Genomic DNA, 57671 nt, shown 5'->3' on the forward strand with positions numbered 1-57671 from the left:
CTGGTAAAAAGAGGCGTGCCGTCCTATTCCGAATCCCTGGAGCGCTTCCTGTATTGCGGCTCCTGTGCGACACTGTCCGAAACATCTCCATTTTATTGTCTTGAAAAGGCGGCCGGGATGCCGGATTTCGTCCATGATGCCGCCGATCTGGTATCCCAATGGAAACAGCTGCTGGCCGTTGTGCCCGAAAAGAACGATCTGCCCTGCGGGGGATGTCCGGACACGGACGCGTGTTACGGACCGGAAGCGCTGGTATCCCAGCGTATTGTGCCGTTTTCCTTCTTCCCGTTTTACATGCTGATGTTTCCGGCTCCCTCATGTCGTGCTGCGGAATTCCTTTCCCTTGTTGCAGGCGACACGGCTTCTGCGCCATGGCCCGCGCATATTGGCGCGCCTCCATCCGGGACAAACCGATTCCTGTTTCAAGACCCGGACCGGCAGTTTTTTGAAATCCTCTATTTGAAGCTCACCTTTCTGGAGCAGGTATACCGTCAACTCATGCCGGCTGATGACCCGGCGGCTGTTCAGGAGTTTGATCTGTCCCTGGAGGGCATCGGCATCGACCTGAACCCGCCTGGAGCAGGGCTCCCCGCTTATTGGAATTTCAACGTCCGCATCCTGAATGCCGTTGGCGCCTTTCAGGTCAGTCCCTTCGCCCCCATCATGCCCGAGGCGCCGCGCCTTCACTTTTTGGGGGCAGTCTGGTTTCGAACGCTGCTGGTCAATTCCCGTCAGAAAGCCGATGCCGTATATGCTGAAGTGGGGCGGCTGCTGGGTCAACTGGACATTGAGAAAGGGGCTGAGACGCTTGAAATAGAGACATCTGACCCTGTGGGGGTGTTCGCCTCGAACCAGATCTTCTGGTCGCCGGATCAACGCAGCCTTGCTGAAAATTGGCAGGTTTTTTGGAAAAAGGGATTGCGCCTTGGACTTCACCTGGTTCATGCGGGTTTGAAAACAGGCGTGGCATGGCGTGGCAGTCAATTTCTGGCAGCGCTTGAGGAATTGCGGGCAGATGTAAAATCAAGTATGTTTGCCGAGCCGGTGGTTGCCGCCGTGGGCAAGGACAAATCCACCCAATCGGACAAGATCGCTGGGGTGCTTCGCGGCATTCTGAAAAAGTGGCGGGCACAAGCGGCTTCCGCCGGCAGCCAACCGATGTCTGATGTTTCGCCGCTAGATTCGGATATGGAAGAGACCGTTTTATTTTCATCTGCATTGCCGCAACCGCCTCAGGCAACCGAAAAGATGCTGCCAACGGCTGTCGACCTTGAGGCAGCAGATGTCCCGGACTTGCCATCGCGGCAGCCAAAGGCCAATGACTGGGAAGAGGGTGTTGAGGAGACGGTGATAATTTCTTCCGCACAGACTGCGCCACCATACGCGGCAAGCCAGCACGACGCCCCTGGGCCATCTGTTCAAGAACCGCAGTGGAATGAGGATATGGAAGAGACGGTTATTCTCAAAACGGGAGGGGCACCGGATCCCAATAGGGGGGTGCCGCCGCCCGATGACGATCTGACAGCCGCCATGAATCAAAAGGCCGATAAGCATGAAACTGACGACGAGATCATGGAGCAGACCATCATCATTCGATCGGATGTAAAGAAGGAGTGAATGGGACATACGGAATCAGAGGAAATGATCATAAAAGCGGCGGCTGAACATTTAGACCGCCTTTCAACAGGGATTTCAGGCCGATTTCAAGGCGACATCGCCGTCTCGGCCGACGCGGTTGAAGCCTACCTCGACGAGCAGATGGCCGGTCTGGACCTGAGCGCTCGCATCGATGTGTTGCAATCCGTGATTGACCGCTTGGGGGGACCCGGCCGACCATCGCCGTCCGACGAGACCGATGATGAGGTGCTGACGCGGGTCTGTTCGCTGCTGCTGGGGCGCAGGGTCTCCATGGATGACCTCTCTTCCAGTGAGCTGCTCGAGAAACTGGCCGAATCACTGAACACCATTTTCAACACCCTGAATCAACTGATCAGCGTTATCAACATGACATTCACCGGAGAAGGGTCGCCGGAGCAGACCATCCGCCAGGTAATCGGGTTCCGTCTGGAAGGGGAAGGGCAGGGCAGTTCACTGGAAACCTACCTGGGACAGATCAACAACGCGTTTTTAACCTCCCATCAAGCCTTCAAGGAAGCGGCCTACACCAAGGTCAGGCAGGTGCTCAGCGTTCTGGATCCAGAACAGGTGGCCCTGGAGGTGGGAAAAGGGCTCAAGTTCGGCCCGATGAAGAAAGCTGAAATGTTTGAGATATACGAATTACGCTACCGCAAAATCCAGAAGTGGTTCAGTTCCGGCCGCTTCATGGAGGATTTTCTAAGGGAGTTCGAAAAGAACTGCCAGACCCAATTCGGAAAACAAGGAGGTTGATTTGAAGCGATTAGTTCCAATTCTTATTGCCGGGTCGCTGCTTTTTTTTAGCGCCTGCGCCGCCAAACAGCTGCCGCCGCCCCAGTGGACTTACGCAAAGGATGCCATCCGCATGCACATCAAGGCGGACAGCAAGCTCAACCTGAATGAAGGCGAAGCCCACACGCTGCTGCTTTGCGCTTACCAGCTTTCCGACCCCAACACCTTCAACCAGCTGGCCAATGATCACGACGGCCTCTATCAACTGCTTGAGTGCAGTCTGTTCGGCGATGGTGCCGCCGCTGCCAAGCGGCTGATCCTCCAGCCCGGCCAGGACATCAACATGACCCTGGATCGGGCTGAAGGCGCCCGTTTTGTGGCCGTCGTGGCCGGCTATTATATCCTGGAAAAGGACCGTATGGTCAAAATGGTTGAAATACCCGAGTATGTCGAGAAAACAGGTTTAATCAAAAGAATCAGTACCCGCAAACCGGCACTGTTGAACATCGACCTGGTTTTAGGTCCCCAGCAGATCACCACCGTTTCCACATCGACGCCGGAAGGAATGTAGGCCAATGGAAAGACCCCTTTACTGGCATCAGGGCCTGTTCCTGCAGCCCCAGCATTTCCAGCTTCAGGATCGGTTTGTGCGTTCACTGATCGAGCCGCTGCACCGCAAGATGGCGCCCCATTTCTGGGGTGTCGCCAGCATGGCAGTGAAATCGGCTGCCTTGGGAAACCGGTCCATCGGTCTGACCAGCGGTGAATTTCTTTTCCAGGACATGAGTTATGCCGTGATTCCGGACAATGCCGTGATTGAGCCCCGCTCTTTTGAACGCGCCTGGGAAGACGGCGGCAAACCGTTCATGGTTTATCTGGGATTGAAAAAATTCAATCCCGCCGGAGAGAATGTCACCGTGGTTGCGGACATAAACCGCATCGGTGATGTAAACACCCGGTACGCCACGACCGAAAATGCCCTTGAGATCAGGGACCTGCACGGCAATGGCCCCCATGCCCAGGTGCGAGACCTCCATCTGGTCCTGAAGTTTATCTGGGAAACGGAGAAAGACCAGTTGGGCGATTATGAATTGATGCCGCTGGTTAAACTGGAGCGGCAGGGCGATTCGATCCGCCTGAGTGAGCAGTATATCCCCCCGTGCTTGAACCTGACAGCCGTGCCTGCACTGGATCGGATGATCAAGGATGTACGGGATCAGATCTCCGCCCGCGGACGCCAATTGGAATCCTATAAGCGCGACCGGGGCATCCACACCGCGCAATTCGGCAGCCGGGACATGGTCTTTCTGCTGGCCCTGCGCAGCCTGAACCGCTATGTGTCTGCGCTGGTGCATATCACCGAAACCGGCCAGGTCCATCCCTGGAGCGCCTATGGGTTGCTGCGCCAGCTTATCGGTGAAATGACCACCTTTTCCGAACGTATCTCCGCTACCGGCATGCTGGAGGACGGTACGGCGCTGGTTCCTGCCTACAGGCACCAGGATCTGTGGCAATGTTTTTCATCCGCCCAGCGTCTTGTCACCCAGCTGCTGGACGAAATTACCGCTGGTCCCGAATATATGCTGCCCCTGATTTTTGACGGCACCTATTACGCCACCGACTTGCCGCCGGCCATTTTTGAAGGCCGCAACCGTTTCTATCTGGCGCTGGAGACGGACGCGGAGCCCCAGGCGGTAATGGGGTCAGTGGAGCAGATCGCCAAATTCAGTTCCCGGGAATACCTGCCGATCCTGATTGCCCGGTCACTGCCGGGGGTCAAGCTCGCTTATCTGCAAATGCCCCCCCAGGAACTGCCCCGGCGGGCAAATACCCTCTATTTTCAGATCGACCACCATGGGGAACCCTGGGCCCAGGTGCAGCGCGGCAACAATCTGGCCCTTTACTGGGATGCGGCCCCTGAAGACCTGAAGGCGGAATTGATGGCCGTTGGGAGAACCTGAACATGCGTCTGAGCGATTGCTTCATTGAACTGATTGCCTACACCGCCCTGGTCATCCGGCCGGAATCCAATCGGCAGGCCGATTTTGAGCAGGTGCGGGCGGATATCCAGCGCCTGATTGCAGCAAGTGAAACCGCATGTCAAAAAGGCGGTTTTGCAACTGCCGACTACGACCTGGCACGTTTTGCCGTCTTCGCCTGGATCGACGAAACCATCCTCTCGTCCGCATGGGCCGGAAAAAACCGCTGGCTGGGGGAACAGCTCCAGCGGCGTTACTTCAACACCGCAGACGCCGGCAAGCTGTTTTTCGAGCGGCTGAACACCATCGGTCCCCACCAACTGGATGTGCGCGAAATCTATTACCTTTGCCTGGCCATGGGTTTTACCGGCCAATACTGCAACCCGGGGGACGACTACCTGCTTGAACAGGTGAAAATTTCCAACCTGAAACTGCTTACCGGCAGTTCCATGGGGCTTCCGGATCTGAAACACACCACCCTTTTCCCGGATGCCTATGCGCCGGACAGTGGGCGGCTGCCGACAGCGGGCCCCAAAATAAAGCCTTTTTCCGCCTTTATCCTGGTCGGTGCCGGTGCACCGCTGCTTTTCTACGGGGTGCTTTTTCTCGTCTACCGTTTCATTCTCGGCAATATCGGCCAATCCCTTATCAATATGGGGCCATAAATGACATCGCTGCTCTCAAAAATGCTCAAGGTATCGCTGCTGCTGCTGCTGATCACACTGGTGCTGCTGCTGGTTTTCGGTTTGGTGCTGATGATCGGGTGGCCCCTGTGGGTGGGGATCTTTTTGATCATCGGTCTGCTGGGCATCCTGTGCGGCGCAATCTTCATTAAAAAACTGATGGCCCGCAGGAGCGAACAGAAATTTGTCCAACAGGTTATCGCCCAGGACGAATCACGCCTCAACGGCCTTTCTTCCGGCGAACAGGCCGGTTCCCGGGAGCTGCAGGGACGCTGGAAGGAAGCCATCGACGCCCTGCGCAGGTCTCATTTGAAAAAGTTCGGCAACCCGCTTTATGTGCTGCCCTGGTATATGATCATCGGTGAAAGCGGCTGCGGCAAGACCACGGCCATCAAGGGCGCGGACCTTTCTTCTCCCTTTGCCGAAGTGACCCGTGCCGGCGGCATTTCAGGAACCCGGAACTGCGATTGGTGGTTTTTTGAACAGGCCATACTCATCGACACGGCCGGTCGTTACGCGATCCCTGTAGACCAGGGGCGCGACCGTGATGAATGGCAAAAATTTCTTTCGCTGCTGGCCAAATTCAGAAAGCGGGAACCCCTCAACGGCCTTGTGGTAGCGGTGGCTGCAGATCAACTCCTGGAAAGCGACGCCGCAAAGGTGGAAAGTGCGGGAAAAAGTATTCGCCAGCGGGTCGACGAGCTGATGCGCGTGCTGGGTGCCAAGTTTCCCATTTACATCATGGTGACCAAATGTGATCTGGTTCAAGGTGCCGTAAAGTTCTGTGATCATCTTGACGAATCGGTCCTGCAGCAGGCCATGGGTCGGCTGAATCATCCCCTGTCAGCAGATATGAACGCCTTTTCCGGGCTGGCGGTCCGGTCCGTGGCCTCACGGCTCAAGGAGCTGCGCCTGCTGATTTTGAACCTGAGCGGTGCCAGGGCCAAAAAACCCGATCCATCCCTGCTGATGTTTCCGGAAGAGTTCGAAAAGATAGAACCCGGCCTGAAGGCCTTCATGCGCGGTGCATTCCAGGAAAATCCCTATCAGGAGACCCCGATCCTGAGAGGGATTTTCTTTTCCAGCGGCCGTCAGGAGGGAACCCCCTATTCCCATTTTCTCAACGCCATGGGACTGATCGGTGAAAAGGAAGTCCTGCCTGGAACCAACCGAGGGCTCTTTCTGCATGATTTTTTCTCACGCATTCTGCCGGCGGATCGGGGCTTGTTCGCCCCCACCCAAAAAAAAATGGAGTGGCGCCGGTTGACCAAGAGTCTCGGGTTAACGGCCTGGGTTGCCGTGATGGTTGCCATCTGCGGACTGCTGAGTTTTTCATTCGTCAAGAATCTGAAGACCCTGCGAGACGTATCCGGTCAATTTTCAAAGCCACCGGTCCTGCAGGGAGAGCTCACCACCGATGTACTGACGCTGGACCGTTTCCGGCAGGCCGTGAGCAAGGTCGAGCTTCAAAATGCCAACTGGTGGATTCCCCGTTTAGGGCTCACGGAAAGCAACCGGGTTGAGGCAGGCTTGAAACAGCGCTACTGCGACATTTTCAAAGCCGGCTTCCTGGACGATTTCGACCGGCGCATGGCCGCGCGCATGACCCGGTTCGGCGCCGCCACGCCCCCCGATGTAATGGGCCACCATGCCATGCACCTGGCGCGCCGGATCAACTTGCTGCGCCAGCGGATGGAAGGGCAGGGTTTTGAGGCGCTTTTGGCGATGCCCTCGACCCCCTACCCGTCGTCTCTGCTGGAAGTTCAGGCCATCGATGAAATTTCGGACAAGCTTTCCGAGCTCTACCTGTATTACCTGACCTGGCGGTCGTCGGACAGCTCTGTCAATGACGAGGTGAAAGATCTGCAGACCTGGCTAAAACACATTCTTACTTTCGATGGGGCACGGCTCAACTGGCTGGTGGACTGGGTGAACAGCAATGGCCAGGTGGCCGGCGTCAACGCAAGCGACTATTGGGGCGTAATAGATCCGGATCCCGAGGAAGCGACGGTCGCACCGGCGTTCACCGGCAAGGGGCATGCGGCGGTGGAGGCGTATCTGGCTGAAATCGAACGGGCGTTGTTCGAGCCGTTGGTCATCGGCGCGCAGAAACTGGACTTTAATGCCTGGTATGCCCGTGAATATGTGGATGCCTGGCGTTTTTTTGCCGCCTATTTTCCCTCTATCCCCCAGCGCCTTAAAAACAGGGAACAGTGGCGTCAGGCCGGAGGGGTCATGGCGTCTGAAAAAGGACCCTACCTGGCCATACTGGAACGCATGGCGGATGAACTCGACATGGTGGGCCAAAATGATGCCAGGCCGGTGTGGGTTGACTTGGTATACCGCTTCAAACAGGTTCGCCTGCAGGCCAAAGCCGATGGGAAAACCGGCCAGGCGGCCGCCAACATCATCGAAAAGGCCACGCAGACCGTGGCTTCCAGGATCGGGCGCCTGGACAACGCCGCCGGCATGGAAGCAAGCAGCGCATTCAATTTTGAAGCGCGCCTTGCGGCGGGCAAAGCCTTCAACCAGTACCAAGAGGCCCTGGGCCGCCTAGCCCCCATGACCGAATCACGTAAAATCGCCTTCAAAATGGCCGCTGATTTTTACAGTGGCGATCCTGCCGAAGGCGGGTCACCGTTTTTCGAAGCCCGGGGCGCCCAAAAACAGCTCGAGGCCAGCCTCGGCCAGGAAACCACGGATACCACCGTGTTCTGGAACCTGATCGACGGCCCGATCCGGTTTTATCATGTGTATGCCGCTCGAGAGGCCCAGTGCCACCTGCAGAGCCTGTGGGAAAAGGATGTTTTCCTGGAAGTTCAGGATCTGCCCGCGGGCACCAATTTGAACCAGCTGCTGATGGGAGGTGATGGGTACGCGACCCAATTTCTCAAGGGACCGGCGCAGCCGTTTATCGAGCGAAGCCGGGGGAAAGGTTTCTATGCCAAAATGGTTCAAGGCATCGCCCTGGACCTGGACACGCGATTCTTAACCTTTCTGACCCGGGGCGCCAGTGTGACCAAGCCGGTGGCCGCTGCGTTCAGCGTGACCGTCAAGGCATACCCGACCGATGCCAACAAGGATGCGGCCATCAAACCGCATGCCACTTCCCTTGAGCTGCAATGCGGTGATGAGAAAAACAAACTGCTCAACCTTCACTATCCGGTCAAAAAGACCTTTCGCTGGTCTCCGCAAAACTGCGGCGATGTCGTTTTCAAAATCGAAATCGGAAACCTTGTCCTGACCCGGGTGTACGACGGCTATCAGGGCTTTGCTAAGTTTTTAAAGGATTTCCAGACCGGCCAGCGAACTTTCGGACCCGACGATTTTCCCGATTCAGCGCCGGCCCTGAAACGGATGGGCATCAAGTCGATCACCCCGCGTTATCAGTTCAGCGGCCATCAGAAAGTGATTCAGCTGCTGCAGGCCTCGCCGGGCCCAGTCCCCCAGGAGATCGCCGCATGTTGGGGAAAATAATGGGCTGGCGTCGCTGGTCATGGGCGGCTTTCGGCAAGCATCCGGCAGCCAGGGACTATTTTCAAATCAACCTTCAACGACCGCTTGCCCAGGCTTTCGCCCAATGGGTGCAAGATGGGTTTTCTCGTATTCCGGAAACGACTCAAAGGAACGGGGTTTACGCATGGCGATTCTGGTCGCGCGGACTAAAAAAGAATATGATGGTGTGCGGTCTCGGCAAAAGCAGTGGCGACGGTGTAGGCCGGCCATATCCAATGATGCTGCTGGGGGAGGGTTATCTGGACCGATGGGAGCTGCACTGGAATCTTCTGCCGTTCGTGCTGGCCGCGACATGGAATAAGATGGAATATACCGCCGCCAGGCGGATGGAGCACATCGGCAACCTGGAGGCGGATCTTCAGCGCATGGAAACACCGGTACCCGGCTGGAAAACGTCGCTGAGAATGGTTTCGTGCGACTTGAGTGGCCGGGAGATAGAGCCGATGAATAAAATTAATATGTCTGAAATCCGAGAAAAGGCCCAAACCCTTCAGTCTGAACGGATGCTGCTCGTGTCACTGGACGCCGGGCGCAACGGAGAACCGTTTCAGATGGCAGGCGCTTGGCATCAGGCCTTAAAGTCTCAATATTCAGGCACGCCGAATACCGTTTTCATGGGGGGCAGCCCGGAAAAACCTTTTCTGGTGCTTTACAGTCGTCCATTGGTGGCCGACGATTTTGTCGAATTATGGTCGCTATGACCCGATTTAATGATTAATAAGGCTATACGGACCTCTTGTAAAATGATAAATTCAGATCCCTGTTGCGATAACATTAAGGCAGCCGAGCGCATGAATGCCAAAGCCCTCATCCTGGACGGTCAGATCAGCGCTGCCAGAGCCATGCTCGTCGACCGGGTGAAGAAAAGGCCTGCCGACATCCAGGCCAGATCCCTGTTATTCCAGGTCATGCTTCTATGCGGGGAGTGGGACAAGGCCCACCGGCAACTGGACATCGCCGCCAACCAGCTGGCATCGCCGGAGACGAACGTGCCCGTTTATCGGGACCTGATCCAGGCGGAAAAAGAGAGGGTCGCGGTATCGAAGATGCAGCAGCGCCCCACATTCTTTCCCGGCATTCCCGAATACTGTGAGGACTTTTTTCAAGCACTGAACCATCTGGAAGAGGGAAAGATCGACGCGGCCGCAAACCTGTTTGGCCGCATCGATGCCGGACTGCCCGACGTTCAAGGGACCCTCAATGGGCAGCCTTTCAAGGGCTTCAGAGAAACCGACACGACCTTGACCTACTTTATCGAAGCCATCGAATACGAGCGCTATCTGTGGGTCCCCATCGCCGACATCCGCGAAATTGCAGTTTCTCCACCTCAAAACCTGATTGATCTCATCTGGGTGAAGGGACGGATTACTACCTGGGAGGGGTTGACCATGGGCTGTTTTCTGCCGGTGCTGTATCCCAACTCCTCTGCCAGTGATGACGACCGCATCCGGCTGGGCCGGTTGACTGACTGGAAGCCACTGGGCGGACCTTACGCAAAGGCCGTCGGGCAGCATGTATACGAGGTTGGGGGAGCGGACCGGTCCATTTTCGAGCTCACAGAAGTGGTTTTTACGCTCGCAGACGCAGCTGACAGCCAGAAAGGGGAATCCCGTGATCGATCTTGAAGCGATACTGACTCCCTTCGCGGGTGATAACCCGGCCGGTGAGAATTTACGCTATATGCCCACTTACGATGCCATTCAGGAAGCCCGGCGTGAGGAGGACGCACTCGATCGCGGCGAATGGGACCGGGACATCAAGACCGCCGATTGGCAAGCGGTCAAAAAGCTTGCCTACCGGGCGCTCATCGAAAATACAAAAGATATCCAGATAGCCGTCTGGCTGTTGGAGGCGCTGGTTAAAACCGAGGGATTCAAAGGGTTGAAAACCGGCCTGCAGGTGCTCTGTGGATTAATGGAGAACTTCTGGGATAACCTCTATCCGGAGATTGAGGACGATGACCTGGACTTCCGCGTGGGCCCCTTGGCGTTCATGAACGACAAGCTGTGGCTGGCCGTAAAACAGGTGCCCTTGACCGACCCGGGCGCTGGAGGGGGGGGCTTTTCATGGCTCAAGTGGCAGGAGGCCACCGAAGTCGGCACCGATGCGTCGGCCAAAGCCGAGGGAAAGCTCGGAATCGAAGATTTTGAAAAGGCCTTGAGCCGATCGTCGAAGGCCTTTTATGAAGACCTGAACGGTCAGATCGATCAGTGCGTCGCGGCGTTTACCCGACTCGACAATTTGCTGGACAGGCAATTCGGCAAAGAAACCCCGCGAACCGCCGAATTCAAGCAGGCCCTCGAAGAATGCCAGCGGTTCATCGCCAAAACCTTGAAACAGAAAAAGGAATTGGATCCCGACCCAGACGGTGAAACGGATCCGGAGGAGGCAGCGGGCGGCAATGCCGCGGCCGACTCCGATGATGACGGACCGGCCGCGGCAGGGTCTGCCGCCGTGGTTGCAACCGCCGCTTCGGTGCAGGGGCAAATTGTCGTGGGCCTGATATCCGACACCGAACCCCATGAGGAGGCCGTGTGGAACAGCGCGCTTTCCAGTCTGAAAAATGATGGGATTAAAAGGGCATTGGATACCTTGTTTTCAGCATCCTGCAGCGTATCCAGCAGTCGATCTAAAAACCGGTACCGACTGCTCATGGCCAAGTTGTGTCTGCAGGCCGACCGGCATGATCTGGCCCGTCCCATTGCCGAAGAGCTGAACGCCTTGGTGGCGGAAATGGGTCTGGAACGCTGGGAGTCACCCGTCTGGGTGGCCGATGTCCTGGGCGTCTTGTACCGCTGCCTCAGCCATGCGGCCAAGGATAGCGAAGACTATTCCCGCGCCGAAGAAATTTTTAAAAAGATGTGCACCATCGATTTGACCAAGGCGCTTCAACATCGCCAGAAATGACGATTGTGGCCGGCATCCCGGTGAAGATTTCCATTGGCAATTCCAAAAACGACGCATCGCCCCAATAATTGAAAGGAGGAACACCATGGCCGAAAGCTTGCAGCACACTTTGGACAGGGTCCGAGCACCGCGCGTCCAGATCACCTACGACGTTGAGATCGGTGATGCGATTGAGATGAAAGAAATCCCTTTTGTCGTCGGTGTATTGGCGGATCTTTCGGGAAAACCGGACGAACCCCTCCCCAAGGTGAAGGATCGAAAATTCGTGGAGATCGACCGGGACAACTTTAATCAGGTGTTGTCCGGGATGAAACCTCGGCTGGTCTACCGGGTGGACAACCGGCTGACTGATGATGATTCGAAAATAGCCGTTGAACTGCGCTTCAAATCCCTGGACGATTTTCATCCTGAACGCGTGGCGGAACAGGTGACACCGGTTCGTAAGCTGGTTGAAGCCAGGAAACGGTTGTCCGATCTGCTGGCGAAACTAGATGGAAACGACAAACTTGACGAATTGCTCCAGGATGTGCTGGCCAACACGGATTCCCTCGAAAAGCTTGGCAAAGAAGCCGGTGTAGAGGGGAAAAAAGCGTAGCGCCATCATCGATCGGCGGTACGATCTTCGCATGAATCATTTGGTGCATATGATATCCGGTAATCTTGAATGGGTACCCAGGAGGATGACATGGCAGACAAAGATGAACAGACCCAGCAAGCATCGGCCCAGGAGGTACAGGAGGAAATAGGCTTGTTGGATCAGATTATAAGCCAGGGCCGGTTGGCTCGTGAGGAAAACCAGAAAGCCTACGCAAAGGATTTAATCAACGAATTTGTGGGCCAGATCATGGAAGGTACCATGACTGTTTCCAAGGATACCGAGGCCATGATCAACGCTCGGATCGCCCAGATCGACAAGCTGATTTCAGATCAGCTCAACGAAGTGATGCACCACGAGGATTTCCAGAAATTGGAAGGTTCCTGGCGGGGGCTTCACTATCTGGTGAACAAGAGCGAGACGGGTGAGCGGATGAAAATCCGGGTGATGAATGTCAACAAAAAGGACCTGCTCAAGGACATGGAAAAGGCCAGTGAATTCGACCAATCCGCCATGTTCAAAAAGATTTATGAAGAGGAGTTCGGCATGTTTGGCGGGGCTTCGTACGGCGCCCTGATCGGCGACTACGAGTTCGGCAACCATCCTCAGGATCTATCCCTTTTGGAGAAGATGTCCCAAGTGGCCGCTGCCGCCCACGCTCCTTTCATCACCGCTGCGGGAGCCAGCCTGCTCAATCTGGACAGCTTCACCGAACTGGGCAACCCCCGAGATCTGTCCAAAATTTTTCAAAGCGCCGAATATGCCAAATGGCGTTCGTTCAGGGATACGGAGGATTCCAGATATGTGGCCCTGTGCCTGCCGCACATCCTCATGCGCCAACCTTACGGCAGAGCCAACATACCGGTTGAAGCCTTCGACTTCCAAGAGCAAGTCGACGGCACCGATCACAGCAAATACCTGTGGGGCAATGCCGCCTATGCGTTGGGTACGCGCTTGACGGATGCTTTCGCCAAATACGGCTGGTGCGCCGCCATCCGAGGGGTCGAAGGCGGTGGACTGGTTGAAGGATTGCCGGTGCACACCTTCAAGACCGATGAAGGCGATGTGGCCCTCAAATGCCCTACGGAGATCGCCATCACCGACCGACGGGAGAAGGAGCTGGCCGATCTGGGATTTATCCCGCTGGTGCACTGCAAAGGCACAGATTTTGCCGCCTTCTTCAGCACCCAGTCGGCCAACAAGCCCAAGGTGTACGACTCCGATGACGCCAATGCCAATGCGCGGTTGTCGTCCCAGATCCAATACATCATGGCCACTTCCCGTTTTGCCCACTACCTCAAATCCATGATGCGGGACAAGGTCGGCAGTTTCATGACCCGTTCCGAAGCCCAAGATTTCCTGAACCGTTGGATCAACAACTACACGCTCGGGGATCCCGAAGCCGGGCAGGAGATGAAAGCCAAATACCCGCTGAGCGAAGCAAGGGTTGATGTTTCTGAAATACCTGGCAAAACAGGCGCCTACCGGGCGGTGGCCTTTCTGAAGCCCCATTACCAGTTGGATGAGTTGAGTGTTTCCCTGCGTCTGGTTGCCGACCTGCCGCCACCTGCCGGCGGATAACGTTTTTTTAAAACGGCGGGTTTTTTATACAGAAAGGAGGTTTTGTCTGAACATTGCCGAAAGCGCATAGTCGAATAAATCAACGTTATGAGCGATACCAACTATTTATCATGGTTCGGGGACACGCAAACCAAGGAGGTTAATTATGGCCGTTGATATGTTTTTAAAAATAGACGGGATCAAAGGAGAATCCGCCGATGACAAACACAAGGATGAAATCCATGTGCTTGCCTGGAGCTGGGGTGCCAGCCAATCGGGCACAAGGCAGGGCGGTGGTGGCGGTGGCAAGGCAAATTTTCAGGACGTCAGCGTCACCAAATTTGTTGACAAATCTTCCCATTCCCTCTTGAAGGCGGTTTCGACGGGTCAACACTTTAAAGAAGCGCTGCTGACTGTGCGTAAAGCCGGCGATAAACCGTTGGAATACATTAAACTTACTATGAAAGATTGTATGATCTCATCACTTTCCACCGGTGGATCGGGCGGAGATGACAAGCTGACTGAAAACATCAGCATCAATTTCGGACAATTTGGCTTCGAGTATACACCGCAAAAGGCGGATGGTTCAGGAGATGCCGTTCTGCCTTTTGGATTTGATATCAAGGCAAATAAGGTCAAATAACCGGGGTGCATTGAAAACCGGGCGGCCATCCATGGCGATGCGATCAATAGGTCTGATGCAGGCCATAAATACGGCTTCAACAGCTGCCCGGCTCGCTTTGAACAGCTATCTTAAAATCGAAACGGTCCTCAAACAGGTCAACTATCGTGGACAAAGCCCAGGCGTCCCTGCTGGACAGGCTCATTGACGCGGATCCTGCAAATTCACGTGAGTCTGTTCAGTATCGTCTCCAAAGTTTGAGCCAGGTCAAGGTCAGCTTGGTCAGGGACATTGAAAATTTGTTGAACTGCCGGCGCAGCATTTCGCCCCTGCCATCGGGGATGCACCATTTGGCGGACTCCGTGGCTGCCTACGGCCTCAAGGACTTTACCGCAGAGAACACCAGCAGTCAGGATGTCAGGCGCACCATTCGCAAGGACGTGGCGCATACCATCACCCGCTTCGAACCACGCCTGAAGAACGTCAAAGTGGCCATTGAAACCGGCAGCCAAAAGGAACGTAACCTGCGGTTCCGCATCTCCGCCATGCTGGTCGTCGACCCAATCCGCGAACCGGTGACTTTCGATACCTATTTTGACGTCATTCGCAAAGAATACGTGGTGTCATCATAATATCAACAGTGATTTTAGATTGATAGGAATGACTGGGTATTGTCCTGGCGCCACCACCGAACATTCGAGGAAATAGCCGGTTGATCCTATCGAATACAGGCAACTCATCACGCCAGTGGGTAAAGGGTTATGGAAGACAGGCTCCTTGATTATTACGAACGTGAACTGACCTTCATCCGGGAGATGGGGCTGGAGTTCGCCAAAAAATACCCCAAAATTGCCGGCCGGCTGCTGCTCGAAGGCGATAAATGCGAAGATCCCCACACCGAAAGGCTGATTGAAGCCTTCGCACTGATCAGCGGGCGGATCCATAAAAAAATTGACGATGATTTCCCCGAAATCACTGAATCGCTGCTCAACATCATCTATCCTCACTATACCAACCCTTTTCCCTCAATGTCCGTTGTGCGCTTCGAACCGGTGATTCAGAACATTCTCGAAAGCGGCTACGGCATTGAAAAGGGAACGGCATTGTTTTCCAAACCCCTCAGGGGAACACCCTGCCGTTTTTCAACGACTCAGGCAGTTCACATCTGGCCTGTGCGGGTAGCAGCCGCTGGGCTTAAAGAGCCCAAAACATTTGTACAAGGCGCCGTTCAGGTCCTCGAACTGGAGATTCAAAGTTTAAATAAAATCAACCTGAATAAGATTGAGTGGCAGTCGCTGCGGTTTTTCCTCAACGGCCCGCATCAGCATGTGTTCCATTTGTATGAGTTGATTTTCAATCACGTCAGCCGATTGGAGTGTGAGGTGACCCTGAGCGACGGCAGCAGCAAGATCGTCGCCATGGGGCCTGACCTCATCCGTCCGGTGGGATTCTCCGAAGCACATGGCATGCTGCCCTACTCCAAACGTTCTTTTCCCGGCTACCTGCTGCTTTTTGAATACTTCTGTTTCCCCGAGAAGTTTCTCTTTTTCGACCTGAACGGATTGGATCGTCTGCGTACACAAGAAACCGCTGACGTCATGACTTTTCGCATTTACTTGAACCGTGCAGGCAAGGAGGACCTGGTCGTCAACGCAGATACGTTTTGCCTCAACGCATCGCCGGTGGTCAATCTTTTCCGGCGCCTTGCTGAACCGATAAGGGTCGAGCACCGCAAAACCGAATATCAGGTAGTACCGGACATGCGGCGCAAGGATGCAATGGAGGTTTACAGTGTGGACCAGGTGACGGCATCGCTCTCCGGAGCGTCCGGGGTGCAAAGCGAATACAAACCCTTTTACTCCATGCGCCATCATCTGGAGGATGACGGATCGGTTGGTGCACAGACCTTCTGGCACATGCAGCGTCGTGCCTCCACCAGGAAAGATGACCGGGGGACCGATGTCTTCCTTTCTTTCTCCGACCTGAGCCTCAAACCCAAGGACCCGGCCGAGGCTATCCTCACCGTTCGCGTCACCTGCACCAACCGTGACCTGCCGTCCCGGTTGCCCTTTGGGGACGCTGACGGTGATTTCAACATGGAATCGGCTGCACCCGTTGCCCGGATCATCTGTATGCTGAAACCAACGCCCACGCGGCGCCCGTTTTTAGGCGGCGCCCTGCAGTGGCGATTGATTTCTCATTTGTCATTAAACTACATGTCGCTGGTTCAGGGCGGCGAACAGGCCCTTAAAGAGATCCTCAAACTTTACGATTTCGACAACACCCTGTCGAGCCAGCAGACGATCAACGGCATTGTTGCCGTTGACAGCCGCCATGTAACCAAACGCATCAAGCGCTCGTTCTGCCGCGGCGTCCGGGTGACGATCACCTTCGACGAAGATAAATACGTTGGAACGGGCCTGTTCCTTTTCGCCAGCGTTCTGGAACGCTTTCTTTCCCAGTACGTGTCTGTTAACTCATTTTCACAGTTAGAGATCAGAACACTGCAACGGGAGGAACCGGTAAAAATATGGCCCCCAAGAAGCGGAAACCAGATTCTACTCTAATGCAGCAGCTCTTCAACCGGTTTTACGAGTTCTCTTTTTACCGGGCCGTCCACCTGCTTGAGCGATTTTCCGGAAACCGGAAAAGACTTGGTCGGACCCTGGTTCCCTCGGAGGAACCGGTTCGATTTTCGGTGAAAAAAGGGCTTTCGTTCCCCGCCAGTGACATCTCCGATTTAAAATCCGGAGCATCGGACGGGCCACCGAAAATGGAGGTGGCCTTTATTGGATTGACCGGTCCCTCCGGAATCCTGCCCCACTGGTATACCCAGTTGCTGATGGAGCGGACCAGAGAAAATGATCACGCCTTGGCCGCATTTTTCGACTTGTTCAACCATCGTCTGATCACGCTTTTCTACCTGTCCTGGAAAAAATACCGTTTTCCAGAAAATTATGAGTCCGGTGCCAGGGACCGCCTTTCAACGTATCTGCTCAGTCTTTCCGGTTTGGGCACCTCGAGGCTCACCGAGATGATCGGGTTGCCGGAAGAGTCGCTTTCCTTTTACAGCGGCCTGCTGTCGCGACCGGTTGCCTCGGCCGTGGCCATCGAAGCGGCGGTGGCCTATTTTGCCGACGCACGTGTCCGTTTGGAGCAGAACATCGAAAGGATTGTTGATCTGGACACGCCCGATCAGACCCAACTGGGTACAGCCAATGCGACCCTGGGGGACGACGCCATCTGCGGCAGTCAGGTCTGGGAGTGTCAGACCAAATTCCGCGTTCACATCGGACCGGTGGGCAAGATAAAATTCGTTCGCTTGATGCCCTCCGGCGACCTTCTGGTTCCGATCTTCTCCCTGGTTCGCTGCATGGTGGGCATCGAATACGAGTTCGAGATCCGGATCTATTTAAAAAAAGCGGAGGTCCCCATATGCCAGCTGGGCGCCACCGGCGCTGACGCCCCCATGTTGGGTTGGACCACGTGGGTGTCGACACCCGGTTATGTTTACCAGGAGGATATCTTCTTTACCTTTCAGGAGCATGATCTGCAATTGATGAAATTTTAAAAGCTAATCAGGCATCAAAGGAGACAGCCATGGCCGTGTCCAATCTCAAGTCCCTCATCGGTAAACTCAACGAAACCTGCCGCAGCGCCTTGGAATCCGCCGCCGGCCTCTGCCTTTCCCGGACCCACTACGAGGTGGATATCGAGCATTTTCTGATCAAACTGCTGGAGATGTCGGGCACCGATGCCTTAAGGATTCTTAAACAATTTGAGATCAATGAAGCCCACCTGCTGGCCGACCTGACCCGGGCTATCGAAAAGTTCAAGACCGGCAATGCCAGAACTCCGGCGCTTTCCCCGCGCATCCCCCGCATGATCAAGGAGGCATGGTTGCTGGCTTCGGTGGATTACCAGACATCGCAGATCCGCTCTGGCCAGGTGCTGTTGGCCTTGTTGGACAATGAAGATTTTTCCCGCATGCTGATCGCCAGTTCTGACGCTTTCAAGAAAATCTCCGTGGAGACCCTCAAGGAGAACCTCCTGGATCTCACGGATGGGTCCGAAGAGGACGTGCTTGTCTCTGCCGGACCCGGCTCCATGACAGGCCCGGGAAAACCCGCCCGACCGGCCGGTACAAAAGCGCTGGACCAGTTCACCATCAACCTTACCGAGCGAGCCAAAAAAGGGGCAATCGACCCGGTGCTGGGGCGTGATTTCGAGATCCGCCAAATGGTGGACATCCTCATCCGCAGGCGCCAGAACAATCCCATTCTCACCGGTGAGGCCGGTGTGGGCAAAACAGCCGTAGTCGAAGGCTTTGCCCTGCGGATCGCCCAAGGAGATGTGCCGCCTGTCCTGCAGAACGTGGCCCTGCACACCCTCGACCTGGGGCTGCTGCAGGCCGGTGCGGGCATCAAGGGTGAGTTCGAAAACCGCCTCAAGGGGGTTATCAACGAAGTCAAAGCCTCTCCGATTCCCATTATTTTATTCATCGACGAGGCGCACACCCTCATCGGCGCTGGCGGGCAGGCTGGATCCGGCGATGCGGCCAATCTGCTCAAACCGGCGCTGGCGCGCGGTGAGCTGCGCACCATCGCCGCCACCACATGGGCTGAATACAAGAAGTATTTTGAAAAAGATGCCGCCATGGCCCGGCGTTTCCAGGTCGTCAAGGTGGAAGAGCCTGACGAAGAAAAAGCCATGGTGATGATGCGGGCCATCGGCCCCTTTCTTGAAAAGCATCACCATGTGATGATTACCAACGAAGCCCTGGCCGATACCGTTCACCTCTCCAACCGCTACATCTCCGGCCGTCAACTGCCCGACAAGGCGGTGAGTGTGCTCGACACCGCCTGCGCACGGGTGGCCATCGGACTCACCACCAGTCCTCCGGCTGTGGAGCAGGCCCTGCGGCGTATCGGTGACATCGACCGGGAAATAAAAATCCTTAAACGAGAAGCGGCCATCGGCAGAGACCATGCGGTGCGCTTGGCCGAGCTTGAGGATGAGCGCGCGGCGACGCTCACCGAAATGGGCCGGCTCGAGGAAAAATGGCACAGTGAAATGGAAGTGGCCGGCCAGATTCGGGATCTGTACCAGGAAATTCATACCCTGGTGGAAAAAGGCGATGAGGCCAAAGATGACCTGGCGGCTAAACAGACGCAACTTAAGGCGCTGGAGGCCGAGTTGGGCAAACGCCAGGCCGGTGAGGCGCTGGTGCAGATCGCCGTGGATTCGGAAACGGTCTCAGCGGTGGTGTCCGGTTGGACCGGCATTCCCACCGGGCGCATGCTCACCGACGAGATCGACACGGTGCTTCATCTCGCCGACCGGCTCAAAGCGCGCATCATCGGCCAGGACCACGGCCTGGATGCCATTGAGCAGGTGATCCAGACCGCCCATGCCGGCATCGAGGACCCCTCCAAGCCAACCGGCGTGTTCATGCTGGTGGGGCCCAGCGGCGTGGGCAAGACCGAGACCGCTCTGGCGCTTTCCGAATTGCTCTACGGCGGCGAGCAGAACATGATCAGCATCAACATGAGCGAGTACCAGGAGGCCCACACGGTATCCAGCCTCAAGGGATCCCCCCCGGGATACGTGGGCTATGGCGAGGGGGGGGTGCTTACCGAGGCGGTTCGCCGCAAGCCTTACAGCGTGCTGCTGCTTGACGAGGTGGAAAAGGCCCATCCCGACGTCATGGAGCTCTTTTTCCAGGTATTTGACAAGGGCATGATGGAGGACGGGGAGGGGCGGCGCATTGATTTTAAAAACTGCCTGATCATTCTCACCTCCAATCTGGGTACGGATTTGATCATGAACCTTTGCGCAGACCCGGAGACCATGCCCGATCCGGCAGGCATGGGTGAGATGGTCAAACCGGAATTGCTCAAACACTTCAAGCCCGCCTTTTTGGGGCGCATGAAAATTATCCCCTATTATCCGATCACAGACGGGAACATGAAGCAGATCATCCGGCTCAAGCTCAATCGCATCGTCAAACGCATGAAAGAGAACCGCGAGGTTGACTTGATCTACGACGAGCCCGTCGTGGATGCCATCGCCGGCCGCTGCACCGACGTGGATTCCGGCGCCCGCAATGCGGACCACATCATGACCAACACCCTGCTTCCCGACATGTCACGGGAACTGCTCAGCCGTCAGGCGCAGGGCGTACAGATCCAGCGGGTCAAGGTGTCCATGGTTGGAGACGGGTTTGGCTACCAGATTGATTAATTATCTCCGGTTATCACTGTTTCCCGCGCACCGATGCTGAACAATTAACCTCATGCGGGAATATGAAACTGTCATGGATCTAACGAACCAAAGCGAGAATGAAAGCGGCAGGGGATCCGACAGCCTGCTTTCCATCGAACAGGCCATCCGGTTGGCCATCGGCCTTCAAAAACGGCTCAATCTCGATCAGGCCGAATACATTTACCGTACAATTCTTTCCGCCAGGCCCGACCACCCGGATGCACTGCACTTTTTAGGCATGCTTCATTACCAGCGCGGCGACACAGCCAAAGCCATCCAATCGATCAGCCGGACCCTCGATATTTCTCCAGACTATGTGGATGCGCACAATAACCTGGGCAATATTTACAGGGAACAAAACCGTCTGACGGAGGCAGAAGCCTGTTACAAAAAAGCCCTTGAACTGGCGCCTGATAATGTCAGCGCCCGCAACAACCTGGGAACGACGCTGCAAGCCCAGGGTCGGCTTGACGAGGCTGAGGCAATTTTCCGAAAGGCACTGGAGACCACTTCAAATTTTTATCCGCTGCACTATAACCTGGGAAATTTGCTTTCCCAGCGAGGCAGCGTCGCAGAGGCGGTGGACCATTATTTTGAGGCCCTCGCGCTCGATCCGGAGCCAGTCGGATCAAAGGTCATGCTGAGCATTGCCTTGATGACGTTGGGACGCAAGGACGAGGCCCTGGGCCATTTGGAAAACTGGCTGCAGGAAGAGCCCGACAACCCTGAGGCCCGGCACCTGTTCGCGGCTTGTTCAGGTGAAAAGATTCCACTGCGGGCCCCGGACGACTACGTAAAGAGCCTGTTCAACCGGTTTGCCGAGAGTTTTGATGAAAATCTCAAAAACCTTGATTACAAGGCTCCCGGACTGGTTGCCGCGGCAATATCCAAAATGATTCACCCGCAGGCAGATGATCTGGAAATCCTGGATGCAGGCTGTGGTACCGGATGGTGTGGCACCTTTATTAAACCTCATGCCCGCAAGTTGGAAGGCGTGGATCTGTCTGCCGAGATGCTGAAACGGGCTGCCCGGACCGGCAGCTATGATCGGTTGGTGGAGGCTGAGTTGACGGCTTTCATATCCGAATGCGAGCGCGCCTACGACCTGATTGTGTCTGCCGATACCCTTTGCTATTTCGGCGATCTGCAGGAGGTGTTCAGTGCTGCAGCGCGTGCATTAAGAACCGGTGGATGGTTCATTTTCACGTTGGAGTCAGCCGACGCGCTTGCAGCAGCGAACAGCAGTGACTACCTGATCAAACCCCAGGGACGCTATGCCCACACGGAGGTCTATGTGCGGCATGCTGCCCAACAGTCCGGTTTGAAACCCATGAACATATCTCACCATGTGCTTCGCCAGGAAATGGGCCGGCCGGTGGATGGGCTGGTGGTAGCGTTGTCGAAAACCTGATTACGCCAGGCATCACCTCAAAACGTGTCCCTTACCATCGAAAAAGCCTTTGCCTGACACTTGCAAGGCAACCTTGTCTACCGGGCACCGCCTCTGTTGATCGATGCCCTGGCCTATAATCCACCGGATCATTTCAGCATGTTCGGAACATTCATTCTGGTGAATTCCGCCACTGCCTGATATGATGCGCTGCGTTGTCGATTATCAATCATACCCAGAAAGGATACCGATATGGCGCTCAACGAAGACCGTGCTTGGCCCAATGTCCACCCGGAAAATACCGCTGAGACGAAAAAAGTTAATGATGCTTTCTTTGGCGGCAAGGCGGAAAAAAAACTGCTCAACCCGGGGATGCAGCTCTACAAACTCACTGCCAAAGGGCGATCGCTGATCCATAACGGCGCCGCCTCGCCGTGGTGGTTCTCAACCGATGATTTTGAAGACGCCGTCGGACTGTCCGGTGTTTGTGGGTTCGCTAAACACATGAAGGTTTCCCTCACCGAGTATGCCCGGATAATTGCAGCCGTTACGGAAGAGTGGAACACAATGGACATTATCATGAAGGCGAAACTGAAAACCCCCGTCTATGGCTTCTTTGGACAGTGCGCGCAGCAATCCAAAAAACAAGGGTCCACGATCAATCTACCGGGGCATGCCTACCAGTTTTACATTCCCGGTCTTACCGAGGAGCATATCGCGCAGGTTAGCGTCGAATCGGCCGGTTGCGCATAAAAGCGCTTCAATTTAGTTGCAGCGGTGGGATCGTGCAACCCAGGTGAATCGGGAATATACCGCGTCATGTTATCATTCGTGCAAGGGCTGACTATCTTTCAAACCGTCTGACAGATCTATGCGCTATTCCCACCATTAGCGGAGGACCTATGCCGGATTCAATCACCATTGACAGCATTGATGTTTCCATGTCCCCCAGGCTTCGGGATACCGGCAAAAAACCACAATCCGATACACCCTTCAAGATTTTGATTATGGGCGATTTCAGTGGAAGGGCCAATCGGGGTCTCGCAACCGATGGTTCGGATCTTGACCAACGTCCCCTTTTTCGTGTGGATCGGGACAACCGTGAAGCACTGATGGAGAAAATGGCGGTATCCATCCGCCTGCCAGTAACCGTGGACAGCTCGCCACCCGTCCATTTGGCCTTCAACGATATGGACGATTTTCATCCGGAACAGATCTTTTTTCAAACCAAGCTGTTCCAATCGATAAAAGCGGTTCGCAAGCGGCTGATGGATCCGGATACCTTTGCCGAAACGGAGGCCCGGTTGTCCGGCGGTTCAACGCTTGCGTCCGATGCGCCCGAGGATGTCCCGGTCCAGAAGCCGGTTGCCAAAAAACCTGATTTTTCAGGAGAGGCGACCGCCGGTTTGTTGGATCAGGTCTTGGATGTCAGTTCTCATGAACCGGCAGGCGGCCGCACAACCGGAATACAAACCGATTGGGATCGCTTCCTGGGCGCTATCGTCAGGCCGCATCTGACTCCAGATATTGAAAAAAAACAAGATGCCATGGTGGCGGCGGTCGACCGCACGATCTCCGATACCATGCGCGGCATCCTGCACCATCCTGACTTCCAGGCGGTTGAATCGGCTTGGCGCGGGCTGCAATTTTGCCTTCGACGACTGGAAACCGACGAAAAGGTGATGGTTTGTCTATTGAACGTCTCCAAGACGGAAATAGCCTCAGACCTGACGGCGCACGAGGATCTGCGGGACACCGCCTTGTATAAAAGACTGGCATCGACTTCCCAACAGCACCGTGGAGATACACCCTGGGCCCTGCTTGCCGGAATGTTCACCTTTTCACCCAGCAAGGCCGATGCGGTTGTGCTGGCCCAATTGGGCGCCTTGGGCCAGATACTTGGTGCACCCTTTGTCGGCGCCGCTGCGCCCCGTGGTGTCAACAGTTCGTCTTCCGGCGAGGCGCCGGCCTTGTCAGACTGGACATTCGACCCTGACCCGGCCGACAGGCGCGCCTGGCAGGTGCTGAGAACGATGCCGGAAGCGCACTGGATCGGACTGGCACTTCCACGGTTGATGATGCGCTTGCCCTACGGAAAAGAGACCGACCCGGTGGATGCCTTTGCATTTGAGGAGATGCGCGACCCGGTGAACCATGAACACTATCTATGGGCCAACCCCGTTTTTGCGCTGGTGTTGGTCTTTGGCCGCACATTTGGCAGGTATGGGTGGCGTTGGTCGAAGGGGTTCATCAGCGACGTGAATGACCTGCCGCTTCATCTGGTGAAGGATCGAGGAGAGATGACCAACAAAGCCTGTGCAGAGGTTTTCTTGAACGACAGAGCCCTTGAAAGAATCATCGCAGAAGGACTCATGCCACTGGTTTCATTTAGAGATCAACCCCGCATTCGACTGGCGTGTCTGCAATCCATCGCCGAACCGTTGCGCCCGTTGTCGGGGCGATGGAATCCATGATTTCCACCGCCCCGCAGTTATTGGATGAACCGATAAAACAATAATAAAATTGACAATTTAAGGATCCACTGCTAAAAAATACGGATTGCATTCCATGCAACTGACAGCATCCTTTCCGTGGTCGGCATCAGTACTTTTTTCGTTTAACCGAAACTTCTCCGCTGTTCAGCAGTCCCGATAACTTGGAAGGAGATATGCCATGGCCTATACCCAAGAAAATAAACTGATCGCCATCGATACACCCTTGGGCAAGGACGAACTGCTGTTGTCACGCTTTTCAGGCAGTGAGGGAATGTCACGCCTTTATGAATTTGAACTGGCGCTTTTTTCCGAAAATCACGCCATCGATTTTAAAAAAATCATCGGCAAGGAGGTGACGGTCAGAATCAAACTCCGTGAAGAAAAAGAGCGCTATTTCCATGGACTGGTGTCCAGGTTTTCTCAAAAGAGCGGTGATGTGAAAACCGGGTCGGAAGCGCCCACGTTCTCCCACTACACGGCGATAATGGTTCCTTTTCTCTGGATGTTGACCCAAACGGCGGACTCCAGAATATTCCAGAACAAGTCCATTCCGGATGTCATTGAGCAGATTTTTAAAGACCAGAAAGTCGTGAACTATGAAATGAACCTTGCGGGATCATATGAACCCAAGGAATACTGTGTCCAGTACCGTGAAACCGACTTCAACTTTGTTTCCCGGCTGATGGAACAGGAGGGGATGTACTATTTTTTCAGACACGAGGAGAAAAAACATGTATTGGTCGTATCCGACTCGGCCGATGGCAACCTGGCATGCCCCAATCAGAAAGAGGTAAAATACCAGGTCGACGCCTTCGCACTGGAAGGTGAAGATAAAATATTTGAAATGGAGATGGAGCAGGAAATCCGCGTCGCCACGTATACCGTCAATGATTACAACTTCAAAGTCCCCAATTCGGATTTAAAAGCCGAAGTCTCCACCCAGCAGCCGCTGGGTTCAGGGAAACGCGAAATCTATGATTATCCCGCCGAATTCACCACCATCGATGAGGGTGACCGGCTGGCCAATTTGCGTATCCAGGAAGAAGAGGCCCAGGTAACGACCATTTCCGGCTCCAGCCGATGCCGGGATTTCAGCAGCGGACACACCTTCGATTTGAAGAATTACTACCGTTCGGACATGAACGACAAACCCTACGTGTTGACTGCCGTGACCCATCAGGCCACCGAGCCCATCGATGTCGGCGGTTCCCAAGGCGTGGCCGACTATCGTAACCAATTCACCTGCATCCCTCTGGATGTGCCTTTCCGCCCGGTCCGTAAAACCCCCAAACCGGTCGCCGAGGGAACCCAGCCGGCCATTGTCGTCGGGCCGTCCGGTGAGGAGATCTACCCGGATGAATTCGGGCGGGTGAAGGTCCAGTTCATCTGGGACCGTGAGGGCAAGAAGGATGAAAACAGCTCCTGCTGGATTCGCGTCAGCCAGCAGTGGGCAGGCCCCAGCTGGGGCGCCATGTTCATTCCCCACATCGGGCATGAAGTCATCGTCGATTTTGTCGAAGGCGACCCAGACCGGCCGATCATCATCGGCAGTGTCTACAACGGGAACAACAAACCCGGCGATGCACTGCCCGAAAATAAGACCCGAAGCGTCATCCGCAGCTGGGGTGACAACGATATTATCATTGAGGACAAAGAGGGAGACAAGCACATTCAGATCAAACAGGCCAACGGCAATGAAATTTACCTGCACGAAAGCAGCCCCGATATAGAGATAAAACAGGAGTGCGGCAACAAGATTCATATGAAAGCCTCTGGACCCGATATCGAAATCACCCAGGCTTGCGGCAACGAAATCCTCATGCGTGAAGCAGCGGGCATTCAGATCCGAGATAAATACGGCAATGAAGTTGTACTGGATGCGGCGGCAGGATTCATGCGCATGGCATCCCCCAGCCACAATTCTTTTATCGAGTTAGGCAAAAGCATCCAATTCCAAACGGACAGCAATAATCGCCATCTGATTTCCGGGGAGGCGAAATTCACGGTTCTGGGAGCTACCAATGAATTTTTTGGGGGGGCAAAAGGCGCTCAGACGATCGGGCTGCAAACTGAAACCTTTGTGGGTGGCAAACACGAGACCTTGGTCGGGGGAAAGATCACCATCAACAAAGCCAGGGAATACACCAAAAACTTTGCAGACCGAGACAGGGCGTCGGATGGGAATATCAGATACAGGACCAAAAAAGATCTGCTGATGAGCGGCGGCGACGGTACTTCGGAATTGTTGGTGAATAAAAATCAAGCCTATATGCATTCCAAAAACAACTTCGTGCGCATCAAACCTGATGGAACTTTGGAAATAAACAATACATACGGCAACGGCGTCCTGACAATTAAGAGCAACAACAAAATTGTTATCGACACTCCCCAGGAAATACAGATCAAGGGAAGCAAGGTGACCGCTAATAAAGGCGAATTCGTTACCAAAAGCATAAAAAGTTCCTGAAGGTGTTTAACATGGATGTCAAGGTAATTGCCGTATCGATAATTGCCCTGATCGTTGCCGGCTCACTCCTATACGTGGGGCTTTGGAAACTGTTTTACATTGATCTGACCAAAAGTGGCTGGAAAGAAGCCAGAGCAGATTACCCGCGACTGGCTGAAAAGATGAATCTTGCCTTTAAGCCAGGTGAACTAGATTACCATATCGGAGAAATCTCCGGTGTATTCAAGACCTGTCAGGTGGCCGTCAAACCGGACGACAGTGCGACGATAGAAATTCGTTTTAAATCCGCGCCTGATCTGTTTTTATCGTCGATTGATCCTGACAATACCGACCCATTTACCGGAATGGTTCGCTTCGATACCGAAAACGCAGCCTTTGATCAGTATTTCAAGACGCGCTTTGCTACGCCGGCCATTTCGGCGGCCTTAATAGAAAAGTCCAGTGCGCTCCAGTTCGTGGATAGGTTCGTTAAAAAGTGGGCACGTCCCATTCAGCGGTTTGATATCTCGCGCCATGGCATCGCGTGCAGGTTTAAATACGGCGGGCAGACGTACATCCCCGCTTCCGTGTTGGAATCTTTGTTGCCCGAATTATGCAACTTCGCTGAAGCATTTGAGGTCTTGCTGCCCCGGGCGGCCCATCCGGAAATGTCGCAGCGGCATGGTAACTTTTCCAGTGGTGTTGCCGATGAGTAGAAACACAGGATTGCCCCTTTGGAAATAATCAACGATACCCCTTATAGCTTTGGCTGCATTGCCGGGCGGATTCCATTCCCGGGGCACTCCCTGACGCTCATTGTCAAAGGTACATTCGACCTTGTGCCGGACGGCGACCTGGTTGCCTCCCAGGAACAGCAGATGACCACCGGTGATGAATTTTATAAAGACGATGAGGAGATGAAAGGCGGCCCGCGTTATGCGTCCGATTTTTCATATTTCAAGCCTCGGGCCGACCTCAGTCTGGTTGGTCACTGCCATGCGCCTAAAGGCACCTTGGCTTCCGCTCGCCGGGTCACCTTTCAGGTGGGTGGCCGGGTCCATTCATTAATCGTCTATGGAGACCGTCATTGGATCGGCCCGGTTGCCACCGATCCAGAACCCTTTGATAAAATTCCGCTGCGTTACGAATACAGTTACGGAGGGAGCGGTTTTAAGAACAATCCCTCGGGACAGGGATACGACAAACAAAAGGACCTTAAAGGCACTGCCAGACGCCGTCTGCCCAATATCATGAGACCCGGAGAGCAAATGGCCACGCCGTTATCCAGGCTGGACCCCGCTGGGTTCGGTCCACTTCACAGGGAGTGGGATCAGCGCCAATTAAAATTGGGATCCTACACGGGGAAATATCTTGACACCCGATGGCCCTGGTTCGCGGAAAACATGGATTGGGGGTATTTCAATTCGTCGCCAGACGAACTCCAGAGCGATTTTTTGATCGGGGACGAGACGCTATATTTTGAAAACCTCCATCCAGACCACCCTGACTATCGTTCCAAACTTCCCGGCATAACCATCCGATGTTTTGTCAACAGAGACGAAACCGTTTCCGGCGCTGCCCACCCATTTACCGAAGTGCCTATGAAACTGGATTCACTTTGGGTGGATATGGATGCAGAGAAACTGGTGCTGGTATGGCGTGGGTGGACACCGGTCGCGGACGAAGAATTTGAAGCGTTACGTCACACCTGGATTGTCTCGGAAACATTGGATCAGGAATCCGAATCCACGTCTCACTATGAAAATCGGTTGCAACAACGACTGCAAGAAGAGAATGAAAAGTGGGAGGAGGACGAGCCTCCAGAAGCGCCTGCCCCCGCGATCGAAGACGATACCGACAAGTTGTTTGCGGCGGCCGAGGCATCTTATAGACAGTCGATGCTTGATTCAGGCATGAATCCGGATAAGCCACCGCAACCCAGCGACGAGGACAAGGGAAGAGAAAAACGCATTCTCGATGAACTTGGGTTTGGACAAGAGGCCGCTCCTGCAGCGGAGATGACCCGGGAAACAGTTGTTGCCCGGTTTGAAGCAACCCACAATATCGCCGGACTTGACCTCGAAGGCCTTGACCTGTCCGGTGTCGATTTCAGCGGTGGCAGCCTGCAGGAGGCCATCTTTTCGAACGCCGACCTATCCAACACCCGGTTTGATAAAGCGGATTTGACCGGAGCTGTTTTTATCAAGGCCAATCTTTCCGGAGCCAGTTTTAAAAGAGCCGAGTTGACAGACGCCGACTTATCAGAGGCTGATTGTTCCCATGCCAATCTGTGCAAAGCGATATTAAAAGATGCTGTTTTTGACAGTGCACGGTTGACGGATGCCAGGTTCGAGGAGGCGGATGCCGGTGGAGCCAGTTTCATTGAGGCCGACCTGACCGGCGCCACTTTGGTCAAGGCGACATTGACCGGTGCAGACTTCTCGGACAGCAATCTGACAAAAGCCGATTTGTCGGGGTCGAATCTGGCAGAAGCAACCCTGGACGGTGCTAAATGCCCCGGCGTGATTATGGATGGCGCCGACCTCACCGAGCTGCGGGCGTCTGAAAAGTGCATCTTTACCGGCGGTTCATTTAAACAGGTATCGGCAAAGGAATCCATATGGGAAGCCGCCGATCTCAGAGATGCTGACTTCTCGTTATCCAAAATGGAAGGCGCGAACTTCACCAAGGCCAACCTGACCGGTGCGCGCCTGCGGGCGGTGGACATGAAATACGCCCGGTTCGATAAGGCAATCCTCAAGAAGGCGGACCTGATTCTGGCCAATTGCCTTGAGAACAGTTTTGAAAAAGCGGACTTATCCCGCTGCGATTGCCGACAGGCCAATCTGTACGGATCAGAATTTTTAAATGCGCTTGTTGACGGTACGCAGTTTGAAGGTGCCAACCTCAAGATGACCAAACTCGTTAAACGTTGAACAGGGTGACAATGGACGGTATCCCTGAATTTGAAGCATTGTTGGAGCAGCTAAAAGCGGGAAAGGCAGTCGACGGGGTGCTCTTTTCCGAAGAGACGCTTGCCGGGTTGCACCTGGAAAAAGCACAGCTGCTGGGTACCAAATTCAACGCCTGTGACCTGTCGAATATCGATTTATCCAATGCCCAACTTCCAGATATCCTTTTCAACAAATGCGTGCTCGATGGAGCAAACTTCTCCGGGGCCGATCTCTCAGGTGCCGTTGTTGTCAACACCATCGCACGCCACGTCAATTTTAAACGGGGCGTCCTTACCGGGATGGTGGCTTTTTCAGATACCGTTCCTGTGGAGGACTCATCCCAGGTGATGGTTTCATTTGAACACTTGGAACTGCCTGGGTTTGCCATGGATCAGCTTAAAGACCTCGGCATTCTGGGTTTCAATGAAGGGGTCAGCAACTTCAGCCATGCGGATTTTTCTGGCGCTTCCGGCCAACGCTGTGAATTTGAGAAAACGATGCTGAAACAGGCCACATTTTTTGAAGCCAATCTCGAAGACAGCCGCTTTTCCCAATGTGATTTGTCTGCCACCGATTTCAGCCGTGCTTGCCTCAATCAAACCGTTTTTGACCATTCCAACCTGACCGATACCTGCTTTACGACATCGCATATGACGGATAGCCAGATCATCGCTTGCCAATTGGAAGGATGCGATTTTGGCAGTTCCAACTTCCAGGGAGTGGTCTTTCAGAATACGGATCTGCGGCAGGTAAAACAACTGCCTGCCAATATGCAGCGGTGCCAGTTCTTCGCGTGCAACCTAACCGGCATCGACCTGTCCTATCGCAACCTGACCGATGCCGTGTTTGCAGACTCGGATCTGACCAACGCCAGTTTTTCTAAATCCAGCCTTGAAAATATTTCCGTTACCAATTGCCGACTTTCCGGAATCGATTTCAGCGGAATGGATCTGTCCGCCGCCGATTTTTCGGGGGCAGACCTACAAAATGCCAAATTTGTCGGCTGCCAGCTGAATGACACCGATTTTTCCGGGGCGGATCTCACTGGCGCCAATTTTTCGCGATCGCTTATCGCAGATGCAGTGTTTACAAAAGCGCGCCTAAAAGATGCCAATTTTACTGGCGCCGTTCTTGATGGGTGTGACATGGGCCAGTGCAATTTTGAAGGAATGAACATTAGCGGATCTAAAATCAGAGGCACTGATTTCGAGGCGGTCGATTTTACACGGGTAATTTTATCAGCAACGATCATGAATACCTGTGAAATGAAAAATGCCCGCTTTGAAGGTATGGACCTGTCAGGGTGCGATTTTACCGACTGCGATTTCGAAAACAGCAACCTGAACAACACCATACTTGACAAGGCCAACTGCAGACAGGTCAACTTCACCAAGTCCGATCTGTCCGGTGGGAGCCTGAAACAAGCCAATTGCCACACGGCGAATTTCTCGGAAGCCATTTTGTTGGGCACCGCATTTCAGGCGGCCGACTTAAGATGCGCCTGTTTCGCCGATGCGACTGCCGCTGACGCGGTTTTCGATGCTGCACGAATGGACCGGGTCGAGTTCACCCGGTCTAACCTCGTTCGGGCCAGTTTTAGGCACGCATCAGCACCCTACGGCGATTTTTCATATGCGATTCTGCAGGATGCCGATTTGTCCCACGCCAATTTGCTCCAGGCAACGCTTCACATGATCAATGATCGGGGTGCCCGTTGGCGGGGAGCCAACCGGAAGTTGGTTGAAAACACCGACAAGGACCGGGCTGAGGCTGAACTGTGGACACCCCCGGTTCCGCAGACATAGTGCCTAATTCCGTTCAGCCAACCCGCTGCACTGGTGGGATACGCGCTTTTAAGGAGAAACAAAATGCCACATACCGCGACGATCGTTTCACTGCCCGCCATGGCCACAGCCATCGAACCCGCCATTGTAATGGGAAATTGCGATCCGCATGGCAACATTCGCGTATGCCGGCCGGGCGGATCGATAGACAGAGATGCCCGCCTGGCGGTTCTTCCGCGTCCGGAGCTTGAACCCGGTGATGAAGTCCTGACCATGACCGACGGCAGCGGTCGCGCGTATATTGTCGGCGTGTTGTCATGTAAAACCGGAAACACGAGCCGATCAGAACAGATCCGACTGGCCAATGGGGCCTATGCCCGGGTCGACCGCTCTTTGGCCGATGAATCCTTGAAGTTGTATTCAAAGGAAAATGAACTGCTGATAGATTACCATTCCCCGACTGGAACCGTAAAAGTCAATGTGGCGTCGGGTAATTTGGAATTCACTGCGACCAATGGCAGCATTGTTTTTCATTCCGCCAAGGATATCCACATGGATGGCGACCATGTGGCTGTGAACGCCAGAAACGATATCCATATGGGTGTTCGGGATCCCAATGGTGGCGCCGGGCCGGTCATCGCCATGAATGCCAGAAAGCTGCAGCTGGCTTCACCGGTAATGGAACTGATTGCGCAGCGCGCCCAGCTTTTTCTGCAGGAGACCCGGATCGCAGGCAAGCAGCTGATAGGAAGATTCGGCAACATTCAATCCATTTCCCGCAAATTTGAATCCGTCGCTGATACGGTGATGACCAAAGCGAAAAACGTATACCGGACGGTATCGGAATTGAGCCAGTTGAAGGCGGGGCGTCAACGGACGCTGATAGAAAAAACAAGTCACATGAAAGCTCAGAAAACGATCATGAAATCGGAACAGGATTTCAAGATAAAAGCGGAAAAGATACATCTGGGTTGAGTCAACATGTTATTGTCACGATCTGTTTTTAACTCCGTAATTTCAGGAGATCGGCCATGCCAGCCATATTTCCAGCTTCGACCACCCAGGGCGGCAACACCTTTGCGATACCTGACACCTGTCTGACCCCGGCGCCCCCGTCACCGAGTCCGGTACCCATACCATACCCCAACACCGGCATGGTCAACCAGGCCAAAAAAACGGCGACCAGAGTGAAATTTGCGGGTAAACCGGTGGTGACCACAAAATCGGAAATCTCTCGTTCCATGGGCGATGAGGCCGGTGTGAACAAGGGGGTGATGTCAGGAATGAACATGGGCAAAGTGACCTATAAAAAGGGTAGCGCCAAAGTTAAAATCCAGGGCCATCCCTGCGTACACCTGACCTCCATGTCCAGCCACAACGGCATGAATGCCAACATGCCGGCAGGGGCCCAGGTGGCTCCCAGCCAGACCAAGGTGATCGTTTCGCCATAGTTCAAGAGACAAATAAGCGCGTGGAAGGCTTTGGGCGGCCCTTTTCGGATCGGGACGCATTCAACCGGGGGCAGGAGGGCCGGCGCGCTTTGTCGATGTGGACATCCTTGGCACCACCGCCGGTTTCCCAGGGGTTAACTGAAGAAGTTTTTAAACAGGGAGTTGGCCTTTCTACCCTTTTTTTCAGCCGTTGGCAGACCCCTGTCCGATCCCTGAAGATTGGGGTCGGCATCGGTTTTTTCCAGGGGTTCCGATACCACATCCGGTAACTCCGCCAGCCGGCCACCACCAAGGAACCGGAATTTGGGTCCGTGGTCGGAAAGCGACAATTCAGCCCCCTGGGCCAGTACCGCTTGGGTTCCAACCGGGCGCCCATTGATGGTGATCATTTTCCTTCCCGTCAGATCCTTGGCATAGTAATCGTTGTCGTTAAAAAATATCTGCAGGTGGCGTCCGGAGAGCACGCTGTTGGCGATCACGAAATCACACGCCGGATCGGTGCCGACGGTCACCGGCAAAAGGTTATAGGATTGAAGGGTCGGACCGAACTGAATCACCAGCGGTGCGTTGGTGCTGACCACCGGAACGTCCAGGTCCGGTCCCACCGTCAGTCCGGGTTCATTCGGACTGGGGTGCGGCGGCGCTGGATGGGCTGCCTCAGCCATCTGTTGAGGCACACCAGCAGGCGATGACATCTGCGGTTGAATCGGTGCCGCCGGTTGCGCTGTTTTTATCGACGGGGCGGTGGGCATGGGTGCATCGAGCGCTTCAATTTTCGTTAAAAAGCTGGCCTTGGGACCACTTTCGGAAAAGGTGATCACATCGCCGTCCCGCAGGTAAACGTCGGCAATTCGTTTTCCGTTGATGTAGGTGCCGTTGGTGCTTGAATCGACAATGCGGAACCGGTTGCCTTGTCGTTCAATCCGTGCATGCCGTCTGGAAATCGTTGTCAGGTCTTTCTCGAAACGGACCTGGCACGAGGAGTGGCGACCAATTTGAACGGGAAATTGGGTAAAATCCTGGATCTGCCCTTTCATTGGGCCCTGGATATGAACCAGTTGGACGGTGATGTTCGGTATTTGGGGCATGTTGTCCCACCCGCATGTATCGGTTCTGGGTTACGCTTTCACACGACGCGGCGGCCTTGAACCGCGACACCGAGCTCACTCCCTGCCGCTTGCGGCGGGGTTGGCCAGCGAACTGAAAAACGACTGTGTATCCTTGCGGTGCTGCGCAGCACTGCCGCTATAGGCAAAACATTCCCTGCGGCTGGCCGCGGGGTGGCTTCAATTTCAGCCGACTATAGTCGCAAAGGCGTGGCTGATGTCAAGGGGTTTTCATCCTTATCGGCCTCATTCAGCGGTGCTTTTTCTTATCCGTTCCAGATTTTCGTTCAACAGGGTTGCCTTTCTCAGGTTCTGTTGAACGTCCTTGTAGCCGGGATCCACCGCAGCGACTTTTTCCCACGCTGAAATGGCCTTTTTCAGATCTTGCTGACCAAAAAAGACAATGCCTTCGTTATAGTGAAAGGCCTTGTATTCTTGAAGGCTGGCTTCTATGTACTGCTTGCATTCGCTGCAATCCGGTTTGACGGCGGCAGCTTTTGTAAAACCGGTTTTGGCTGCCAGGTAATCATTCTGGTTATAAAGGACAAGGGCCTTTTGGAAGAGGGTCTGAAACAGCAGCGCTGTTGTCGCCCCGTCATCCGGATTCAACGCCACGGCCCGTTCGAGTGTGGATATGGCCTTGTCGATCTGATTTTTCTGAAGGTAGCCTTGGCCTTCTTTTCCCAAGAATTCGGCTTCAATTTCGCGGCACTGATCCAGCAGGTCAACACACTCCCGGCAGTCGTCGTCGAAATCAAGGGCCGTGGTGAATGCGGTTTTGGCCTCATTGAACCGATTCGCCGTGAGATGCCCTCTGCCCAGTTCAACGTATGCCCGGGAGACATAGCCGATGGCATCAGCATCCTCCGGGGAGGCGCTGAGTACTTTTTTCAATTCGAGGATGGCGTCATCATATTTCTTCTCATTGAACAGGGCAATGCCTGTCTCGCGATACTGCGCCACCTGATCGACCGGTCCATTCGCATCCGGCTGCCCTGTTTGCGTTTGTGGTTCTGACCTGTCGGCAGCGGCTTCTGCTTCATCCGCCTCCGGGGTATAAGGGTGTGCTTGCGCCGGCTTGGCTGCGGTGGTCAACCCTGACGATGCCATTTGATCCAGTCGCGGCACATTGACCTTCTGTCCCACCTTGACGCTGGTTGGATCCGAGATGCCGTTGTATGCGGCGATTACCCGAAACAGCTTGGCATCGCCGTAATAAATTTCGGCAACCCTGGACAGGCTTTCGCCTGGCTTGATTTGATGCACGCTAAATTCCGCTTTTTCCGATGGCGGCTGCACGGGGGAGCCGGTGCTGATCCGCATCAGGTCGTCAATGTCCACGCCGTCAATGGCCGGAATCAGTATCCTCTGGCCCACCTTCACCTGGGTCGCATCTGACATGTTGTTGAAATTGGCGATATGGTGATATTTCTTGTAATCGCCGTAATACTTGAGTGCCAGCTTGGAAACACTTTCACCGGGCCCGATTTCATGGGTGATGTACTTGGTCGCCTCCGCCGGGTGGCGCTGCTGAAGCATGGCGGCAGCTTTTTCATGTTCCGGTCGATAGCGGAGTGTGTTGAGAAACTCCTTTTTGGCCAACTCCCATCTGCCCTTGTCTCTGTATCGCAGGCCGTTTTGATAGTGAGTCTCGGCAAGATCATCCAGTTGCTTTTCAAGACGGGTGATGCTTTCGATCACGATCGGTTCCTGCGGGTCGATCGTCTGGGCCAGTTTGAACTGTTCAAGGGCTTCCACCGGATTGCCCTGACTTTCATAGGCCTGGGCCTGTTCGATGTAGGTCTTGGCCTGCTTGCTCATCTCCCGGGGAGCACGGAACGGCTGACAACTCCATAGAACCATCAGAATCAACCCCATCCCGGCGCATATGTGTTTGTGTTTCATGATATTCTCACTGTAACGGAAAGTTGGTAAAGGTTTTTAAACGGGAGGCAAAACGGTCCATGTCCCGCTTTAAAATCTGATCGCGTCGCAATCGCAAGGGGTCAGCGAAAAAGGGGTTGCTACCTCGGTCTACGGTCACGGCAATTCTATATCCGGCTTGGCGTGTCAGTGATGCTACCGTCGGGTTGTGTCTGCCGAAAGGGTAAGAGAAAATCAGTGTGTCCTGGTTCAGTTTTTCATCGATGATCTGCTTGGATCGAAAAATCTCTCTTTTCAGTCGAGCCACATAAGCAGTGTCATCCTCATCTTTCTGCCGTTGGGAAAGATCGCTGTGGGCCACTGAGTGCGAGCCGATGTAGAATCCCTCCCGTTTCAATTCCCGCAGCTGTTGCCAGGTGATGGCCTGGCTGGAAACACCCACGTAATCAACGTAGATGAACAGTGTGGCCGTGAATCCATATTTTTTCAATAGTGGGTAAGCCACATCATATACCGAACGGTAACCATCGTCGATGGAAATCATGACTGCATTTTGCGGTATCGCCTTGCGGTAATCCAGAAATTCGACCAGTTCTTCGGGCCCGATCACCCGGTAACCGTTTTCTTTAAGATAACGAAGCTGTTTTTCAAATATGCCGGCAGGCATGCAAAGGGGTGAATCACAAGACGGAGCGAAGCGGTGATAACACAAAATGGGAACCGTCTGGTATCCCTGGTCCGTAATGCCGGCACGATTGTTAATCTTCAGGGGAATGACCGCAAAGCGATCGGGCCTAAAAGCGTCCTTGGGATTCGCATCTTCCACCATCCAGGCCAGCCGCGCGGCCCCCAGATACTTTTGTGCCAGCATCGCGGGTGTATCACCGGGCTTGATCCGGTGCAGGATCCGTTCACTGGAACGGTATACATCTCGCTGCACAGGCGGCAACATGGCGCTTGGGTGGGCACAGCCCAGAAAAAAGGTCAGTACGATCAGGCGGAGGGAAAAGCCGGCACAGCTGAGATGTGAACGCAAACCAAACAGGGCCATGGCCAATAACTCCGCTGCCAACTGCGAACAACCGCGCGAACCAGCGCTGCAATCGAAATGGACCCGCGCCGTTCCATCTTTCAAGAAAAACGTTGTCTTACCTACCATAGCGGCCTTTTAAATTCAATAGCCGCCGGCAAGCTTAAATTCCTGCCCCACGGTATTGGATGGGCCAACGCCAAGCTGTCTTCGGGTAGAATTTAATTTTCGCCGCCGGCATGCGCGACGCGGGTCACGGCCGGCGTGGCTTGACCCTTTAACCGGAGAAGCTGCTTGACAATCCATTGGTATCATAATAATTTTAACACCATTGGCTGGATTGGCCGGTGGTGCCGTGTTTGCCCGTCATGGCACGCCGCGGGTCAGCATTTCCAGGCCCAGAAACGTTGCCCGATATGGGCTGCATGCATTGACCACAAGTTCAAGGAAAGCTGACATGAAGCCTGTTGCCAAATCCGGACGGATCAAAAAGACCCGCTGGTTGACTTGCCTGTTTATCTGGTGGGTGGTGGTTGTCTTCATATACCTGTTCATTGCCGCCCAGGAAAGGAGCCTGGTGGAACAGGCAACCGCCACCGGGATTAAAGCCGCCAACGCCAGCGCCCAGCAAGCCGGACTGCCCCTTCTTGAGCGGGACGTGCGCGCACTGACGCGTCTGGTTCAGGATATCTCCACGATTAATGGGGTGGTCAATGTTTCCATCATTGATCACAAAAATAAGATCATCGCCTTCACCAATCCGGACCAACCGCTGGCCGTGTCGTCCCAATCATCAAAGATGAAAAACGGCGTCAGTTATTGGCTCCATGAACTGGCCGACGGCACCCGGGCAGTCTGCTTTTCAAACGACATCAGCTATGCCGGTACGAAGATCGGCGAGGTGTTTCTGGCAATCGAGGCCAAAAGCCCGGACGGACTGATTACGGCATTTGTGCTCACAGCCCTGATCAGTTTCATGCTGATCGTTTTTGTGCTGCTGTTGATCGATTTCAACGGCCTGTATCCGTTAAAATCGGCCTTGTCCGAGCGAATCCACCGGTGGACAGGTAAAAATGGCATCCCGGCCGACGGCCGGGAAGTGATTTGTCCGGTTTGCGGCAGCCACAAACCGCTGAACCACTCTTTTCTGCTCGAGGCCAACCTGGACCGATATCCGGTCGTTCGGATGGCGACTGAAAAAATAGGGGCGACGGAGCTGCGCTTCGCCCGCGGGGTGAACCTTCGCGAAATATCTCGCCGGGAAGATCTGGGGTGGCTTCGTCGGCAAATGATCCACCGATGCGCAGACATCATCAAAAAATTGGCTGGTGATTGAGACGCCTCCCTAACCCCACGGCTCAACTGCTGGATCGTTTTTATGCCAGCCGGTCAACCGGACCCGAAGGAGTGTGCACATGCCTGCAGGTGAGAAAGCATCGACGACAATGATGTGGATGAAACAACTGTCAGCCATAACCATCCATTCCGTCAGCGGGAAGGTCAAGTCTTTCATGTCCGGCTCTGCGATGAAAAGACACGTCGCTGTGGGCGTGGTCGTCTGGCTGCTTATCAATCTGATCGTTTTTTTCACCCTTCAGGGTAAAACAGCCACAGCGGAAAAGGCTTTTTTCAGCAAGGGGGTTGATCAGGCTCTGGGTTTGGCTGACAAGAGTGGCGCCTCTATTCTGGCAACTGACATCCTCTCTTTAAATGTAGCCATCCGTGAGGTGATGAAAAACCCTGAAATCCTTTTCGCCGCAGTTCTTGATCATCAGGACAGGGTCCTTGCCCATTCGAATCCGATTAAAATCAACCGCCAGTTGGAACCTGTGAACGCGGAAACCGTTGTCGACACCATCAACGGCGTTAAAATCGCTTCGGGAAAGACTGATGCTCAGGACCCGGTCATGGTTTTTAAAAGCGACGTTACCTATTCCGGGGTCAAAATCGGAAAGGTATCCATTGCCTGGGGGGGGCAAAGGCTGGCATCGACAGTCAAATCCCACCAACTGTTCATGGTGTTGTTTCTGATTTCCAGCCTGGCCCTCACCGCCGGCTTGCTTTTCCTGCTGGAGCGAACCCTTGAAAGTCGGAAGATGGAGCGGCAAAAAGCCATGGCAGGCATGACCCGGATCGGGCCATATCTGTTAACCCGAAAGATTGCTCAAGGGGGCATGGCCGAACTCTATCTGGCCGATTACCTTCGGGAAGACGGTTTTCGAAAGACGGTTGCAGTAAAAAAGGTGCTGCCCCATCTGGCTGACAACCGCGACTTTATTGATATGTTTATCCGAGAGGCTCGACTGGCCGCACTTCTGCAGCACCCCAATGTGGTCCAAATCGCCGATTTTGGGAAAATTCAGAATGCCTATTTTATCGCCATGGAGTATGTCAACGGCAAGAACCTGGCAGAAGTCATGGGTTTTTTGAAAAAGGGCCTGCCGGTGGATATGGCCGTGTTTCTGGTTCTGAAAATCAGCAATGGCCTGCAGTACTCCCACTCCCGTAAAGACGACAAGACCGGCAAGCCGCTGAACATCGTCCATCGGGATATCAGCCCCCAGAATATACTTATCTCCCTGAACGGTGAAGTCAAACTCAGCGACTTCGGCATATCCAAGGCCACATCTGAACCGTCGTTGACCCAGGCCGGCGTCATCAAGGGAAAGCTTTCCTACCTTTCCCCCGAGCAGGCCATGGGGCAGGCGGTCAATCATCAGATTGACATCTATGCGCTCGGGCTGGTTTTTTATGAGATTCTTTCGGGCAGTCGGCTCTATCGATTCGCCAACGATATTGAAGCCATCCGAACCATCCCGCAGATGACCATAGCACCGATTATCGATCAAAGACCCGATATCCCCCAGGGGTTGAACGACATCGTTATGAAGTGCCTGGAAAAATCAACCGTGAGACGGTACCAGAGCGCCCAGGAACTGCACGATGATCTGTTTAAGCTTAAAAATCATCTGGGAATCACTTACGATGCTTCCGACCTGGCAATGTTCATGCGGACCAACTTTGAGAAGCCGGAACCGGAGCCTGGCGCCTCAAGCCAGTCAACGGCGGCCCCCAAGATGTAATTTTGTCAGCACCCAATCATCACGGACCGATTTTTCCGCCAACCGAAAGATGAGAAAGGTAAAATAACGGTGTCACAGGACTCGTCGATGGTCATTTATCACGGTGCCACGGATGTGGGCAATGTCCGCACCAATAATGAGGATATATTTTTTATCAGTGAAGCAGGACAATATTGCCTGGTTGCCGATGGCATGGGCGGAGCCGCCGCCGGGGAGGTGGCCAGTCAAATATTTGCCGATACGGCAAAAGCGGTGTTTGCCGGTCATGACGGATTGTCCGAAGAAAACACCATCGCACGCGTGCAGACCACCTTTAAGCTGGCTAACGAAAAAATCCTCAAGCACGTCGGCCGCAACCCCCATGACCAGGGCATGGGATGCACCGCTGAGTTGTTGGCGTTTTCCAAAAATAGTTTCATCATTGGCCATGTGGGCGACTCCAGAACCTACCGGCTGAAAAACAACACCCTCAAACAACTGACCAAAGACCACTCGCTGGTTCAGGAACAACTGGACCAAGGACTCATCAGTCCGGAAGAAGCGCGGCACCACGCCATGCGCAACGTGATCCTCAGGGCCGTCGGTGTCAACGCCAGCGTTGCCCTGGACATCCTGAAAGGGAAGAAAAATCCCGGCGACCTGTTCCTGCTCTGCAGCGACGGACTTACCGATATGATCGAGGAGATCGCCGTGCTGGCCGCACTGCGCGCAGAAGGAAGTCTGCGTGAAAAGACCGCAGCGCTGATCCGACTGGCCAAGCAAGCCGGTGGAAAAGACAATGTAACCGTATTACTGTCTACCATCGTGTGAAGGTGGCCTGGCAAAATTCTTGCTTACATAAATTGGGAATTCAAAACCCAAAAGACTACGTTTAGGGGGACGCCTTGGTTGAACGTCGAGCACATAAGCGTTATTGCATGCCTCGCGGCGCATTTGTCATTTTAAGAAATGAATTGGATCGGCTGCGCAACCATTCGCTAATGAGTATCGGGGAGATTGCCATGGTCCTATACAAATCCGAACCGGAAGTCATGGGACAGATCAAAGACGTGGGTTTGGGTGGGGTTGCCTTCGACAGCACCACCCGTGTTGTACCCGATGACGATCATTTAGAACTCGATCTGCTGATGGCGGAGCAGGGCATCTATCTTCACAACATTCCTTTTGTACGTGTTCCGGCAAGATCTGCGGACGGGGACACGCACCTAATCCCCCAAAACCATACCCATATTCTTCAATTTAAGGATCTTGATGGGGAACAAGCGGCCAGACTCCAAGAATTGTTGACCCACCAGGTCGGTACCCCCAACGCGGGCGAGGCGATGCCTGAGGCGCAGGGCCCCAAACCGGGAACAGGGGCACCTGGTCGCGGAAAGTGAAGCAGTAAACCATGTCTATGCTAGCGCCAATCCTTGCAGAGATCGATCAATTAAAACCGGTTTCGGATATAGCTGGAAAAGTCATGACGCTTCTGGATGACCCCGATTGCGGCATGTCCGATCTAAGCACGATCATTTGCCACGAACCGGCATTGACGGCGAATGTATTGAAACTGGCCAACTCGGCATATTTCGGTCTGCCGGGTAAAATCGATGATGCCCGGCAGGCGATTGTCTACCTCGGAATGCGGCAGGTCATCGATCTGGTTCTTTTGATCAGCTGCGCAGAAAGTTTCCATGGATCCCATGATGGGTACGATTTATCTAACGGGGAGCTTTGGAAAAGTGCAGTTTCCGCCGCGATCATGGCCACTGACCTGGCGCAAATCAAAGGCCTGAAACACAACAGCCTCTGTTTTACCGGTTCCCTGCTGCGGGACATCGGCAAACTGGTGCTGAACCAGCATGTCAAATCGACAATTGAACAAATTCTCAACCGTGTTGATACCCATGGCATTTCTTTCAGGGTCGCGGAAAAGCAGGTCCTGGGAATCGACCACGCCGAGGTAGGCGCAATGCTGGCCGGAAAGTGGCATTTCCCGCCGGCGCTTCAATGTATTATCAGGTATCACCACAACCCCTTGGAAGCAGACGGATGTTTTTTGGAAGCATCCATCGTCCACCTGGCAGATGCCATGTGCCGCAAATTGGAGATCGGCAAGGGTGTGGATGACCAGTCTTATCCTGAAGATCAGCTTATCGGCCGGTCATTGGGCCTGCAGGACTCGGTAATTCAAGGTGTGATTGATGGTTTTGGCATGAAATTGGATCGGATAAATGCACTGCTGAATGCAGGCTGAACACCGTTGGACGCCAACGGCCGGCTGTTCGATCCCCCTGCGGTCCTCTGGATGGGGGCGGGCCTGTTTTTTTATAATCGGCTAAAGAATCCAACAGCGAAACCGATACTAATAAATCGAAAGTAACTGAAACAAATGGAATCGAACCCCGGAGGTAAGTGATGGCGTACAAGATCCTTACGGTTGATGACAGTAAAACCATTCGGATGATCGTCAAAAAGGCCTTTAAACCTTATAATTGCGAACTTTATGAAGGCGAAAACGGGGTGGAAGGCCTGGCTATCGCCGCCAAGGAGATGCCGGATCTGATAATCCTCGATATCACCATGCCGGTAATGACGGGCATCGAGATGCTCGGCAAACTCAAAGCGGAAAGCGATTTAAAAGATATCCCCGTGATCATGCTTACCGCCGAATCGGGCAAGGAAAATGTCATGCAGATCGTTAAAATGGGGGTCAAGGATTATATCGTCAAGCCGTTTAAAGGAGAGCAACTGATCGAGCGGGCCAAAAATATCCTTAAACTCAGACCCGTGGAATAAACCCGCACGGTCGCAATCACCGTCGCCATCGGACACACCTTTGCCTTCCAACCGGAGGGACCACGTGTTTACATTCCGCAGTGTCAAAGCGGTTGCGCCACCACCGGCTGTAAATGGCGATCCACCGCACCCACTCCTTTTTAACCCGCCGGCATATTACCATTTGGTAATTAAACGATCATCTGCCGGTAAGGGGGTGATGCTACATTGCCCCTATACGGGCCTGCCCCAGCCGCTGGTATCAATAAGACGCCAGTACGGATTGTGAAATCCTGAAAATGATGTTAAAAAGCTAGATTGTGACGATAATGGGATCGTGGCCATGCGGTGATGCTGGCCTTGGGTTCAGTCCAAGACCGCATCGCCTCGCGCCTCGGTCCAATGCCGGCATTTAAAAAGCAGAAGCCTCCGGGATGTTATCGCGGAGGCTCATGAAAAATTTGAGGCAATCTGATATTTGGCGCGCCTGGCAGGATTCGAACCTGCGGCCTACGGATTAGAAGTCCGTTGCTCTATCCAACTGAGCTACAGGCGCTGAAACAAATGGCGTCCCTAACATAATGGCGGTAAAAAGTCCATACAAAAAAGGACTGTACAACAGCTGACAGCCGCCATTACCGATCTTCCAACATTCCAACAATCCGGGTAGGGGAATGAAAACGGATAAAAAAAAATCAACCGGCAGTTCGGAAAAACATAACAGTGCAGGGATAAAGACGCGTCTCAGTGATAAATCCCTGGTCAAGTATGACCCGCTTCAGCGTTATCTTTCTGAGATCAGCAGGTACAATCTGTTGACGCGGGAGGAAGAGGTTTCGCTAGGCAAACGGGTACAGGAACAGGGCGACCACGATGCCGCCTACCGCCTGGTTACTTCAAACCTGCGCCTGGTTGTGAAAATTGCGCTCGAATTTCAGCGTGTATGGATGCAGAATTTGCTGGATTTGATTCAGGAAGGCAATATCGGTTTAATGCAGGCAGTGAAAAAATTTGACCCGTACAAAAATGTCAAATTTTCCTATTACGCCTCCTTCTGGATAAAAGCATATATCCTCAAATTCATTATGGACAATTGGCGCCTGGTTAAAATTGGCACAACCCAGGGGCAGCGCAAACTTTTTTTCAAGTTAAAGAAAGAAAAACAGAAACTTATCGAAGAGGGCTTCGATCCCAAGCCCAAACTGCTCTCCCAACGGTTGGGTGTTTCCGAGCGTGAAATTGTGGACATGGATCAACGTCTGGACGGTTGGGACATCTCCCTGGATGCACCGCTTAAGGAAGATTCCGATACCGAGCGGATCGAATTCATGAGTACGGAATCCGAATCTGCCGAGGAGGCGGTGGCCAAAAAGGAGATGGAATCGCTGCTTAACGAAAAAATCGCGGAATTCAGGACCCAGATGACCGACCGTGAATTGGAGATATTCGACAAACGGATCTTCTCTGACAGTCCGGTAACCCTGCAGGAGATCGGCGATAAATACGGCATATCCCGTGAGCGGGTGAGACAGGTCGAAAAAAATGTCGTCAAGAAGATGAGAGACTACTTTAAAAAGGAAATTCCAGACTTTGAATCCTACACCGAAGGTGTCTCCTGATCGTTCCTGATGCCAACACGGCTGCCCGGCTTCAACCCCATATCCTTGACCATACGGTCCGGCTGTCTGCCCGGTCAGGTTATTTTCCAGAAAGTATAAAAAATGAAAATACAGGGTGTTACATACTTATTCATAATCTTTTGTATGATGTTTATCAGCGCTTGCACCCTCACTGGAATCCGTACCCCGGTGTCGAATCGCAAACCGGTAACCGAAGCCCGGGACCGGCCGGTCAATGCCTATTACCTGTTTTCCGAGGCGCATCTGAACCTTCGGAAAGGAAATCTGGATGCTGCCATCGAGGTCATGCAACAAGCGCTGGCACTGGACCCGGCTTCGGTCTATCTGCGGCGTGAACTGGCGGGTCTGTGGCTGATGAAAAAAGATACATCCAAAGCCATCGCTCTTTTGGACAACATCCTGGCCAATCATCCGGATGATTTGGAAACCTTGATTCTGGCCGGTCGGATTCACCAGAGTGTCAACGATCAACCCAAGGCCATTGACGCGTTTTCGCGCGTCATTGCCCTGAACCCGTCCCAACAGGATATTTATCTGCAATTGGGGGGTATTTATATGGACCAGGAAAACTGGGAGGCTGCCAAATCCGTATATCAAAAACTGGTCGATTCTTTTCCGGGATCCTATGCCGGGTATTTTTTTCTGGGCCGTATCAGTGCCATTGGCGGTGATACCGAGGCGGCTCAGGCATATTTTGAAAAAACGCTGGTGCTGGAGCCCGACTTGCTTGAATCTCGTTTTGAACTGGGGGCTTTGTATGAAGGCGACAAAAAATACGCGCGGGCCGCATCGGTATATAACGACATTCTAAAACATGATCCCGACAATATCCAGGCGCGCATGGCCCTGGGTCATGCGTACTATCGGCAGGGATTGAAGAAAAAAGCCCAGCAGATTTTCTCATCACTGGGACAAATGAGTCTGGAAGATCAGGAAATCATCCGGATCCTGGTTAAGAACTACCTTGATGCCAGGGATTATGAAGCGGCAAATATTATCATCCAGGGGATGATTAAGGACTTACCGGACAGTTCGGACCTCAATTATCTGGCCGGTGTGGCCCTGGATGGCATGGGAAAAAAGGATGCGGCCATCGAGCGGTTGAAAAAGGTGGCCCCTGAATCGCGTTTCTTCCAGAACGCAGCGGTCCACGCGGCCCTGCTATACCAGGAGATGGAGCAGCTTCAGACAGCCATCGATTTCCTCCTGGAAACCATACAAAAGGATCCCAAAAACCAGGAATTTCGCCTCTATCTGGGATCGTTTTATGAGCAGGTGGAGGAATACGAAGCGGCTGAACAGGCACTTAAAGACGGCATTGAACTGAACCCGGAAAACGGACGCCTTTATTTCCGGTTGGGGGTGGTTTACGACAAATGGGGAAAAAAAGAAGATTGCATTGCCACGATGAAACAGGTCATCGGGATTGAACCGGACAACGCCAATGCCCTGAATTATCTTGGATATACCTATGCCGACATGGGCATCAACCTGGATGAAGCGGAGCAGTTGATTCGCAAAGCGTTGGCACACAAGCCCGGTGACGGTTACATCACCGACAGTCTTGCCTGGGTTCACTATAAACGCGGGGAATATGATAAGGCCATGCCGCTTTTGGAGCAAGCCGCCAGTCTGGTCCCTGATGATCCAATCGTTCAGGAACATCTGGGGGATGTATACACCCAACTAGGCATGGCCGAAAAAGCCTTGCAAAGCTATCGCCGCGCCATTGAAAACGGGCACACCGACAAAACGGCCGTGGAAAACAAAATCCGGCTGCTGGAACTGTGACAACCGTGTCTGGCCATCTTCGTCACCGACCGCCGTCCGATCGCAGATGCGCCTTTATAAGGAGATGGGCGGCGATTGCCCTGATCCTGTCGGCATCCATGCCAACCGCATGTACCCGTTTTTATCCACGCGACCACCAGCGCGACCCTGTGGCCGAGGAGCTGATCGCCGGGCTGAAACAAACCAACGCCGGTCTGACCCGATTCAAATGCGTGGGCAGGCTGACCCTTTCCGGTCCAGGCGGTCCGGGGCAATCCTTCCGCGCAGCCATGGCAGGTCAGTTAACCGATCGCCTGCGAATAGACATGTTTGCACCCTTCGGCGGGTCGGCCGGCAGCGTTGCCAGCGACGGTAAACACTTCTTCCTGGTCTTGCACCCCTCCGGTGAATACCATATATGGCGATTCGGCAGCGGCAGTCTGCAGCGCATGATACGAATAGACATCACCGTGGGCGACATGCTGGAGATGCTGGTGGGGCGGATTCCCGTGGAGGCTGAATTGTCGCCCCGTCTAAGTCCCGATGCCCACGGCATCAACCCCCAGGTGGATCTGGTCGACAGATGGGGCAGGCTCCGTCAGCGAATCACTCTGGACGATTCCCTCTGGCCGGTGCAGTCGGTCTGGTACGATACCCGTCGGAATCCGGTCTGGACGCTTACGGTAATCGGACGGCAGATGATCGACCGATTTTTCCTGCCCAGGCGACTTGAGTTGTCCGGCGCAGCCGGAGAGCGGGCTTCGGTTTCGCTCGATCGCTATGAGGCCAATGCCCGCTTCGATGAAGCGCTCTTCAGGCTCCCTCCGCCGTCATCGTGAGGTCCAGCATGTATTTTGCTGTGGGTGCAACATGGGGTAAACCGGGTCGATACTGCCGTTTTCGCCGGATGACGCCGGTGCCCGGGGCCTGCGATACACGACCGCCGACTGCAGCCAGAAGCCACGCAGGGCCTTGCGTGAAAACCCTGGACGACGGCGTTCAGGCCATTGCCGGCGGTCTTTAACCATGCCGCGGCAGGTACTGGCATTGGAAGCCCGGTTGCGCCGATGCCCTAATGTTCACTGCATCGGGGTCCGACCCAACTTCACGGATTACAGCCAAAAGGAAAGGCAGTGGATCCGAGATGCCGGCAAAATCTATTATCCCACGGCATTTTATGCCGATCTGTTCGATGCCGTTGGGAAACCGACCTTTCCCAGTTATCATACCTACAAATGTGTTCAGGATAAAATCAAACAGAGTGCCCTGTTTCAGATTGCCGGTCTGCCACATCCCCGAACCCGCGTATTTTATGGCAACCGACAAAAGTCCGCCATCGGGGACTACTTCTCCTTTCCGTGCATTGCCAAAGAGCCGCGCGGCTCCGCCATGGGACGGGGCGTGTTCCTGATCGAAAACAAGGCCGATCTGGACGCCTACACCCAAGCGCGCCACGTGGCCTATATTCAGCAGTATCTTCCCATTGACAGGGATATCCGGGTGGTAGTGATCGGTGGGGTGGTGGTCCATTCTTACTGGCGGATTGCCAAAAAAGGGGAATTTCGAACCAATGTCGCCAGGGGAGGGCGCATCAGCCTGGATCCGGTTCCCGAGGCAGCCGTCGATTTGGCCCGGAGGGCGGCGAACGCCTGCGGGTGGGACGACGTGGGTATGGACATCTGCTGTCACGACGGGCAATATTCGATTCTGGAAGCCAACATGAAATATGGTCGCGAAGGTTTCCGGGCGGCCGGAATCGACTATTTTAAGATAATGGAGCGGATGATCGACAATGGACAAATTTGATGCTTTCACAACGCCGGCAATACTGGATGACCTCAAAGCAACCTTGAACCAACGCGAACGGGAAATTTTTTCACCATCGGCCACCTTCAGTGATTCGGGCGTCCGCCGCCATCCGGTCGTCGACTCGGCGGCCGGTTACCGCCAGGCATTTTCCCTGGATGCAGACCGGATTCTGCATAGTCGGGCGTACACCCGTTATATCGACAAAACTCAGGTTTTCTACCTGATCCCCAACGATCACATTACCCACCGCGTGCTGCATGTGCAGTTGGTATCAAAGATCGCACGCACCATCGGACGATTTCTAAGGCTCAATGAAGATCTTATCGAGGCGATCGCCCTGGGCCATGATATCGGACACACGCCATTTGGCCATGAGGGCGAGCGCTACCTTTCGGAATTATGCCAAAAGGCCGGCATCGGTGGTTTTCTGCACAATGTTCAGAGCATTCAGTTCCTGGATCGGGTTGAACGCAAAGGCCAGGGCTGGAACCTGTGCCTGCAGACGCTGGACGGCATTTTGTGCCATGACGGCGAGATCCACAACCGGTTGCTGACGCCCAAATCAGATAAGGATTTTAATGCCTTCGAGGCAGAGATCATCGCCAAGAAGGCCGAACCAGACTACGCGCTCATACCGATGACCACTGAAGGGTGTGTCGTCCGGATGGCCGACACCATCGCTTATATCGGCCGGGATTTGGAGGATGCGATCCGTCTGGATATTCTTGATCGCCGTGAGATTCCCGGATCCATTGCCAGGATTCTAGGCAACACCAATGGAACCATCGTCTACCGCCTGGTCACCGATGTGATTCAAAACAGTTACGCGAACCATTTTGTGGCCTTCAGCTCCGAAATTTCTGATGCCTTGAAATCCCTCAAAGCCTTCAATCTGGAACGTATTTACCTGAACCCGAAAAGCAAGGTTCACGCGGCGGCCATTCAACGGCTTTTTTGCATGCTGTTCGAGTTGCGGCTGGAGGAGCTGGAGACGGGCAAGCGTTCATCGGATATTTTTTCGGGGTTTCTGGCGGATATGTCTGAACAGTATATTGCCGATCACAGCCATCCGGAAATTGTCCGGGACTATATTGCCGGTATGACCGACCGTTATTTTCTGCACCAGTTCCCGGAACACCTTCGACCCACTGCTCGTTTTTGAGCCAAGGAAGCCGCCCGAATGAAAAGAAGATCCGGCCGACGATCCTGTGCTCCTGCCGATTACCGCGAACGGACCTACCGACAGCGGGTCGGGTGTGCCGGCCTGGTCTCATTCCGGGTCGTCTGTCAGGAGACAGACCTGTTGGTTCAGGCCGACCGGCTGCTTGAATCTGAAACCCGTGAGCACGTGCTGGGTTGTCGGGGCCACATCGAAGGGTATATCAACTGTTTTCCGGATTTTGCCACCACGCTGGTGATGTGGGCGGAACAGCCCGCTGCACCCAAGATCATAACCAATATGATTGCCGCCGGCAGGGCCGCAGGCGTCGGCCCCATGGCAGCGGTAGCCGGTGCCGTGGCCGAATGCGTTGGTCGCGAGCTGTTGAAGCACAGCCGACAGGTGGTGGTGGAAAACGGGGGAGACATCTTTTTAAAAACCGAACGGCCCGTGGTGGCCGGGCTATTCGCGGGTAATTCCCCGTTAAATATGAAAATCGGCTTGCGCCTGCCGGGCACAAACGATGGTATCGGGCTGTGCACCTCTTCGGGAACCGTGGGTCATTCCTTGTCGACAGGTACCGCCGACGCCGTTTGTGTGGTTTCCCGGTCATGTGCCCTTGCCGATGCGGCGGCCACGGCCATTGGGAATCGGATCCGCACTTCCCGTGACATCCAGCCGGCCATCGCCTTTGCCAAACGCATTGCCGGCGTGCGGGGCGTCGTGGTGATTGCCGATGGTCAACTGGCGGCTTGGGGGCAGGTAGAATTGGTCCCGCTGAAAGGAAAAAAAGGTTGAGTTTTGGGGTGGAAAAGTATAGAGGTGCTTGATAATCAAAGGGTTTCATCGCTGTTGACGGCACCTTGATCAGATTGGCCAACGGGCCCGGCGCGACGGATGTACAAACCTACAAGGGAAACCAGGTGAAGGAGAAATACTCAATGAAAAAGGTGAAGATCGCCTTCTGGATCGTCGTCTTCGGCTTTGTCGGGCTGGTTATTTTTCAGAATAAAGGCTTCTTCATGTCCGAAAGCCGTCTGATGCTCAACCTGGGGTTTTTTCGCTATGAGACGCCGTTTCTGGCCAATGCCATTGTTTTTGTGGCCTTCTTTATGGTTGGTATATTGATCTCCTATTTTTTAAGCCTGTTCAAACATTTCAAGGACGCCAAAACCATCAAAACGCTCAAGGCCAAGGAGGCCAGCCTGGTGGAAACCGTTTCTGCTCTGGAAAATAAACTTTCCAACCAAAGGGTTTCCGCCGGGCCATTACCCGCCGTACCCGAGGGAGACGCACAGAAACCTGTTGATGGGGCGCCTGAAGTGAAATGAATATGATATTGTCCGATCAATGGTCTTAGTTAAAGCGACACCCATGATCCAGCAATACCTCTCCATCAAGGAGCGGTATCCGGACGTGCTTCTATTTTACCGCATGGGCGATTTCTACGAAATGTTCTTCGAAGACGCCCAGGTGGCCTCGCGTGAGCTGGAAATTACCCTGACGTCCCGCAATAAAAACGATGACGCCCCGGTGCCCATGTGCGGCGTTCCCCATCGGTCTGCCCAGGGGTACATTGCCAGGCTTATCGAAAAAGGTTACAAAGTAGCCATTTGTGACCAGGTGGAAGATCCCAGGGCGGCCAAGGGGCTGGTCAGGCGCGAGGTGGTCCGGGTCGTCACTCCCGGAATGATCATCGAGGATGAACTGCTCGACGAGAAGGCCAACAATTACATTCTGGCGGTGTCCCACCACCAGCAGACCATCGGCCTTTCCAGCCTGGATATTTCCACCGGCGCCTTCCGCCTGACCGAGACAAACGATCTGAACGCGATCCTGGACGAAATCATGCGCGTGGCCCCGAGAGAGATCCTGGTTCCCGAATCGCTCAAAGGAGATGATGGCTTCGCCCGGTTATCCACCCTCGCCCCCAACAATGCCGTTACGGTCATGGCGGATCGTTTATTCGAGTTTGCCGGCAGCCGCGAGCGCTTGCTGCAGCAGTTCGACACGCTTTCGCTGGAAGGGTTCGGCTGTGAATCCATGCAAGCCGGGGTCGGAGCCGCCGGAGCGCTGATCCACTATGTAAGCGAAACCCAACGCCAGAAGCTTGAGCATTTGAATGCGGTCCAGACTTATTCTCTGAGTCAATTTCTCGTGGTGGACGACCAGAGTTGCCGTAACCTGGAGCTGTCAGGCAATATTCGAACGGGCAGCCGTCAGGGAACGCTTTCGGGAATACTGGACCACACCCTCACCGCCATGGGTGGACGGCTCATGGCTCACTGGATGCGCTATCCACTGTTGGATCCCGACCACATACACACCCGGCAAGAAGCGGTCGCCGAGGCTGTTGAACAAATGCAGACGCGCAAGGATCTGCGTGAATGCCTCAAGCCCGTTCGGGACCTGGAGCGCCTGGGTAGCAAAATCTGCATGGGTCGGGGCAATGCCCGTGACCTGACCGCCTTGAAGCGATCCATTTACGCACTGAGCGACCTATTCACCGTTCTTGCCCGCTTTTCCGCCGCGTCCTATGCCTGTCTCCACGACCCCGGCGCTCTTTATCAACTGGCCGACTTGCTTCACCTTGCCATCCGCGAGGACGCACCGCCGGTGATCACCGAAGGTGGCATGATCCTGGAGGGCTACAATGACGAGCTGGATGAGTTGATCCGCATGAGCAAGGACGGCAAGGGCTGGCTGGCGGAGCTGGAGGCCAAAGAACGCAGTGTCACCGGGATCAATTCACTAAAAGTCCGTTTTAACAAAGTTTTCGGCTATTACATCGAGGTTTCCCGCACCCACAGCGAATCCGTCCCCGATCACTATGTGCGCAAGCAGACCCTGGTCAATGCAGAACGCTACATCACCGATGACCTGAAACATTTCGAATCCCGGGTGCTGCATGCAGAGGAGCGCCGCAACGGTCTGGAAATGGAAATCTTTGCTGCCGTCCGGGATCAGGTCAAGACCCGCCACGCCGATCTGCAGAAGATCGCTCGTTTCATTGCCCGTGTGGATTGTCTGACCACCTTGGCCGAGGTTGCCCAGAACAACGCTTACTGTCGCCCCGACATCAACACCGATGGGGTCCTGAATATCAGCGACGGCCGCCATCCGGTGGTGGAGAAATTGATCACCGCCGAGCGTTTCGTTCCCAATTCCGTCCACATGGATAATCAAAAAAATCAGGTATTGATCATTACCGGCCCAAACATGGCCGGAAAATCCACCGTTCTCCGACAGGTTGCGCTGATGACCATCATGGCCCAGATGGGATCCTTTGTTCCCGCGGAAAAAGCCGACATTCCCATTACCGACCGTATATTTACCCGGGTGGGTGCGCTGGATAACCTCACCGCCGGTCAAAGCACCTTTATGGTGGAAATGCAGGAGACGGCCAGTATACTCAACAACGCCACGGCGAACAGCCTGGTGATCATGGATGAAATCGGACGCGGCACCTCAACCTACGACGGTTTGAGCATCGCCTGGGCGGTTGCCGAGCACCTGCACGATTTGAATGGTACGGGCACGCGAACCCTCTTTGCGACGCACTATCACGAACTGACTGAACTGGAGAACCGCCTCGACCGGGTGAAAAACTACAACATTGCCGTCAAGGAATGGAACGACGAAATCATTTTTTTGAGAAAACTGGTTGAAGGGGGTACCAATCGCAGCTACGGCATTCAGGTCGCCAGGCTGGCCGGAATTCCCGAATCGGTGATCCGCCGTTCCAAGAAGATCCTTGCCCGGATTGAAGCGGGGATGCATCCGACGGCTGCGGGTGAGAAAAAGGCCCAGGCCGGGGCGAATAAAGGTGCCGGCCACGTTCAATTGGGGTTGTTCAGCCCGATGGAGCGTAAGCTGGTGGAAGTGCTCCAGATGGTGGACCTGACCCGGATGACCCCCATCGACGCCCTGAATATGTTAAATGAGTTGCAGATAAAGGCGCAATCGGTAGTCTATTGACGCCTGCAATGGGATTATGCAGGAACCTGTTAGGAAAAACTTGTTGGTCGGCGTTTTGCGGCTGGTGATTCTCACGCTGGTGATCAATGCAGCCCTGGTGTTGCCGGCCTGGGCTTTGACACCCAAGGAACAATACTACCGCGCCGAAAACGCCTATGCCGCGCTCAAGAATAATTCCCGCCTCCAGAAATACCGCGACCAATGGTTAACCTGTATCGAAAAATTCCAGAACGTATACAGGCTCGATCCTTCAGGTCCCTGGGCTGCCGCCGGACTCCACAAGTCGGGCCTTTTATACCTAGAACTGTACGCGCGTTCCTATCTGGAAGCCGATCGACAGGAGGCTGTGGATGCCTTCCAACGGGTCGTCCAGCGCTTTCCCAACAGCCGCTATACCCCAAAATCCAGATCCCAGCTTGCCGATCTGGGCAAACCAACCGCACCGCCCAGAACGACTGCTGCCGCCGGTCATCTGAAAAAGGCCCATGCCGCTTATGACCAGCTGATGGCAAGCACCGCCAAACAGGAATATCGTGACCAATGGGAAAACTGCATCAATGGCTTTCAGGTGGCTTACCGATCGGACCCCGGGGGACCCGATGCGGCCGAATCCCTGTATATGATTGGATCACTTTACAAGGGGTTGTCGGGCAAGTCGCGGCGTGAATCTGATCTTGAAACGGCCATGGATTACTTTCTTCGCGTGACCCGCGAATTCCCTGGAAGCGGCTTTGCCGATAAAGCTGCCGCTGAAATGGCCGCTGATCGCTTTGCTGCCAAGGTTGCGGATGATGATCCGCTGGCCGATATCATCGCCCAGAATCAAAACGAGCCCGGTGCGCTTCCATCGGACGGGGAGGTCCAGAGAATCGGCATGGTAACCGTACAGGGACTGCGCTTCTGGTCCAACCCCAGCTACACCCGCATTGTCATCGATGCCGATCAGGAGACCAGTTTCTCACATCGTCTTTTGAAAAAGGACCCCGCCATAAAAAAACCCCAGCGGCTTTACATCGACCTGAACAAGAGCCAGTTGGGCAGGGATATCCAGAAATTTATACCCATCAACGACGAACTGCTCAGTGATGCACGGGCCGGCCAGTTCACCACTGAATCCGTCAGAATCGTTGTGGATATCAAGTCCTTTAAAACCTACAAGATTTTTTCCCTTAAAAACCCCTTTCGCATCGTGTTGGATGTGTGGGGGGAGGACCTGGACCGGCAGGTTGCCACGCCGTATGTTTCGCCCGAACAGTTGCCTGCAGGGAAGCTGCCGCCTGGTGCCATCGCCCGTCAACTGGTGCTGGGGGTTCGCCGCATCGTCATCGATCCGGGGCACGGCGGTAAAGATTACGGTGCACCGGGTTACCTCAAGGGCGTTCATGAGAAGGATGTGGTGCTGCAGATCGCCAAACGCCTGGCCCGCAAAGTGGAAACCGAGCTTAGATGCGATGCGGTGCTCACCCGCACCACCGACCGCTACTTGACGCTGGAGGAGCGAACCGCCATTGCCAACACGCAAAACGCCGACCTGTTCATCTCCATTCACACCAACGCCGTACGCGACCGGCGGGCGTACGGTATTGAAACCTTTTTCCTCAACCTGGCCACGGACGACGATGCCATCCGCGTGGCGGCCCGGGAAAATGCCACATCGGCCAAAAATATCAGCGATCTGGAGTCCATCTTAAACGACCTGATGCAGAATGCCAAAATCAGTGAGTCGAGCCGCCTGGCGGGCATGGTTCAGGAGGAAGTCTGCCTGCATTTAAAGAAAAAATTCAGTAATATCCGCAGTAAAGGGGTCAAGCAGGCGCCGTTCTATGTGCTTCTGGGTGCACAGATGCCGGCACTGCTCTTGGAGACATCATTTATTTCCAATCCCAGGGAGTGTCAACGTCTGACCAGCGCCAGATATCAGGAGGAGCTGTGCGATGGCATTATTAAAGGCATTAAAAAATATATCCAGGAGACCAGCTCCACTGCCTTTATCTATCCCTCGACGGGGCGGGATAAAAAGGGCTGAACCATCATCGCAGGGTAAACCTGCTGCGGGCCAACGAACAACCAACCAGAAAATTCAAGGAGGAAAGCGGTATGGCTTACGAAAACATTATTTTTGAATTGGCCGACGGCGTTGCCACCATTACGTTCAATCGCCCCAAAGCGCTCAACGCACTGAACGGGCAATTGCTGGACGATCTGTCAGCAGCCCTGGACCAGATCGAGGCCGATGAAAATATTCGTGTGCTGGTCCTTACCGGCGCCGGAGAGAAATCTTTTGTGGCCGGGGCTGATATTACCGAACTGGCTACGTTCAACACCCTTCAAGGGAAGCTCTTTTCAAGAAAAGGGCAGTTGATTATCGGTCGACTCCAGGAGCTGGCCATTCCAGTGATCGCTGCAGTCAACGGTTTCGCGCTGGGGGGCGGCAGCGAGATGGCGCTGGCCTGTGATTTTATCTATGCCTCCGAAAACGCCATGTTCGGACTGCCGGAGATCACCCTGGGTATCATTCCCGGTTTTGGGGGCACCCAACGACTGCCTCGTCTCATTGGCAGCAACCGGGCCAAGGAGATGATTTTTACCGGCAAGTTGATTCCGGCTGCAGAGGCCGAAAAGATCGGAATGGTCAACCGGGTTTTCCCGCAGGCGTCGCTGATCGAAGAGACCATGAAAACCGCCCGGGCCATTGCCACCAAGGGCAAGGTCTCCCTCCGGGCCGCCAAACAGGCGATCAACAGCGGGCTGAATGTGGATCTGGCCACCGGCTGCCGCATAGAGGTGGATGCCTTTGCCATCTGCATGGCCAGCGAAGATGGCAAAGAGGGGACCCGTGCATTTATTGAAAAACGGAAGCCCGCATTCAAGGGAACCCTCAAGGGATAGGTGCGTTTTTCAACCGTTGTTGGCACGACGATGCCGCTGGGGCATCGGGTGCACCCAATCTGGAACGCACCACGGTGGTACTGGAAAATTATGGTGCATTTTTTGCGCCTGATATGGTATATCGGCCCCGACAACTTTGGCGTTTTGGGCCTTCAGTGATAACGTGGGCGAAAAGAAACATCCGGTTTCTGGATCGGGTGGTTTGCGCGCGAAATGCCCAAAATGGCGGTATGCCGCCAAGAAAACTGGCAGTTGACAGGCAAAGGCTGAAACGCAGCTGTGAACCAAGGCGTCTACTCCTTTCAGGTTGATCGATGACCGACAAACAAGTGGATAAGGTCCAGGTCATCTGGGCCGTTGCATTGATCCTGGCCGGTTTGGGCGTTTTTTACCGCATCCCCCAGGTAATGCCCGGGATTGAACAGATCCCTGCGTTCGCCGGCGCTTCCGGGTTTATCCGCTTCTGTTTTTATTTTATGGGCGTGTTTCTAATCGGCGGCGGATGTAAAAAACTGTTCCACCAATATCGCCGCCAGGCCCGGTCGAAACCGATGTAAAAAAGCAGCGGTCCATCCGCAAAGGCGACATTCGCGGAAAATCCATCCACCCAAACAACCGCAGGTAATGATTCATGGCCAATGCAGAAATTTCCCTAACCCTTGACGATGACACGGATGGTACTTCCATGTCGGAAACCCAATACAAATCTAGGATCCAGGCCATCGGCACCCGGCTCAACGAAGCCAATAACATGGGTGAAGCGCTGATCAATCTCAAAGACGAAATCTGCGAGTTGTTCGGGGCGGATCGGATCACCGTTTACGTGGTCGATGGTGTCAAGCGGGAATTGGTGTCCCGTTTCAAGTCAGGCAACGAGGTGGCCGAGATACGGATCCCCGTGGCTCAAACCAGTATTGCCGGGTATTCCGCATTGAAACAAAAATTGGTCAACATCAAGGATGTCTACGACCAGAAGGCGTTGACCGGCATTGATCCAGATCTTCAGTTCGACTCCAGCTGGGACCGGCGCACCGGATATCGGACCAAGCAGATCCTGGCCCATCCAATCGTATACCAAAAGTATCTCATGGGCACGTTGGAGCTGATCAATCGCAGGCGTGGCGGTGAATTTGGAAATGCGGAGGAGAAGGCCGTCATAGAACTTTCCAAAATTTTGGGAGTGGCCCTTTACAACCAGAAGCGCATCGCCGCCCGCGGCAGCCGAACCAACAAGTACGACTACCTGCTGGAGAACAACCTGCTGACCCAAAAGGAGCTGACCAAAGCGATTTCCGACGCCGGTCAGCGTAAGGAACCGGTTTCTGCGGTCTTGATGAAGGACTACAAGATTCCCAAAAAGGAGGTCGGCAGCGCACTGGAGAAATACTTCAAGACCAGCTTCATGGAGTACAATGCCAATTACCCCATCCCCGGCGACCTCATGGCGGGCCTGAAAGTGCCTTTCATGAGAAACAACATCTGGGTGCCCTTGAAAAGTGAGGGCAACAAGGTTGTCATCGCCGTCGACAATCCCCACGATCTGAAAAAAA

At 54.2% G+C, this 57671-nt stretch carries 46 protein-coding genes and 1 tRNA gene (1 of these 47 running past the window's edge); 43 read left to right on the plus strand and 4 right to left on the minus strand.

What is annotated here, in order from left to right:
• The 25 genes from R6V78_RS01295 to R6V78_RS01415 form a co-directional block, all read left to right on the plus strand.
• On the plus strand, positions 1 to 1617 hold a 1617-nt coding region (locus R6V78_RS01295; protein WP_410287513.1), incomplete at its 5' end, for a hypothetical protein.
• Positions 1618 to 1641: 24 nt separating this feature from the next.
• Positions 1642 to 2388 carry a hypothetical protein gene (locus R6V78_RS01300; protein ID WP_410287514.1) on the plus strand — a complete coding sequence of 249 codons (747 nt, stop codon included), beginning with the start codon at positions 1642 to 1644 and terminating at the stop codon, positions 2386 to 2388.
• Between the two features lies 1 nt (position 2389).
• A complete protein-coding gene (gene tssJ / locus R6V78_RS01305) occupies positions 2390 to 2938 on the plus strand; it encodes a type VI secretion system lipoprotein TssJ (protein WP_410287515.1) in 549 nt (182 codons plus the stop codon).
• A gap of 4 nt (positions 2939 to 2942) precedes the next feature.
• The gene (tssK, locus tag R6V78_RS01310; RefSeq protein ID WP_410287516.1) at positions 2943 to 4328 is read left to right on the plus strand and encodes a type VI secretion system baseplate subunit TssK; all 1386 of its coding nucleotides are present in this window, start codon (positions 2943 to 2945) and stop codon (positions 4326 to 4328) included.
• A gap of 2 nt (positions 4329 to 4330) precedes the next feature.
• Positions 4331 to 5011 carry a DotU family type IV/VI secretion system protein gene (locus R6V78_RS01315; RefSeq protein ID WP_410287517.1) on the plus strand — a complete coding sequence of 227 codons (681 nt, stop codon included), beginning with the start codon at positions 4331 to 4333 and terminating at the stop codon, positions 5009 to 5011.
• Entirely contained in the window at positions 5012 to 8506 is a 3495-nt protein-coding gene (locus R6V78_RS01320) for a type VI secretion protein IcmF/TssM N-terminal domain-containing protein (RefSeq protein WP_410287518.1), read from the plus strand.
• Positions 8491 to 9246 carry a type VI secretion system-associated protein TagF gene (gene tagF, locus R6V78_RS01325; protein WP_410287519.1) on the plus strand — a complete coding sequence of 252 codons (756 nt, stop codon included), beginning with the start codon at positions 8491 to 8493 and terminating at the stop codon, positions 9244 to 9246. The genes R6V78_RS01320 and tagF overlap by 16 nt, the downstream gene beginning before the upstream one ends.
• Positions 9247 to 9336: 90 nt before the next feature.
• Positions 9337 to 10170, plus strand: a complete 834-nt coding sequence (locus R6V78_RS01330; protein WP_410287520.1) for a type VI secretion system accessory protein TagJ — start codon at positions 9337 to 9339, stop codon at positions 10168 to 10170.
• On the plus strand, positions 10157 to 11452 hold the full coding sequence (gene tssA / locus R6V78_RS01335; protein WP_410287521.1) for a type VI secretion system protein TssA: 1296 nt from the start codon (positions 10157 to 10159) through the stop codon (positions 11450 to 11452). Before R6V78_RS01330 ends, tssA begins: the two co-directional genes overlap by 14 nt.
• Before the next feature lie 85 nt (positions 11453 to 11537).
• Positions 11538 to 12047: a type VI secretion system contractile sheath small subunit gene (tssB, locus tag R6V78_RS01340; protein ID WP_410287522.1), complete on the plus strand. Its 510-nt coding sequence runs from the start codon at positions 11538 to 11540 to the stop codon at positions 12045 to 12047.
• A 90-nt stretch (positions 12048 to 12137) separates the two neighbouring features.
• Positions 12138 to 13628 (plus strand): type VI secretion system contractile sheath large subunit, encoded by a 1491-nt coding sequence (tssC, locus tag R6V78_RS01345; RefSeq protein ID WP_410287523.1) that lies wholly within the window; start codon positions 12138 to 12140, stop codon positions 13626 to 13628.
• A gap of 145 nt (positions 13629 to 13773) precedes the next feature.
• Complete coding sequence (locus tag R6V78_RS01350; protein WP_410287524.1) at positions 13774 to 14250, plus strand: Hcp family type VI secretion system effector; 477 nt, start codon at positions 13774 to 13776, stop codon at positions 14248 to 14250.
• Between the two features lie 146 nt (positions 14251 to 14396).
• Positions 14397 to 14861: a type VI secretion system baseplate subunit TssE gene (tssE, locus tag R6V78_RS01355; protein WP_410287525.1), complete on the plus strand. Its 465-nt coding sequence runs from the start codon at positions 14397 to 14399 to the stop codon at positions 14859 to 14861.
• Between the two features lie 129 nt (positions 14862 to 14990).
• Entirely contained in the window at positions 14991 to 16796 is a 1806-nt protein-coding gene (gene tssF, locus R6V78_RS01360) for a type VI secretion system baseplate subunit TssF (protein WP_410287526.1), read from the plus strand.
• Complete coding sequence (gene tssG, locus R6V78_RS01365) at positions 16760 to 17800, plus strand: type VI secretion system baseplate subunit TssG (protein ID WP_410287527.1); 1041 nt, start codon at positions 16760 to 16762, stop codon at positions 17798 to 17800. Before tssF ends, tssG begins: the two co-directional genes overlap by 37 nt.
• Positions 17801 to 17829: 29 nt before the next feature.
• Positions 17830 to 20472 carry a type VI secretion system ATPase TssH gene (tssH, locus tag R6V78_RS01370; protein WP_410287528.1) on the plus strand — a complete coding sequence of 881 codons (2643 nt, stop codon included), beginning with the start codon at positions 17830 to 17832 and terminating at the stop codon, positions 20470 to 20472.
• A gap of 73 nt (positions 20473 to 20545) precedes the next feature.
• Positions 20546 to 21904 carry a tetratricopeptide repeat protein gene (locus R6V78_RS01375; RefSeq protein ID WP_410287529.1) on the plus strand — a complete coding sequence of 453 codons (1359 nt, stop codon included), beginning with the start codon at positions 20546 to 20548 and terminating at the stop codon, positions 21902 to 21904.
• Between the two features lie 231 nt (positions 21905 to 22135).
• On the plus strand, positions 22136 to 22636 hold the full coding sequence (locus R6V78_RS01380; protein WP_410287530.1) for a hypothetical protein: 501 nt from the start codon (positions 22136 to 22138) through the stop codon (positions 22634 to 22636).
• 149 nt (positions 22637 to 22785) lie between these two features.
• Positions 22786 to 24357, plus strand: a complete 1572-nt coding sequence (locus tag R6V78_RS01385; protein ID WP_410287531.1) for a type VI secretion system contractile sheath domain-containing protein — start codon at positions 22786 to 22788, stop codon at positions 24355 to 24357.
• Between the two features lie 199 nt (positions 24358 to 24556).
• Positions 24557 to 26845: a type VI secretion system Vgr family protein gene (locus tag R6V78_RS01390; protein ID WP_410287532.1), complete on the plus strand. Its 2289-nt coding sequence runs from the start codon at positions 24557 to 24559 to the stop codon at positions 26843 to 26845.
• Positions 26846 to 26919: 74 nt separating this feature from the next.
• Positions 26920 to 27540 (plus strand): hypothetical protein, encoded by a 621-nt coding sequence (locus R6V78_RS01395; RefSeq protein WP_410287533.1) that lies wholly within the window; start codon positions 26920 to 26922, stop codon positions 27538 to 27540.
• Between the two features lie 18 nt (positions 27541 to 27558).
• Complete coding sequence (locus R6V78_RS01400) at positions 27559 to 29760, plus strand: DUF2169 domain-containing protein (RefSeq protein ID WP_410287534.1); 2202 nt, start codon at positions 27559 to 27561, stop codon at positions 29758 to 29760.
• Between the two features lie 11 nt (positions 29761 to 29771).
• Positions 29772 to 31583 carry a pentapeptide repeat-containing protein gene (locus tag R6V78_RS01405; protein ID WP_410287535.1) on the plus strand — a complete coding sequence of 604 codons (1812 nt, stop codon included), beginning with the start codon at positions 29772 to 29774 and terminating at the stop codon, positions 31581 to 31583.
• A 63-nt stretch (positions 31584 to 31646) separates the two neighbouring features.
• Complete coding sequence (locus R6V78_RS01410; RefSeq protein ID WP_410287536.1) at positions 31647 to 32537, plus strand: DUF3540 domain-containing protein; 891 nt, start codon at positions 31647 to 31649, stop codon at positions 32535 to 32537.
• Positions 32538 to 32593: 56 nt separating this feature from the next.
• On the plus strand, positions 32594 to 33013 hold the full coding sequence (locus R6V78_RS01415) for a DUF4150 domain-containing protein (RefSeq protein WP_410287537.1): 420 nt from the start codon (positions 32594 to 32596) through the stop codon (positions 33011 to 33013).
• Positions 33014 to 33147: 134 nt separating this feature from the next.
• Here R6V78_RS01415 and R6V78_RS01420 read toward each other — a convergent pair whose 3' ends face one another.
• The 3 genes from R6V78_RS01420 to R6V78_RS01430 form a co-directional block, all read right to left on the minus strand.
• On the minus strand, positions 33148 to 34101 hold the full coding sequence (locus tag R6V78_RS01420) for an FHA domain-containing protein (protein WP_410287538.1): 954 nt from the start codon (positions 34099 to 34101) through the stop codon (positions 33148 to 33150).
• 264 nt (positions 34102 to 34365) lie between these two features.
• Entirely contained in the window at positions 34366 to 36024 is a 1659-nt protein-coding gene (locus tag R6V78_RS01425) for a LysM peptidoglycan-binding domain-containing protein (RefSeq protein WP_410287539.1), read from the minus strand.
• A gap of 7 nt (positions 36025 to 36031) precedes the next feature.
• Positions 36032 to 37054 carry a polysaccharide deacetylase family protein gene (locus tag R6V78_RS01430; RefSeq protein WP_410287540.1) on the minus strand — a complete coding sequence of 341 codons (1023 nt, stop codon included), beginning with the start codon at positions 37052 to 37054 and terminating at the stop codon, positions 36032 to 36034.
• Between the two features lie 436 nt (positions 37055 to 37490).
• On the opposite strand from R6V78_RS01430, the gene R6V78_RS01435 reads away from it, so the two are divergent.
• The 6 genes from R6V78_RS01435 (at position 37491) to R6V78_RS01460 (ending at position 42897) form a co-directional block, all read left to right on the plus strand.
• Positions 37491 to 38369, plus strand: a complete 879-nt coding sequence (locus tag R6V78_RS01435; protein WP_410287541.1) for a hypothetical protein — start codon at positions 37491 to 37493, stop codon at positions 38367 to 38369.
• Positions 38370 to 38448: 79 nt separating this feature from the next.
• A complete protein-coding gene (locus tag R6V78_RS01440; RefSeq protein WP_410287542.1) occupies positions 38449 to 40116 on the plus strand; it encodes a serine/threonine protein kinase in 1668 nt (555 codons plus the stop codon).
• A gap of 87 nt (positions 40117 to 40203) precedes the next feature.
• A complete protein-coding gene (locus R6V78_RS01445) occupies positions 40204 to 40926 on the plus strand; it encodes a Stp1/IreP family PP2C-type Ser/Thr phosphatase (RefSeq protein WP_410287543.1) in 723 nt (240 codons plus the stop codon).
• Between the two features lie 191 nt (positions 40927 to 41117).
• Positions 41118 to 41495, plus strand: coding sequence for a hypothetical protein (locus tag R6V78_RS01450; protein ID WP_410287544.1), 378 nt, complete (start codon positions 41118 to 41120; stop codon positions 41493 to 41495).
• 17 nt (positions 41496 to 41512) lie between these two features.
• Positions 41513 to 42355, plus strand: a complete 843-nt coding sequence (locus R6V78_RS01455; RefSeq protein ID WP_410287566.1) for an HDOD domain-containing protein — start codon at positions 41513 to 41515, stop codon at positions 42353 to 42355.
• Positions 42356 to 42516: 161 nt separating this feature from the next.
• Entirely contained in the window at positions 42517 to 42897 is a 381-nt protein-coding gene (locus R6V78_RS01460) for a PleD family two-component system response regulator (RefSeq protein ID WP_410287545.1), read from the plus strand.
• Positions 42898 to 43355: 458 nt separating this feature from the next.
• Here the strand turns inward: R6V78_RS01460 and R6V78_RS01465 are convergent.
• Positions 43356 to 43432, minus strand: a tRNA-Arg gene (locus R6V78_RS01465).
• Positions 43433 to 43550: 118 nt separating this feature from the next.
• On the opposite strand from R6V78_RS01465, the gene R6V78_RS01470 reads away from it, so the two are divergent.
• From R6V78_RS01470 to R6V78_RS01525, 12 genes are all read left to right on the plus strand, one after another.
• The gene (locus R6V78_RS01470; RefSeq protein ID WP_410287546.1) at positions 43551 to 44495 is read left to right on the plus strand and encodes an RNA polymerase sigma factor RpoD/SigA; all 945 of its coding nucleotides are present in this window, start codon (positions 43551 to 43553) and stop codon (positions 44493 to 44495) included.
• 189 nt (positions 44496 to 44684) lie between these two features.
• The gene (locus R6V78_RS01475) at positions 44685 to 46307 is read left to right on the plus strand and encodes a tetratricopeptide repeat protein (RefSeq protein ID WP_410287547.1); all 1623 of its coding nucleotides are present in this window, start codon (positions 44685 to 44687) and stop codon (positions 46305 to 46307) included.
• A gap of 98 nt (positions 46308 to 46405) precedes the next feature.
• A complete protein-coding gene (locus R6V78_RS01480; protein ID WP_410287548.1) occupies positions 46406 to 47125 on the plus strand; it encodes a hypothetical protein in 720 nt (239 codons plus the stop codon).
• Between the two features lie 187 nt (positions 47126 to 47312).
• On the plus strand, positions 47313 to 48092 hold the full coding sequence (locus R6V78_RS01485; protein WP_410287549.1) for a RimK family alpha-L-glutamate ligase: 780 nt from the start codon (positions 47313 to 47315) through the stop codon (positions 48090 to 48092).
• Entirely contained in the window at positions 48079 to 49257 is a 1179-nt protein-coding gene (locus tag R6V78_RS01490; protein ID WP_410287550.1) for a deoxyguanosinetriphosphate triphosphohydrolase family protein, read from the plus strand. Before R6V78_RS01485 ends, R6V78_RS01490 begins: the two co-directional genes overlap by 14 nt.
• Positions 49258 to 49275: 18 nt before the next feature.
• The gene (locus R6V78_RS01495) at positions 49276 to 50052 is read left to right on the plus strand and encodes a UPF0280 family protein (RefSeq protein ID WP_410287551.1); all 777 of its coding nucleotides are present in this window, start codon (positions 49276 to 49278) and stop codon (positions 50050 to 50052) included.
• 143 nt (positions 50053 to 50195) lie between these two features.
• Positions 50196 to 50585: a hypothetical protein gene (locus tag R6V78_RS01500; RefSeq protein WP_410287552.1), complete on the plus strand. Its 390-nt coding sequence runs from the start codon at positions 50196 to 50198 to the stop codon at positions 50583 to 50585.
• A 43-nt stretch (positions 50586 to 50628) separates the two neighbouring features.
• On the plus strand, positions 50629 to 53232 hold the full coding sequence (gene mutS, locus R6V78_RS01505) for a DNA mismatch repair protein MutS (protein ID WP_410287553.1): 2604 nt from the start codon (positions 50629 to 50631) through the stop codon (positions 53230 to 53232).
• 43 nt (positions 53233 to 53275) lie between these two features.
• The gene (locus tag R6V78_RS01510; RefSeq protein ID WP_410287554.1) at positions 53276 to 55258 is read left to right on the plus strand and encodes an N-acetylmuramoyl-L-alanine amidase; all 1983 of its coding nucleotides are present in this window, start codon (positions 53276 to 53278) and stop codon (positions 55256 to 55258) included.
• A gap of 71 nt (positions 55259 to 55329) precedes the next feature.
• The gene (locus R6V78_RS01515; protein ID WP_410287555.1) at positions 55330 to 56121 is read left to right on the plus strand and encodes an enoyl-CoA hydratase/isomerase family protein; all 792 of its coding nucleotides are present in this window, start codon (positions 55330 to 55332) and stop codon (positions 56119 to 56121) included.
• Positions 56122 to 56435: 314 nt separating this feature from the next.
• Positions 56436 to 56678 carry a hypothetical protein gene (locus R6V78_RS01520; RefSeq protein ID WP_410287556.1) on the plus strand — a complete coding sequence of 81 codons (243 nt, stop codon included), beginning with the start codon at positions 56436 to 56438 and terminating at the stop codon, positions 56676 to 56678.
• A 74-nt stretch (positions 56679 to 56752) separates the two neighbouring features.
• On the plus strand, positions 56753 to 57671 hold the start of the coding sequence (locus R6V78_RS01525) for an ATPase, T2SS/T4P/T4SS family (protein WP_410287557.1). The gene runs 1394 nt beyond the window's last position; only the first 919 of its 2313 coding nucleotides appear in the window; it begins with the start codon at positions 56753 to 56755; its stop codon lies off the right edge, out of view.

Source organism: Desulfosarcina sp. (genome assembly GCF_046496365.1).
Lineage (GTDB): Bacteria > Desulfobacterota > Desulfobacteria > Desulfobacterales > Desulfosarcinaceae > Desulfosarcina.

Coding starts and splice junctions, on each gene's coding strand:
- R6V78_RS01300 (WP_410287514.1), top strand. CDS start 1,642: ATGATCATAAAAGCGGCGGCTGAACATTTAGACCGCCTTTCAACAGGG.
- tssK (WP_410287516.1), top strand. CDS start 2,943: ATGGAAAGACCCCTTTACTGGCATCAGGGCCTGTTCCTGCAGCCCCAG.
- R6V78_RS01315 (WP_410287517.1), top strand. CDS start 4,331: ATGCGTCTGAGCGATTGCTTCATTGAACTGATTGCCTACACCGCCCTG.
- R6V78_RS01320 (WP_410287518.1), top strand. CDS start 5,012: ATGACATCGCTGCTCTCAAAAATGCTCAAGGTATCGCTGCTGCTGCTG.
- tagF (WP_410287519.1), top strand. CDS start 8,491: ATGTTGGGGAAAATAATGGGCTGGCGTCGCTGGTCATGGGCGGCTTTC.
- R6V78_RS01330 (WP_410287520.1), top strand. CDS start 9,337: ATGAATGCCAAAGCCCTCATCCTGGACGGTCAGATCAGCGCTGCCAGA.
- tssB (WP_410287522.1), top strand. CDS start 11,538: ATGGCCGAAAGCTTGCAGCACACTTTGGACAGGGTCCGAGCACCGCGC.
- tssC (WP_410287523.1), top strand. CDS start 12,138: ATGGCAGACAAAGATGAACAGACCCAGCAAGCATCGGCCCAGGAGGTA.
- R6V78_RS01350 (WP_410287524.1), top strand. CDS start 13,774: ATGGCCGTTGATATGTTTTTAAAAATAGACGGGATCAAAGGAGAATCC.
- tssF (WP_410287526.1), top strand. CDS start 14,991: ATGGAAGACAGGCTCCTTGATTATTACGAACGTGAACTGACCTTCATC.
- tssG (WP_410287527.1), top strand. CDS start 16,760: ATGGCCCCCAAGAAGCGGAAACCAGATTCTACTCTAATGCAGCAGCTC.
- tssH (WP_410287528.1), top strand. CDS start 17,830: ATGGCCGTGTCCAATCTCAAGTCCCTCATCGGTAAACTCAACGAAACC.
- R6V78_RS01375 (WP_410287529.1), top strand. CDS start 20,546: ATGGATCTAACGAACCAAAGCGAGAATGAAAGCGGCAGGGGATCCGAC.
- R6V78_RS01380 (WP_410287530.1), top strand. CDS start 22,136: ATGGCGCTCAACGAAGACCGTGCTTGGCCCAATGTCCACCCGGAAAAT.
- R6V78_RS01385 (WP_410287531.1), top strand. CDS start 22,786: ATGCCGGATTCAATCACCATTGACAGCATTGATGTTTCCATGTCCCCC.
- R6V78_RS01390 (WP_410287532.1), top strand. CDS start 24,557: ATGGCCTATACCCAAGAAAATAAACTGATCGCCATCGATACACCCTTG.
- R6V78_RS01405 (WP_410287535.1), top strand. CDS start 29,772: ATGGACGGTATCCCTGAATTTGAAGCATTGTTGGAGCAGCTAAAAGCG.
- R6V78_RS01410 (WP_410287536.1), top strand. CDS start 31,647: ATGCCACATACCGCGACGATCGTTTCACTGCCCGCCATGGCCACAGCC.
- R6V78_RS01415 (WP_410287537.1), top strand. CDS start 32,594: ATGCCAGCCATATTTCCAGCTTCGACCACCCAGGGCGGCAACACCTTT.
- R6V78_RS01420 (WP_410287538.1), bottom strand. CDS start 34,101: ATGCCCCAAATACCGAACATCACCGTCCAACTGGTTCATATCCAGGGC.
- R6V78_RS01425 (WP_410287539.1), bottom strand. CDS start 36,024: ATGAAACACAAACACATATGCGCCGGGATGGGGTTGATTCTGATGGTT.
- R6V78_RS01430 (WP_410287540.1), bottom strand. CDS start 37,054: ATGGCCCTGTTTGGTTTGCGTTCACATCTCAGCTGTGCCGGCTTTTCC.
- R6V78_RS01435 (WP_410287541.1), top strand. CDS start 37,491: ATGAAGCCTGTTGCCAAATCCGGACGGATCAAAAAGACCCGCTGGTTG.
- R6V78_RS01440 (WP_410287542.1), top strand. CDS start 38,449: ATGCCTGCAGGTGAGAAAGCATCGACGACAATGATGTGGATGAAACAA.
- R6V78_RS01445 (WP_410287543.1), top strand. CDS start 40,204: ATGGTCATTTATCACGGTGCCACGGATGTGGGCAATGTCCGCACCAAT.
- R6V78_RS01450 (WP_410287544.1), top strand. CDS start 41,118: ATGGTCCTATACAAATCCGAACCGGAAGTCATGGGACAGATCAAAGAC.
- R6V78_RS01455 (WP_410287566.1), top strand. CDS start 41,513: ATGCTAGCGCCAATCCTTGCAGAGATCGATCAATTAAAACCGGTTTCG.
- R6V78_RS01460 (WP_410287545.1), top strand. CDS start 42,517: ATGGCGTACAAGATCCTTACGGTTGATGACAGTAAAACCATTCGGATG.
- R6V78_RS01470 (WP_410287546.1), top strand. CDS start 43,551: ATGAAAACGGATAAAAAAAAATCAACCGGCAGTTCGGAAAAACATAAC.
- R6V78_RS01480 (WP_410287548.1), top strand. CDS start 46,406: ATGCCAACCGCATGTACCCGTTTTTATCCACGCGACCACCAGCGCGAC.
- R6V78_RS01485 (WP_410287549.1), top strand. CDS start 47,313: ATGCCGCGGCAGGTACTGGCATTGGAAGCCCGGTTGCGCCGATGCCCT.
- R6V78_RS01490 (WP_410287550.1), top strand. CDS start 48,079: ATGGACAAATTTGATGCTTTCACAACGCCGGCAATACTGGATGACCTC.
- R6V78_RS01495 (WP_410287551.1), top strand. CDS start 49,276: ATGAAAAGAAGATCCGGCCGACGATCCTGTGCTCCTGCCGATTACCGC.
- R6V78_RS01500 (WP_410287552.1), top strand. CDS start 50,196: ATGAAAAAGGTGAAGATCGCCTTCTGGATCGTCGTCTTCGGCTTTGTC.
- mutS (WP_410287553.1), top strand. CDS start 50,629: ATGATCCAGCAATACCTCTCCATCAAGGAGCGGTATCCGGACGTGCTT.
- R6V78_RS01515 (WP_410287555.1), top strand. CDS start 55,330: ATGGCTTACGAAAACATTATTTTTGAATTGGCCGACGGCGTTGCCACC.
- R6V78_RS01520 (WP_410287556.1), top strand. CDS start 56,436: ATGACCGACAAACAAGTGGATAAGGTCCAGGTCATCTGGGCCGTTGCA.